Consider the following 56344-nt stretch of genomic DNA (forward strand, 5'->3'; position numbering starts at 1 on the left):
ACACCCTAAGAAAACCAAGAAACCAAGGCGCCGCAGGCAAAAAAAATCAGCCCGCACTCCGTGCATTATGCGCAGTCAAAAATTTAATAAGCCCATCAACGCCACCCTTGGCAAGCTGATCAGCAAACTGAGTCTGATAAACCTGAATAAGCCAAGCCCCCATCATATCGATATCATAAATCTTCCAACCAGAATCGGTCTTCTCCATCCGATACCCAACGGCATCATCCCCGCCGTTGCTCAACACATGCGACTGCACAACAGCATCCTTCCCTCCCGCCGCCACACTCGCCTGAGCGAACTTAAAAGTGACATCCTGATCCCGCAGCTGCGCCAATGACGCAGCATAAGTCCTCACCAGCAACGTCTGAAACTGCTCGTACAACTGCTTCTGCTGCTCCGGCGTCGCCGTCGTCCACGCCTTCCCCACCGCAATGCGCGTCGTACGCTGAAAGTCGGTCGCAGGCACGAAATGTGTTTCCACCACCTGGGTGATTTTGCCCATGTCGCCGCTGCGCGCCGTTGGGTCGGCCTTCATCGCGCTGACCGTGCCCTCAACAGCGCTCTTCACCACCGCGTCAGGGGCAGCTTGCGCAAAAGCCGTAGTGGAAACCACCGCAGCCGCCAGAAAAGCAGACAGATAACGTTTCATAAGCTCATCAGGACAGTAAAAATGACCACTGGATGACCCGCTGGGCCACGCTGAAAGCCAGTATACCGATTTTGCACCTCCGTCCGTGCCCCACAACCTGAGCTAATCAGCCCCACGTCGGTATACTTATGCCCTTATGCCAAAAACGCCATCTGTGACAGGGCCAAACTCGCCTACATGCTGAAGTCATCTATCGTCCGTCTCGTCGCCTGGTCGGTGAGCCGCCCACTGCGCGTCATCGTGCTCTCCCTTATCCTCGCGGTCCTGAGTGGCTATTACGTTGCCGATCACTTCAAGATCAACACCGACATCAGCCGTCTCGTCGAAAACGATCAGGCCTGGTCCTCGCTCGATGACGCCATCGACCACGCGTTCCCGCAACGTGGCCAGACTGTCCTCGTGGTCGTCGAAGCGCAGGCCCCCGAATTCGCCGACGATGCCGCCAACGCCCTTACCGCCGCGCTCAAGAACCAGCCCAAGGAGTTCGTCGCCGTCACTCAACCGGCCGGTGGTTCGTTCTTCGAGCACAACGGCCTGCTGTTCCCGTCGCTGGATGAGGTGCAGTCCACCACCGGACAACTCGTGCAGTCGCGCCCGCTCGTCAACGCGCTGGCCAAGGATCCGAGCCTGACTGGTCTCGCCGGCGTCCTCAACACCAGCCTCCTGCTGCCCCTCCAGCTCGGCCAGGTCAAGCTCAGCGACATGAGCCGGCTGCTCTCGCAAAGCGCCACCGTGCTCGACCGCGTGCTCGCGGGTCAGCCTGCCGCCTTCTCGTGGCGCGCGCTCGTCGATAAGGACGTCGCCACCAACCCCGCCCGGGCCTTCATCACCGTGCAGCCGGTGGTCGACTATGGCGCGCTCGAGCCTGGCGCCCGTGCCTCCGCCGCCATCCGCGCCACCGCCGCGTCGCTCGACCTCGGCGCCCATTACGGCGCGTCGATCCGCCTGACCGGCGAACAGCCGCTCGCCGATGAAGAATTCGCCTCGGTGCAGGACGGTGCCGCGCTGAACGGCATCATTACCTTCGTCGTGGTTCTGGTGATCCTGTGGCTCGCGTTGCGCTCGGGTCGCATGATCGTCGCCGTGTTCATCACGCTGTTTGTCGGCCTCGCGATCACCGCCGCCCTCGGCCTGATGATGGTCGGCGCGCTCAACATGATCTCGGTCGCCTTCATGGTGCTGTTCGTCGGGCTCGGGATCGACTTCGGCGTCCAGTTCGGCGTTAAGTATCGCGAGGAGCGCTATCACGAGGAACGTCTGGCCGCCGCGCTCGTCAACACTGCGCACACCATCGGCGTGCCGCTGACGCTGGCTGCAGTCGCCGTTGCCGAGGCGTTCTTCTCGTTCCTGCCCACCGCGTACCGTGGCGTCGCGGAGTTGGGTCAGATCGCCGGCGTCGGCATGTTCGTCGCGTATCTGACCAACATGACGCTGTTCCCGGCACTCCTGAAGATCTTCAATCCGCCCGGTGAAGCCGGCGCGCCCGGGTTCAAGCAGTTGGCGCCCGTCGACGATTTCCTCGACCGCAACCGCAAGCCGGTCCTGATCGGCACCCTTGTAGTCGTGGTGGGCGCGCTGCCGCTGCTGACCCATCTGCGCTTCGACTTCAATCCGCTGCACCTGAAGGATCCGCATACGGAATCGATGGCGACCCTGCTCTCGCTCAAGGATTCGCCCGAAACCGCGGTCAACAACGTGCACGTGCTGGCGCCGTCGCTCGCGGCTGCGGATCAGATCGCGGCACGTCTGAAGAAACTGCCGGAAGTGGGCCGCGTGACGACACTGAGCACCTTCATTCCGACCGATCAGACGCAAAAGCTGCTCCTGATCAATAGTGCCGCGCAGCAGTTGCTGCCCGCGCTGACGCAGACGCCTGCGGCGCCGTCGAGCGATGCGTTGCGCGTCGCCGCATTGAAGCGGGTTTCGAACCAGCTGGCGCTCGCCGCGGAGGATCATCCGGGTCCGGGCGCCGCCGAAGCGCAGCACCTGTCGGCGACGCTGCAGAAGCTCGCCGCCGCCCCTGCCGCCACGCGCGACCGTGCCGAAACCGCCATGGCCGGCACGCTGAAGATTGCGTTGCAGCAACTCGCTTCGCTGCTGCAGCCCACCGAGATCACCCGCGCCACCTTGCCGCCTGAAATCTCGCGCGACTGGGTCTCGGCCGACGGCCGCGCGCTGGTCGATATCGCGCCCAAGGTCCTGCCGGGCGCCGACCCCGGCGACGATACGATGCTGCGCCGCTTCGCCCATGTGGTGAAGGCCACGGAACCGGGTGCGATCGGCGGCACGATCTCGATCCTGCATTCCGCAGACGTGATCATCAAGGCGTTCCTGCAAGCGGCCGGCTGGGCGCTCCTGACCATCACCATCCTGCTGTGGCTCGCGCTGCGGCGTATCAGCGACGTGATGCGCACGCTGATTCCGCTGCTGGTATCGGCGCTGGTGACACTGGAATTGTGTGTTGTGTTCGGCATGCCACTAAATTTCGCCAACATCATCGCGTTGCCGCTTATGCTGGGTGTAGGCGTCGCATTCAAGATCTACTTTGTCATGGCGTGGCGCAACGGGCAGACGGGCCTGTTGCAGTCGAGCCTTACCCATGCCGTGATGTTCAGCGCAGCGACCACCGCGACTGCGTTCGGGAGCCTCTGGTTGTCGCATCATCCGGGCACCTCGAGCATGGGGCGGCTACTCGCGCTATCCCTCTTCTGCACGCTAATCGGCGCCGTGGTGTTTCAGCCCGTCTTGATGGGTAAGCCGCGCGCGCGTCGCGCATCGAAAGAAAAGCAAGGAATCACGAAATGAAGATGCGAAACACCGCCATGGTCCTGCTCATGGCAGGCCTTGTGTCAGGGTGCGCGACGGGTCCCGACCGCAAGCCGGGCGACCCGCTGGAACCGATGAACCGGCAGATCTTCAAGTTCAACGACGCGCTCGACCGCACCATCGCGCAGCCGGTGGCGAAGGGGTATCAGAAGGTCACGCCGCAGCCGCTGCGCCAGGCCATCAGCAACTTCTTCTCGAACCTCGGCGATCTGGGCAACGCTGCGAACAATCTGCTGCAGTTGAAGATCACGGCTGCGACCGAAGACGTCATGCGCTTCGCGATGAACTCGACGTTCGGGATTGGCGGCCTGATCGACTTCGCCACGCCGGCCGGCTTGCCGAAACACCACGAAGACTTCGGCTTGACGCTCGGCCGCTGGGGCGTGCCGTCGGGTCCATACCTCGTGCTGCCGCTGTTCGGACCGAGTTCGGTGCGTGATAGCACCGGGTATGTGGTCGACTTCCGCTTCAACCTGACCCACTACATGGAACCGGCGGTGCGCAATCCGATGTATATCGCGCAGTTCATCAGCGCGCGCGCCGATCTGCTCGGCGCGTCCAGTCTGTTGGAGGCGGCTGCACTCGACAAGTACTCGTTCGTACGCGACGCCTACACGCAGCAGCGCCAGTCGCTGCTGCGCGGCTCCAGCTCGACGCCGGCGCCGCTGCCGAACTACGGCGACCCGGGTGCGGAAGGCGGCGCGAGCGCAGCGCCGGCGACGGGGGCATCGGGTGCTGCTGCATCCGGCTTGCCGGACTATAGCGATCCAGGCGATTCGTCGATGCCGGCGGCACCGGCTAACGGCGCTTCCGGTACCGAGCCTGCAGGCTTGCCGAACTACACCGATCCGGGCGATTCGTCGATGCCGGCGGCACCGGCCAACGGCGCGTCAGGTGCTGCACCGGGCGCTGCGGCGAGCCCCGCGGACAAGGGTCAAACAGCGCAAAGCGCAGAAGGCGCCAGTGCGGCGAAGGCAGCCAGCGCCCCGGCGGCGGCATCGGCAGCAGCAGCGGCGGCAGCCTCCGGCGCTGCGGTGCCGGTTCCGCTCAAACAGTAAGTAATCGCCGTCTGCTGCGCGGACAGCATGACACCGGCGCGACGGGGCATCACTCACTCGCCGCCCTGGCAAATGCAAAACAGCCCGGCCGGCAAACACCGGTCGGGCTGTTTCATTTTCAACGCTGGCTATGGCTGCAGCGCTCTAAACCCGAACCGCAATCAGTGCATCGTATCGGCTTCGAGGCGCGCCGCGACCGTTTCTTCGGCGCTCGCCACCGCCGGCGTCACCGCATCCGAGCCTGCGCGAAAGCGCTGGAACGCCTCGTCCGCGTAACGAATCTGCGTACGTCCGTGGGGCGCCGGTTCGCCGTTTTCGTCGAGATTTACGAACACCATCTTCTCAACCGTGAGGATGCTCTTGCGCGTGATCTTGTTGCGCACTTCGCAGCGCAGCGTAATCGAGGTGCGGCCGAAGTGCGTTGCGGTCATGCCCAGCTCGATGATGTCGCCCTGGCGCGCCGAGCTGACGAAGTTGATCTCCGACATGAACTTGGTCACCACACGCTGGTTGTCCAGCTGGCAAATCGCATAGATGGCTGCTTCTTCGTCGATCCAGCGCAGCAGGCTGCCGCCGAACAGCGTGCCGTTTGGGTTGAGGTCTTCGGGCTTGACCCATTTTCTGGTGTGGAAATTCATCTCGTATCCCGTCCGTGAGGTAGTGCGGGCCGGTGTCGCAACCGGAACCTAGGGTTAATACCTAGATTATACCAAATATAAGGGTTTTCCCTAGTCAACCAAAAAAGCCTGGAATGGGTCTTTGGGGTCGGTTCGGGCAGCCATCGCAAACTGCCCGCCTAAGCGCCCCTTTCAGCCCGCCCGTTGCAGTGCGCCGGCCGCAACCAGCGCATGTCGCGCCTGGACCAGCGCCGTGCGGGCGGCGCGCGCATCGGCGGCGACCCGCAGCAGCGGCCCGAGTTGGGAGGGTTGTTTCAGCAGTTCTCGCAGGATCGGCGCAATCGCGGTGCTGCCGTCGTCGCGCAAGCCGGCCGTGGCGGCCGACGGCAAGGTGCGCCACGCCGGATCGACAATCGCCCGGCAGACGGCGAACGGCACGCCCTGCGCGGCAGCGATGGCGCCGGCAATATGCGATTCCATGTCGACCGCGAGCGCGCCGCTCGACCGATGCAGCATGGCTTTGTCGTCGGCGCCCGTCAGCGGCTTCGTGACGCCGGCCACCAGACCGCGCCGCAAGCGTGCGCCGAGCGGGGTTGCGGCCAACGCCGCGGCCAGACGCTCCGACCAGAGCACGTCGGTGGCAAAGCGCCCGAGCGGACCTTCGACGGCATTGGCAATGATCACCGCGCCCGGCTCCAGATCGGGAGCAAGCCCGCCCGCCGTGCCGAAGCTGATGATGCCCGAGCAACCGCGTGCGAGCGCCGCGCTCAGCGCCCGTTCGAGCAGATCGGCGCGCGCCGCAAACACCACTTCAATGCCCTCACCGCGCACGATGCGCGCCTCGAAGGCCATGCCGGTGACGGCGATCACCGGCAAGCCACCGGACTGGGACGACGAAGACTGCCTGACGGCGGTAGAGCGGCTAGGCGTGGACACCATCACATCCCGACCACGACACGCGTCACGCCGTCACGCTTCAGTTGGCGGTAACGCGCCAGTGCCCAGAGCGGGAAGAACTTGCGGTAGCCGTGGTAGCGCAGATAGAACACGCGCGGGAAGCCGGTCGCCGTGAAGCGGGTTTCGTCCCACAGGCCGTGCTCCTGTTGCTCGCGCAGCAGATAGTCGACGCCACGCGCCACCGCCGGATGTTCGACCTCGCCCACCGCCATCAGCCCCAGCAGCGCCCAGGCCGTCTGCGACGCCGTGCTCGGGGCACGCTCGTAGCCGCGGTAGTCGAGCTTGTAGCTCGCGCCGTCCTCGCCCCAGCCGCCGTCTTCGTTCTGGATCGACACGAGCCACTGCGCAGAGCGCTTGATGCGCGGGTCGTCGTGCGCGATACCGGCCGCGTTCAACGCACAGAGCGCCGTCCACGTGCCGTAGATGTAGTTCATGCCCCAGCGGCCATACCAGCTGCCGTCGGACTCCTGCTCGTTGAGAATGTAGTCGTACGCACGGCGCGCCGGCTCGCTGTTGGCAGGGAATTCGCCGAGTTGCGCGAGCATCGACAGGCAGCGGCCCGACACGTCGGCAGTGGGCGGATCGAGCAGTGCGCCGTGATCGGAGAACGGAATATTGTTCAGGTAGTACTGGGTGTTTTCCGGTTCGAAGGCGCCCCAGCCACCATCGCTGCTCTGCATGCCGACCACCCATTCACGCGCGCGGGCAATCGCGTCGTCGTCCACGTTCGACTGCGTGAGCGCAGCCGAGCGGTTCATCGCCATCGCCACTACCGCGGTATCGTCGACGTCCGGATAGTACGGGTTCGCATACTGGAACGCCCAGCCGCCGGGACGCACGTTCGGACGGCGTGAGATCCAGTCGCCGCGCACGTCGAGAATCTGCAGCGGGCGCAGCCATTGCAGGCCGCGCTCGGCCGCCTGTTCGGCGCGCGGGTCGCCGGTTTCGAGCAGCGCGTGCGCCGCGAGCGAGGTATCCCACACCGGCGACAGGCACGGCTGGCAATATGCTTCGTCGTCCTTGATGACCAGCAGCTTGTCGATCGACTGGCGGGCAATCGCGCGATTCGGATGGTCGGACGGGTAACCCAGCACGTCATACATCATCACGGAGTTGGCCATGGCTGGGAAAATCGCGCCGAGGCCGTCTTCGCCATTCAGACGCTCGTCGACAAAGGCGACGGCTGCCTTGACCGCACGCTCGCGCGTGTACTTCGGAAACAGCCCGTCGATCAGGCGCAGCACGTTATCCACGCCGCGGAAGAACGTGAACCAGCCTTGGCTCTGATGCGGCGCGCGCGGCAGCAGGCCGGTCGTGACGGGCGCACCGTGGAACAGTTCGTCGATGCGCACGCCGCGCGGGTTGCGCGCCACCGGCCGCTTCGCGTTGAGCACCAGCAGCGGCACGATCACCGTGCGCGCCCAGTAGGACACCTTCGACAGATGGAACGGGAACCACTGCGGCAGCAGCATGATTTCGACGGGCATCATCGGCACGGCGTACCACGACACCACGCCGAACAGCGCCAGCAGAATCCGCGTGAACACGTTCGACGCTTCCGCGCCGCCGTGCGCCAGAATCGCCTCGCGGGCACGGCGCATATGCTCGGCGTCTTCCGGATCGCCGATCATCTTCAGCGCGAAGTACGCCTTCACACTCGCGCTGACGTCGAGCGCGCCGTCGGTGAAGAGCGGCCAGCCGCCATTGGGCAACTGGATGCGGCGCAGATAGCGCGCAATCTTCTGCTCCAGCTCCACGTTCGGCTCTTCGCCGAGGTAGTGGACCAGCAGCACATATTCGGCGGGGATCGTCGCATCGGCTTCGAGTTCGTAGACCCAATGGCCGTCCGGGCGTTGCGCCTCGAGGATCGCGTCGGTCGCGCGCGTGACGGCGGCCTCCAGCGTGGCGGCGGAGTCGTGTGCGTCGTCGCTCATGGTCTGGACAAGGGAAAGATCGTTCATCGGCGTTCCATCGGTTCGTTCAGCAGCGTATCCGCGGCCTTCTGGCCAGAGCGGATCGCTCCTTCGATCGTCGCGGGCAGGCCGGTGGCCGTCCAGTCTCCCGCGAGCATCAGGTTATTCCAGCGTGTGCGCGTGGCCGGGCGGCGCATCTCCTCGCCAGGCAGCGCCGCAAAGGTCGCGTGGGGTTCGGTCACCACCTGCCAGGCCGGCATCGGCTCGAGCGGCAGGCTGGCCGCCTGGGCCACTTCTGCCCAGACCGTTTTCGCGAGTGTGTCATGCGGGGTATCGATCAGCCGGTCGGCGCCGCTGATCGTCACGGAGAGCCGCCCTTCATGCGCAAACAGCCACTCGGCGGTGCCGTTCAGCAAGCCCATCAGCGGCGGCACCCCAAACGGCGGTTCGACTGCGAAGTGCACGTTGACGGTGGCGCTATGGTGCCGCGGCGCCTGCAGACCGGGGACGAGCGTCTGCGCCACCGCGGGCGGCACCGCCAGCACGACACCCTCGCCGGCTTCGAGCGCGACGCGCTCCTCCGCAAACTGCAGCGCGCCAACGCGACCGGCCGCATCGAACTCGATTGCCTGCAACTGCGCATCGAGCCGGATCGCCGCACCGCCATGCTGCAACAGCCGCAAAGCCGGATCGACAAAGGCGCTGCTCAGGCCATTGCGCGCCAGCAGCGGCCGGCAAGCCGGGCCGCCCGCAGCAAGTGTCTCGCGCGCCAGCGCAGCCGCCAGTTCAGCGCTCGCGCCACGCGGCTCGTGGTTCAGCAGCAGCCGGAACAGCGGTTGCAGCAAGCGGTCCCACAGCACGCCGTCGCAGCGCATGGTCTGCGCCATGCTCCGGCCGGGCTTGGCGAACAGGAGCGGCACGAGCGTCAGATAATCGCTCGGATGGGTGTTCGGCACCCGTGCCGCCTGATCGAAGATCCACCACGGCAAGCGTCCGGCCGACAGGCGCACGGTCCAGCGCGCCCGTGTGGCGAGGTCCATGAACGGATATTCGGGTTGCGCCGGGCCGGTCAATTCGTCGGCCGCGCCGATTGCGCGCAGGTAACTCAGCGTCGCCTCGTTACCCGACAGCACCAGGTGATTGCCGCTGTCGATCGTGATGCCGAGCGTGCGGTCGTAATACGAGCGGCACCGTCCACCTGCCTGCGAAGCTGCCTCGTGCAACACGACCTGCGCGCCGCGCCGCTGCAATTGCACGGCAGCGGCGAGACCTGCGAGGCCCGCGCCGATCACGTGGACGAGTTTCGGCATCAGAAAAACGCGTACCGGGCGACGATCCACAGCAGGCGCGCACGTGGCTTGCTGACCTTCGTGCGCGGCAGATCGAAACCGCGCTCAAAGGTGCGATCGAGAAGACAGCGATACACCCCGGACATGATGCGCGGAGCGCGGACCTGGTTGCGCGGCGCGGCGCCCATGATGGCGTCGGCCTTGGCAAAGTGCTCGCGAGCCCGCGTGACCAGCTTCGCGCAGACGCGCGGCAGCGACGGATCGTCGACGATCGTCGCGGGGCTGTTGGTGGCGATGCCTTCGAGCGCGAGCAGTTCGCGCGGCAGATAGCAGCGGTTGATGCCCGCGTCTTCGTCGATGTCGCGCAGGATATTGGTCAACTGCAGCGCCCGGCCCAGGTGATGCGCCAGCAAACGGCCCGGCGCTTCCTGCATCCCGAATATCCTCACCGATAGACGGCCGGCGGCGCTCGCGACCCGATCGCAATACAGGTCGAGGGTGTCCTCGTCCGGCGCGCAGATATCGGCGGCGGCATCCATCGCCATGCCGTCGATCATCGCGTGAAAATCTTCGCGTTGCAGATGAAACGTATGAATGTGCCGCGTCAACGCGCGCAGCGACGGGCGCGGCGCGCCTGCATAGCAGGCGTCGATGTCGGCGCGCCAGCGCTCGAGGCCCGCCGAGCGCTCGGCGCGCGGCAGGTCGCTGTCGGCGATATCGTCGACAGCACGGCAGAAGGCGTAGACCTGATACATCGCGTCGCGCTGCGCAGCCGGCAGGATGCGCATCGCAAGATAAAACGAGCTGCCCGATGTGGCGGCAGCGGCGTCGGTTTCTGTATCGTCCACGACAAGATTGGAAACAGCCAAGACGATCTCCGCTGAGGGGCCCCTCTGGAGGCGGTCAAGAAGTCAGAAGTCGTGCCTACCCGCAGGGCAAGCGACGCGCGCGGACGCGCGCGAATATACCGGCAAGGGTTACCGGAAACGGCGAAAAGTATAACAACCTTTGCGGGATAACGCAGTTTGAGGGCGTAATCCAGCATTATGGCGGGTTACGCGCGGCGCGGCGACAATTCGCCCCGAGACCGCTCAGATAAAGGCGACCGAGCGGTTGCGCCCCTGGCGCTTGGCGCTATAGAGGGCCGCATCGGCTTCGTTGATCAGCACGTCGTAGTTGGGCACGCCAACCCGCGCCGCGGCGCCGCCGACGCTCGCCGTCACCGGCACCTGAACGCCCTGCACCTCGACCGGCGCGTCGCCAATCGTATGACGGATCTTTTCGGCCACCAGCATCGCATCTTCGATCGGCGTGCACGGCAGCAGCAAGGCGAATTCCTCGCCACCGAAGCGGCCGAACGTGTCCTGCACCCTGACGACCTGGGCGACCCGCTGCGCCATCTCGCGCAACACCGTGTCGCCAACCCCATGGCCGAACTGGTCGTTGATCTTCTTGAAGTGGTCCAAGTCGAACAGCAGCACCGACATCTCGCCGCCATAGCGCTGCCAGCGCGTGTATTCGTCGCGCAGCCGCGCTTCGAAATAGCGGCGATTCGCAATCCCGGTCAGGCCGTCGCGGTCGGCATACTCCTGCAGCTTGGCGACCGCCTCTTCGCGTTCGCGCTGCACGATGCTCACGTGCGTCACGTCGGAGATGGTCACGCACACGGCGACCACTTCGCGATCGCGCGTGAGCGGCATGAAGGTGCAATCCTGCTGCATGAAATCGACGCCGCCGGTGATCGGCCGGTCATGGTCGAACTTGAACAGATAGGGGCGCTGCTCCCACGAACTGAAGGCAAAGCTGCCGAGCTGGAACACGCTCTCGAGCTTGCGGGTCAGCCACACGCGCGGCAACTCGGGGAAACTGGCGAAGATCGACTTGCCGACCACCTTCTCGGCCGACAAACCGCTGTGGTCCTGCATAAAGCGGTTCCACATCAACACGTTCATCTCGCGATCGAGGACGAAGATGCCAAATCCGACGCGCTCGACAACGAGATCGCTCAACGAAGCTGCAGGAACATTCATAGACTGGACAGCAACGCGTCAAGCGCGTGATTCATGTGGCGGATCGACTCTTCAGCCATGAGCATGACGAGGTGGGCGCGGAAGCTCTGGTCTTCCAGCGCGAAATTGACTTCGACCAGCAGCGCGACTTCCCAGGCGAGCACACCGGGCTGGAACACATCGTCGAGCGACATCGCTTCACCGAGCAGCCCCGGCGCCGAAAACACCGGCGTGCGGCCGAGCTGTTCGAGAATGCAGGAGACGCAGGCACCCGTCAGCACGTTGGCGACGTCGAAAATCAGTTCCTGCTGGCTAACCTTGTCATAGGCGGAACGCGCATACGGGTCGTTCACCAGCGCGCAGAGTTGCGCCATACTGCCGCTGCGGCAGATCACCAGCGCCTCGCCCTTGATGTCGGAGCGGAAACCCTGGCGCACCGCGCTCACCGCCTCCTGGATGCCGGTCATCTCGCGCAAGGCGGCGGCGGCCTCGCTGATCGCCACCACCTGCACCCGCGGCACCGACAACTCGATAAAGGTATCGAGGAGCCGCGCGAGGCGCGTCGCGGCCTGACCCATCGCGAGGTTGGCAACCTCCTGCAGCGCGTCGCGCCGATCTTCGTTGAGGACTGGCTCAGACATACAACCCGTACTCCTTGAGGATGGGTAGTACCGCCTCGGGGGTGACGGGCTTGGCGATGAAGGCAACGGCGCCGAGGGTGCGCACGCGCGCCTGCGCCATCGGTTGCACGTCGGCGGACACCACGATCACGAACGTGTTCAGATCCTCGTGCTGCATCGCCTCCAGCACCTGATAGCCGGTCAGATCCGGCATCGTCAGGTCGAGGAACATCACGGACGCCTTGCCTTCGCGGTATAGCGCGAGCGCTTCGCGCCCGTTCGTGGCGTAGCTGACGTCCACATCCCAGTCCGGCGGCAGCGCCTTTGTGAGCACCTTCCGGGCAAGCAGCGAATCGTCGGCGATCACAATGGGCAATGACATGGCGGAGGGTCGAAAAACGGGATTGGCTCGGTCGCGTTAACGGCGCAAATCAAAGATTCTTTAGCCGATTGAACAATAACGGCCCGAAGAATACTCCGGCGCGAGCGGGAATGCAGATTGCGAAAGGCAGGGGGCAGCACACGCGCGGGCGCGAGTGTGCGCGGCGGGAACGATACGCATGTGCATACGCGCACGCGGGACGATAACGATGACCGGCATGTTCGAGCCTACCCCGTAGGTGGTTCTGCGCGGCCGAGTGGATCGGGGAGTCAATCGACTTGCCGCACGCGTTTCCGCGAACCCCCTCCGTCACGCTTGATATGCGTTAGCTGGCTGGCCCTCGCGGCACATGCATCCGAGCATGGCGGACGCAATATTTATCGTGGCGAGATTCTCAAATTAAACTGACGAAAAGGCAACTCGTCAATATGGATTTAACCAACGTAAATCACTCAATATATATAGATATGGAGTATTTTCCATTCACCAAAAGGGCAAATTACGCCGTTTATACTTTTGTGTACGTTTGCGCTTCTGGATTCGTCGCTGTTTGGAGAAAAACTTCCGCATGTCCGCTGCGGTCTATTGTTACCGGCCTAAAAGAGATCCCACCCGGCAAATTCCGGCTTCTCGTATGATGGTAACCGTAAGATTTTCCGTCCCAGACGATTGCAGTGGTATTGAAGATGACACCCGACCGGCCCGAGCCGCGCGAAGCGAGCCTCCTCTCCTCTAACCGGCAGGACGAGGCGCTGTTCCCGGTTGTGCCGGAACAGAACTTCCATGTCCGGCGCATTACGCTGATCGCCCTGCTCGTCGCGGCTGTCGTGCTGCCGTGCGTGTATGTGGTGGCCATGGCGTTTAGCGACCTGCGGGCTCGCGAAGCTGACGCCACCGACCTGACGCTGCGCACCGTGCGCGTCGCTGAAGAACACGCGCTGAAGGTGTTCGACATGAACGAAGCGCTCGACGCTCGCGTCGTCGATCTGGTGCAGGGTCTGGACGACGACGGCATCCGCACCCGTCAGGCGGAGATTCACGCGAAACTCAGCACCATGGGCGGCGGCTATCCGCAGGTCGCGGCGGTGTCGATTTTCGGCGAGGACGGCACGTTGCTCGCGAGTAGTCGCTATTACCCCGCGCCGCCGGTGTCGATTGCGAAACGCGACGACTTCATCGGCATTCGCGACGGCAAGGTGCTCGAGCACGTCTCGAAGGACATGATGGGGCAAGTCGCCGGCGAAAACGTCTTCAATACCGGCGTGGCACGGCGCAATCTAGACGGCACCTTCGCAGGGGTGGTGTCGGTCGCGCTGCGGCCGGGTTATTTCACCGCGTTTTATCAGGAACTGCTCGGCGGCAACGACACGCCGATGACCATGAGCCTGACCCGCGCCGACGGCTCGATTCTCGCCCACTACCCGTCTGCGCCCGGCCAGCCGGCCATGGCCGCGCCACACTCGCCATTCACTGACGCCCTCGCCCAAGGCAGCCGCGCCGGCGTGGTCCAGATGCGCTCGGTGTTCGACAACGACAATATGATCGTCGCGTACCGGCGCGTCGGCGCCTACCCGGTGTACGTGTCGTGCGGCTACCGTACCTCGGCGATCTGGGCCGCGTGGTACCGGCATCTGAGCGTGCTGATCCTCTCGATGTTCACGCCTTCCATCGTGCTGTGGTGTGTGATCTGGCTGTCGCTGCGGCGGCTGGGCGCCGAAGAGGAAGCGTGGGAGCGCTGGCAGGCCGAGGCATCGATGCGCCGCTCGATCGAGTCCGCCTACCGGCAGTCGCGCAAGATGGAAGCGCTTGGCAATCTGGTCGGCAGTGTCGCGCACGATTTCAACAACCTGCTGATGATCGTCTCGGCGAACGTGCAGATTGCGAGGCGGCGCGGCGCGCCGGGGCTCGATCGCGAACTGTCCGCCATCGAGCGGGCTTTGAAAAATGGCCAGTCGCTCACCCGCCAGCTACTCGGCGTGGCGCGCAAGCAGCCGCTGCGCAACGAAACGCTCGCGGTCGACCGGTGGCTGCCGGCCTGCCGCGAACTGCTGCGCGCGTCGCTGGGCGCGAAGATCTCGCTCGTGATGGATATTGGCACCGATGTCTGGCCGATGCGTGTCGACGTCGCCGAGCTCGAACTCGCGATGATCAACCTCGCCGTCAACGCGCGCGATGCAATGCCCAACGGCGGCCGCTTCACGGTGCGCGCGGCCAACATCACGTTCCGTCATGAGGACGGCTTTCCACTCACGGGCGACTTCGTGCAACTTTCCCTCGAGGACACCGGCGTCGGCATGCCGCCGGAAGTGCTCGCGCGGGCCTTCGAGCCGCTCTTCACGACCAAGCCGAAGGGCATGGGTACGGGCCTCGGCCTGCCCCAGGTGTTCGCGTTCTGCGAGCGCTCCGGCGGCCTCGCCGCGATCGACAGCGCGATTGGCGCCGGCACCTCGGTGCGCCTCTACCTGCCGCGTGCGGCGGCCGTGCCGGAGGCCGAGCGTCCCGCCGCCGAGCCGAAGGTCGAGGAAGTGGGCGTCCCGCACGGCCTGCGGATCCTGCTGGTCGAGGACAACGACGAGGTCGCCGCCGGCACCGAAGCCTTGCTGCAGATGATGGGCCACCAGGTGACCTGTGTATTCAACGCCGATACCGCTTTGCGCCTGTTCGACGACGCCCATGCCAAGCAGGCGCGCACCGGCGAGGCGCTACCCTTCGATCTGGTGATTTCCGATATCCACATGCCCGGCACCACGAACGGCATCGACCTGGCCGAAGCGGTAGAGGCGTTCGAAACCCGCCTGCCGGTGATCCTTGTCACAGGCTACGCGGAAGAGCTGGACCGCGCGCGCCATGTCGACGCGCGGGTCCTGTCGAAGCCCTTCGATATCGCCCTGCTCGACAAGCTGCTGCAGGACATTCAGCGCGATCTCGCGCAAACCAGCGCGCATCCTGCGGATTGAGTGCGACGAATTGAGTGCGGATTACCCACTTTTGTAAAAGCGCCTCGCCGCCCTACCCACCGGCGTCCCCGCAATTGCCCTCACATACGCGGCGCGGCCCTGCTGGCAAGCCCCTAACGCGATGCCGCGCTTCCCGGCACGATCGTTGCGGCGCCTAACGGAGGAAGGCTCCGCGCCGTTGCGGTGGCCTGACAGCAAAACGTGGGGAGACAGCCATGCGACATACCGTGATTGGTTTATTCGACACCTACATCCAGGCGGAAAGCGCGCGCGATACGCTCGTCCAGACCGGTTTCGCCGCCGACACCATCGAGCTGCAAGCCAACCCGATACCCCCTGCCAACGCGGCGAGCGACGCCGCGGCTGGCACCAGCGTCCTCGCGAATATCGAGCGGTTCATTGCCAGCCTGTTCGCGAAGGAACCGCGCCCGGCCGAGGCCGAGCGCTACGCGGAAGCGATGCGCCGCGGCGCGGTGCTGGTCTGCGTGAGTGCCGCCAGCCAGGCGCACGCCGAACTCGCCAGCAACACGCTGGCGCGGCTGGGTGCGACGGATATCGGTGAGCGTTCGCCGGGCTGGGATGCGGCAATCGAGGATCCGGATGCGCGCCGCGAGCACTCGGTGCTCGACGAACTCGGACTGAGCAGCGCGGCACCGGCGCCGCTGCCGGGCCACGCCGCAGGCAGCGATGCTCTGCGGGATACGCCAGCGACGCCGGCCGAGCCGCACGTCGAAGAAACGCTGCGGACACAGACGCTCAGCGAAGCGGCGACGCTCAATACCATCGCTGCGGGCAGTGCACCTGGCTTTGGCGCCGTGTTCACGCCGGTCGATGTGGCCCCTGCGGCGCGGCGGCCGGAACCCCTGGAAAGCGAAACGATCCCGGACGAATTTCTCGAGTACGAGGAGGACTTCCGCAATCACTACGACGAGCAGTACGCGAGCAGCGATACCCGCTACGAGGACTACGTGCCCGCCTACCGCTACGGCGCCACCATCGCCCGCGACGTGCTCTATCGCGACCGCCCGTGGGACGACGTGGAGCCGGAAGCGCGGCGTCACTGGGAGACCACCTCGCCCGGTGCGACCGATACGTGGGAACGCTTCAAGGCCGCCGTGCGGCATGGCTGGGACCGCGTGACGGGACACCATCACGTGTGATGTAACGAAGTGATCCGCGGCGTGCGGAACGGTATGTGATGAGGCGGGCGGCATTGCGCCGCCCGGCCTGTGCGATGCGGGAAAGGTGCAGGTCTACGCTGCCGCTAACGCGGCTACTCAGCCCACGTAACGCTTCACCCAGGCCACATAGCGATCGACGAAGGTTTGCAGGAACTTGCGCGTGTCGTCGTTCAGGATAGCGCCGCTGGCGTCGATGGCCGCGGGGTTATGCTTGATGAACATTTCCGGCTGACCGAGCGTCGCCACATCCAGATAGGCCAGCACATTGCGCAAATGCTGCTGCGCCAAGGCCGTGCCGGTCGCGCCTACCGAGGTGCCAGCCACCGCACCCGGCTTGCCCGCCCACGAATTGGTACCCCACGGGCGCGAGCCCCAGTCCAGCGCATTCTTCAGCACACCAGGGATCGAACGGTTGTACTCGGCCGTGACGAACAGCAAGCCGTCCGCGGCTTCGATCTTTTGCTTGAACTCGCGGGCGACTGGCGGATAGTCCGCGTCATAGTCCTGGGAGTAGAGCGGCAAGTTGCCGATGTCGAGAAATTCGAAGGAGAAATCGGCGGGGGCAAGGGAAATCAGCGCCTGTGCCAGTTGCCGGTTGTACGACTCCCGGCGCAGGCTGCCGACGACAACGGCGATATGAAGGGCCATGGTTCGTTTCCTCAGTGAAAGCGCGCGCAGCGCAAAAAGGTCCGCGCTGTAATCATAGGCGGTGCCTGCACGAATTGAGTGAACCCGGCCGAAAAGGGCGACCGCAAGGCAGAAAAATAAGGGGTCGCATGACTTGGTCGGTGCAGCCCGGTGGATAACCTGGAGTGCCAGGAAGTTATCCACAATTTCACTGAATAACCTTGTGGATAAGTGAGGGTTTTGCCTTTCCAGTCAAGCACGTCTCCGGCCTGAGGCGATTTAAGGCAAATGACCGTTTTGTTAAGAATCGCTGAGAAGTCGTAACAAGATGTGTCAACAGAGCTGACAGCCACCGCGGCCTTTCACTCCGGCACGGCGATATCGCCATCGACCAGTTGCAGGCCGTAGGCTTGCGCGTAATCCTCGGCCGCTTGCGCGTTTTCGAAGAATGGCATGTCGGCGTGCCCCTGGAACGGGTAAATCACCCGCTCGTCACTGAGGCGCGTCACTTTGAGCGTCGGCACGGTCCCGCTCGAAGTACGGCGCGACGACACCGCGACGTGATAATTCGCCCGGCCGGTACGCTCCGCTTGATCCAGAGACGCTTGGCGCCGGGCAGTAAAAGAGTTGGCCATCGACACGCTGCTCACAACCCGACAATCGATTGGTCGGCAATCATGCCGTCAATGACGCGTTCCGCGTGACTGGCCGACGCCATCCGCGCGTCGCCCGTCGTGCCGAACGGCGAGCGGCTGGGCACGCGGAACACGCGGCTCGTCGTGAACGTGTTGTCAGTGCCGCGCCGGCAGATTTTCACGGCAGCATCGAAACCCGCATCGTAGTGGCGCGTCCCATTCGCTCCGCGCGGCTGGTGCGGATACACCAGCGGATAAATCTCGAGGCCGCGGTAGCTTCTGATGATGTTGTTCATGGTAGTCATCTCCGGTAAGTCGCTTGCCGGGCGGGAGCCGCAGTGGCCGCACAAGCCTCGCGGCAGATACGGCCTACGGCTGCAGTTTAGGCGGCAGGCGATCCTGCGGCAGGCGCAGGGGGCGTCGATACGCGCGAACGACGGTCGCCTCCGACACAACGGAGCGGCGACCACGCGTAGAGACAGGGAAGAAAGGGATCCTGTTCGATCCGGGGAGTGCAATTCGGCGAGGACGTTAGCTGCTCGGCGCAAGCGCGCGAGAGAGATCGTCAAACAGCTGACTCACTGTAGCACGGATGCACCACGATGGGCCGTGACTTTTCAACAGCGCGAGATGGCGGACCAACGGTCGCTGGCTGGGAGACACGGATGTCGAAAACTCAGGAAAACGGATATTTTGCTTTGCCTAATAAAAATGGACGCCTTGAAGGCGCCCATTGTCTGGCGGATCCGAAAGCGGCGCGGTAAGCCGCGCCACGTGGCCGGAAACGATTACTGACCGAAGAACACGTTGCAGTAAGATGCCGGGCCGTTGCACCTGGCGGGAGCGGAATCAGCAGCGTCGGCGGTGCTCGACACAGCAGCGAACAGAGCAACAGAAGCAATCAGGGCGGACAGGACGCGTTTCATAGTGATACTCCTCAACTCAGCGTAGGTTTCGCGATCGCGGGATGATCGATTCGATGGCTGGAGAATATCGATGAAGCGCCTACATAAAAACAGCGAAGTTACGAAGACATCATTTTCAAAAATGCAATAATCATCTTTTACTGGCGGCTTGGACGACGGCTTCAGGTAAGGAAAGGCTCGCGCTGCAAGGCGGAGCAGCTATTGCGCTGAACCGCTACTTGCAAATTGCGAAATAATAAATTTACGGCGCGGCGACTGTCATAAATCCGTCCTTCAAGCGACTCAAGCCTATTGACGTCACTGCTGGTGGGCGAAGCCATGTTGAATTTCAGTTCGCTCCGGCAGAAACATGCGCGAGAATCGGCACCAAGCCCACCTCGGGCGCTTAAAAAAAAGCCAACTCATGAAGACGACCGATCTACCAGAACGAGAACGCGCGGGCAGGCGCGGCATACCGGCGGGGATGCCGACGACGGCGTCGCGTCCAGCTTCCGTGCGCCTGAGGCTCGCATGACGCAGACGGCCGGCCCCGCCTTCGACGATCCGCTTTATCTCGCGCAACTGCGGCGTGACCTGCTGCGCTTTGCGCGGCTGCAATTGCGCGATGCCGCCGCAGCCGAAGATGCCGTCCAGGAAGCGCTAGCGGCCGCGTGGTCGCAAGCCGACCGCTTCGCCGGACAGTCGGAGCACAAGACCTGGGTGTTCGGCATCCTGCGTCACAAGCTGGTCGACACACTGCGCGCCCGCAAACGCACCATCAACCTGTCGGACCTCGACTCCGAACTCGAAGACGAAGCGCTGCTCGACCGCGAACTCTTCAAGGACAACGGTCACTGGTCCAGTGAAGCCAAGCCGCGTCCCTGGCCGGCTCCTGAAACCGCGCTACGTCAACGGCAGTTCTGGCAGCTCTTCGAGATGTGCCTCGATCATCTGCCGGAGCAGATTGGGCGGGTATTCATGATGCGAGAGTTTCTCGACCTGGAGACCGACGAGATCTGCACCGAGTTGCAGATGACCGCCAATCACTGCAGCGTCCTGATCTACCGTGCGCGGCTGAGGCTGCGCACTTGCCTGACCGAAAAAGGCCTTTCCAGAGAGGATGCGAATGGGGAAGTGTAAAAACATCACGCGCCTGCTATCTGACGCGCTCGATCGGCCGTTGCGGGCGGGGGAATGGATCGCGGTCGGGCTGCATCTGCCGACCTGCAGCGGCTGCCGTAACTATCGCAAACACATCAGTCTGCTGCGGGCCGCTTCGCGTGAGCTTAGCGGCCTGAACGACGGCGACGAAATTCGTTCGGATGACTAATGCGTTGCCGGGTTGAGGCGCCCGGCTAGCGTTCGCCGGGCGGCATCAGACGTACCGTTCGAGCAAGAGGGAAAACGGGCGCGGGGCAGGCGCTGTGTCTGGCATCAATGACTGGCAGACACGCGCCAGCGCCCTCCGTTCAGGTCAGCACAGCCCACAGCACCAGGGTGAGCGCGAGACCCACCACAGAGACGATGGTCTGCAGAATCGACCAGACGAACACGGTCTGCTTCAACTGCAGGCCGAAGTATTCGCGCACCATCCAGAAACCCGCATCGTTCACGTGGCAGAAGAATACCGAGCCTGCGCCGATGGCGAGCGCCATCAGTGAATTGTGCGTCGGGCTGAGGCCCAGCACGACCGGCGCGACGATACCAGCCGTCGTCGTCGTCGCGACGGTGGCGGAACCGGTGGCCTGACGCAACGCAACGGCGATCAGCCACGCGAGCAGGATCAACGGCAGGTGCGCGCCCACGGCGATCTTGCCGATGGTCGTGCTGATGCCGGCAACCACCAGCGCCTGTTTGAGGCCGCCGCCGGCGCCGATGGTCAGCAGCAGCGCCGCGATAGGCGGCAGGCTTTTGCGCAGGATGCCGCTCACGCGATCGCGCGGCATGCCACGCGACCAGCCGAGCGCCACGATCGCAAACAGGACAGTCAGGCCGAGGGCCACCAACGGCTCGCCGAGAAAGTTGAGCGCGTTAAAGAGGAAGGTTTCCGGCTGGAGCAGCAGCTTGGCGACGGTGCGGCCCAACATCAGAACGACCGGCAGCAGAATGGTGATCAGCGAGATGCCGAAGCTCGGAGGCTCAGCCGTCTCGGTGTGGGCCGTAAAGAGTTTGCCCATTTCCTCCGGCTCGGCCACATGCATGCGTTTGGATAGCCAGATGCCGTACAGCGGTCCGGCCAGAATCACCGCCGGGATCGCGACGATCAAACCGAGACCGAGTGTCAGGCCGAGGTCGGCATGCAAGGCGCTGACGGCGATCAGCGGACCCGGGTGCGGCGGCAACAGCGCGTGCAGCGTGGTCATGCCGGCCAGCGCGGGAATCGCGATCCGCAAGATGGGTTGCTGCGAGCGGCGCGCCATCACGAAGATGATCGGCACCATCATCACCAGACCCACTTCGAAGAATAGCGGCAGGCCGACGACGATCGCCACCAGCGCCATCATCCACGGCAGCGAGCGTGGCGTCGAGTGCTTGAGGATGGTCGATACCAGCCGGTCGGCGGCGCCGGACTCCGCCATCAGCGCGCCGAGCATCGCCCCCAGCGCGATGATGATGCCGACGTCGCCGAGGAGTGCACCCGCGCCCTTACTGAATGCACTGGCCACGGCTTCGAGCGGCAGGCCGGCAGCGAAGCCCGCGGCGAAGGTGCCGACCAGAATCGACAGAAACGGGGCGAGTTTCAGGACGCTGATGAAAACGATGATCAGCGCAAGCCCCAGCACGCACGAAAGGATCAGCTGGGTGTCGTGGGGCGACCACGGCGCGAGTGTTGTCGGTAAATGCACGATGTCCCTTTTTGTCGATTGACGCCGCCACGGCTATGCGCGGATGACGGCGATTGTAGCGGGCAGCGGGGCTGAGGCGCAGCCAGGTCCGCTAGCAGGTGAGCCGGACGATTTTCGGTGCGTGGCGCAGGTCGCTTAGTGCGGTGCCTTGCGTCGCTCGCCGACTAACGCGACTCAACGAGGTGACTCAATGGCACTGACTCATTCGAATAGTGCTTTGATATTTTCAGGCGGCCTGCCGATGACGGCGCGTCCGTTGCGCACGACGATCGGACGCTGCATCAGGATGGGATGCTGCTCGATCGCTTCGTATAACTGATCGTCAGAAAGTTCGAGGTTGCCGAGGCCGAGTTCCTGGTAGGCGGACTCCGTGTCGCGCAACATTTCTCGGACCGGAGCGCCGAGCATGGCGTTGAGGGTTTTGAGTTGCGCCACCGATAACGGGTGTTTCAGATACTCGACGATTTCTACGGGTTCGTTGGCCGCATTGTAGGTGGTGGCGATCAACTCGCACGTGCTTCGGGATTTGGAGCAACGGGGGTTGTGATAGATCGTGATCATGAGGACAGGTCGGTCGCGAGAGAGCGTGGGGAGATGGGGATTTTAGCGTTCATTGGTGGGGCAGTTGGTGGGCTATGGGCGGGAGGGAGTTCGTTTCGGTCGGGGTGTGGACTGGTCCGGCGCGGATGGGCAGGAAGGTGGATTGGGTTCGATGGCGCCGTGGTGGATTGGGGTCTAAGGGGACGCTGGCGAGGGATGGGCAAGTTAGATTTTTATATTTTTAGCGTTTTTATTGGTGATTGTCGGGGCTGGTGCGGGGGTAGAGTTGGGATCGGGTAGGTAGGGTGCGGGGACCTGACTCGTAATGCAGTCGGCAATAAGGGCGTGCGCCCGTGTGGTGTGGGCATCGCTCCTGGAGGGGAAGACTCACCGCTTCTTCTATGGCACAGATCCTCTCCGGGCCACACGTCATGCGCAATGTTTATGCGCATAAAGTCGACGCCTTCGACCACTCCCGCGCCGCCGTTTGACCTCGCCGTTTGACCTCGCCGTTTGACCTCGCCGTTTGACCTCGCCGTTTGACCTCGCCGTTTGACCTCGCCGTTTTACGTCGACCTGGTCGCGCCGAGTCGAGCCTCTGACCGCACTACCTCAGTGTCCGAACGCGATGCTGCAGGGCGCAGCCGAAACATGAGGCAACGCGCGGGCAAATCGCAGCCACTATCCAGCAACCTCGCCTTCCTAAATCCACCACGCCCACGGCCACCCGTTCATTACCCTCGAACCAATCCACTCTCGCAACGCACATGGCCACATCACCGCCACGTTGCCCGCCCATAGTTGACCGTGCGCCGCTCGCGCATGAGTTCATGCAGCAAGCAGCGAACCAGTGCAAGCACTCCAAGCCACCACTTCAGCGACCACTCGGGACGTTTATGCGCATAAACCTCTCCCGAATGGCTAACGCGTCGTACGTTTACGACAAAAACGATTGAAATAGAAATTCATCAAGGTAAAATCCAACAGCGTCTAAAAAGAGGAGGTGAAGATTGGCAGCAGAAATCATCGCGGTAACACAGCAGAAGGGCGGGGTCGGGAAAAGCACAATCGCGATGCACCTCGGCGCTGCCTTCCATGAGAAAGGTAAGCGCGTCCTCGTCGTAGACGCCGACGGCCAAAACACCTTGGTGCACTGGACCAGCGCATCGTCCGATAGCGAATCCGGCATCCCCTTCCCAGTCGTCAACCTGTCCGAATTCGGTGGCCAGATCCACCGTGAGATCAAGAAGTTCGTGGCGGACTACGACATCATCGTGGTGGATTGCCCGCCCTCCATCACCGAGAAAGTCTCCGGCGTCGTCCTGCTTGCAGCGACCGTAGCCATCATCCCCACCTCCTCATCGCCGGCCGACTATTGGTCGAGCGTGGGCTTGGTGAAGCTCATCCAGCAAGCGCAGGCGATGAACGAAGACCTGCGCGCCGTCTTCTTACTGAACAAGACTGAAGAGAAGCGGATGCTGACCCGTGAGCTCAAGCGCGCGCTGGAGGAACTGGGGTTCCCGCTGCTGAAGACCCAGATTCCTACCCGCGAAGCTTATAAGCAGGCCATGGCCCTCGGGCAAACCGTGCTGCAAATGAACGACCGCGGCGCCAAACTCGCAGCCGCCGAAGTGCGCGCGTTCGCCGACGAGATCGCCGCCCTGCTCCCCTGAATTTATGCGCATAAAGGACACTGAATGAAACCCTCACAATTTGCCAAAGGCTTTCAAGCACGTCCGGATACGACTAGCAGCGAAAAGCGAACCGCCCTCGACCGGCTCAATGCCATCGACGGCCTGGTACAGAATGCACCGAAGGCCGCCGACCTTGCCGGCCGCTCCAGTCAGCCCGTTTCTCCGCCTGTCGTTGCCGAAGCCGATCCGGTGGACACGCTCAATGAATCCGCCGAGTACCACGCGTGGCGTATTGAGCATGGATACCGTCCAGGACAGGTGATCGAACTCGCACTTAAAGCGATCAAGCCCAGCCCGTTCAATCCGCGCCACTTCTATCTGAAGTCGTCGATCGCCGAGCTGGCGGTCAATCTGGCGAAGCAGGGTCAGCAGCAGGCGATCCACGTGATCCCTGATTACGACAATCCTGGTACCTACTTCGTCAGCGATGGCGGCCGTCGCGTGCGCGCGTTGAAGGAGGCGAACAAGGAGTCGGTGAAGGCGATCGTGATCGATCTGCCGATCGGCATTCAGAGCTACAAGCTCGGCTACGACCTGAACGTTCAGCGCGATTCACAGACGGTGTTCGACAACGCGATCGTCTGGAAGCGCTTTCTGGACGAGAAGTATTTTCAGAGCCAGAAGGAGTTGGCCGAGCATCTTGGGCTGGACGAATCGACGGTCGCGGTCGCGTTGTCGATTGCCAAGTTGCCTGAGTTGGTGATGCAGGAGATGGTCGCGCGCACGGATCGTTTCGGCTCGAACATGGCTTACCAGGTGGGGCGTTATCACAGCGCCCGCGGCTCCGACGCCACGTTGCGGCTGATCAACAAGATCCTGTCGGACGATCTGAGCACGCGACAGGTGGCCGACATCGTAAAGGGTCGTGCAACCGCCCAGGAGAGCACCAAGGTAGCGGGGCGGCAGCGCTATGCGCAACGCCTTGAGATCAAGCTCGATGGGATCGCGGTGGGCGATCTGAAGACGTATGGTGAGGACCGCATCGAACTCCGCCTGAAGGGTCTGTCGAAGGAGAAGCGCGATGACATCCTGAGGCAGATCGAGCAGATGTTGCAGCAGAAGTAAGGGGATTGTGCGGCGCCGGAAACGACGCCGCACACAACAGAAGAGATCAGGCCGCGCGCGACTGGCTCAAGGTAAAAGCCAGCAGATCGCCGTCAGTCGGCTCACCCCAAGTCTTACGGGCCAGCCAGTCGAAGAAGGCCGTCTCGGCCAGCTTCGAATCCAGCCCACGCCGGCGCCAGTCGTCGCGCATGTGCGAACCCAGATCCGGCAATTCATCTTCTTCAAACGAGCGGCGCGCCACTTCGCGCTCCGAGTCGCCTTGCTCGTCATAGAGCGCGCGCGCTTCCTTGCGACGATAAGCCGAATACTCTCCCAGCAAGCGCGCCTTCAGATCGTCGGCCGGTGCGGCCACCGCTGCCTTGCCGCCGCTGCCCGATGGCAACGACTCGACCGGTGGGGCATAACCCTTCTTCAACGCATCCTTGAACAGGGCCGGGGCACTGCGCACCGGCGGCAGCGACGTGCTGCGCATGCGTTGTTCCGTCATCTGCAAAGCGGCGCGAATGCGGTTTTCTTCGCTGTCCGCGTAGAGCGTCTGCGCTTCCTTGAGCGGAATGCCGATCTTCACCATCCGGTCGACCAGCGTGCTGTCGAACACGTTCGGATGCTCGTCGAGCGCCAGCATCGGCTGCTTGCGCTCGGTCACGCGGAACTGGATCTCGGCGACCCGGCGGCCTTCGCGGTGCTCGATCAGCTCGACAAAGATGTTGGTAACCGCGTTCACCTCGGCGATAGCCGGGCGCAGGTAATCGCGCTTGAAGTACTTGTACTCGCGCTTTGCCTCGTCGCCCGCTTCGGTGTCCGGCGTGCCGGAGAGAATCGGCCGCCACCATTCCCACGACTCGCGCATCGTCAGGTGGCTCGGATTGGTCAGATAGCGCACGCAGATCTCGTACAGCGCCAAGCCCGCGCTACTGCGCAACTGGCTCTGGAACTGCAGGCTCAAGCGTGCATACTGCACCGGGTCGAGCAGCTTTTTCTTGATCTTCGGTGCGAACGAAAACTCGACCCACACGCGCCGCGTGGTCGGATCTTCGAGAATTTCCGCATCGGCAATCAGTGTCGAGATACCCCACTTGCGGCCGGGCTTCTGACTCGAGGTGCCGGTACTCCATTCGACCTGCACCGACACCATGCGACGCAGGTGCTCCTTGACGAGCGCGGTGTCGTTCGAATCGAATGCGGAGTTGGCAACAATATCGGAAAGCAGTGCCCGGTAAGTATCGCCGGACTCGTCCGCCTGCTGGGCAACCGCCAGTAGAACGTTGAATAGCTTTCGGGTGAGAAGGGTGATCTTGCCGCTCTTGGGCTGAATCGCGATCGCCTCGACGGCTTTGCGCAATTCGGCTGAGCTCGGGCTCACCACATCAGTCTTCTTCGCGCGCTTCGTGGCCATGCGTCGGGTCGAGGAGGGATTTGGCGAGAGCATACCGGCTGTGGTGAAGCGCGTCTATAGGGCCCCTCTCACCATTCCCGGTGAAGTGAGTTTACGGAGCGCGACTCACCTCGGTCCACTCCCGAAAATGCTCACCTCAACCATTTGACGCCAGGTTGCGGGTGTCTTTGCTCCTCGCGGGCCAGGCAAAAATGCTCCATTCCATGGTGCATCGCAATCAGGAAGTTTACGCTCCCGTATCGACTCACCTTAAAAATTGTCGCGAATTCACGACTTGATTCGCACTCCTGGATGGCTCGGCACCGGCGTGCAGTTCGGAACCCGGAGCGCGAACCGGATGGACGATCCTTGCAGCAGGGGAGAGTAGTGAAACCTGGGGCACAACGTGAGTTTGAGTTCGCCACTGATCGGGAGATGTTGTCACCGTGGGCTCGATCGCCAGGCCGGCTGGTTTGCGAGGCGGCCCGACGCGCCGGCGCACTGCGCTGTGTCGCGTCACGCGCGGCCAACCTGCGGCGCTCGCAGTCCCTGACAAGCACGGCATCGTGCGTGCGACTGCCTGCTAGTCCGGCAACCACAAAGCCCTGACGACGCGGCCTAAGGCCATCAGACGGCCTGCTTGCCTACGAACCGTGCCCGGGATCATGGTGAGGCGGCCACATGGTGTTGATCGCACCGAACAGTCTATGGCGGCGCGCGGCGTTAAGACGGCGATACCGTCAACGCGACGCCCGCAGTTCCTGGATCGACCGTCGCCTGCTTCGACGATACGTCTCTTCCGCCAAACTTCAGAAGCGCAATCCACAGCAAACCCAGCCGACACCGAGGACATACCGAACGAGCTTCGCCTGCCATTCCTCGATACGCCGAACTCACACCTCCCTTCCTACAGTCACAATCCCGCGCCCAAACTCCCGAAAACCCTCACCTTTACTCTAACCGAACCCGCGAAAACACATGGCCCAGGCAGAATTGCATAGGAATAGAGCAACAAAACACTCCCGAAAAGCCTCACCTTTGGTCCGAATCGACTCATCACGGATCGCCCGCAGCACAGCCCCATCTACCTCCCGAAAACCCTCACCCATCCTCTAAACCATTAAAATCAATAATAATTTCATGCACTTACAGAAAACATGTTGTGTATCGCTTCAACTAAAGGGGTCCTGAAAAGCCTCACCTTAAGGAGCGTCTCAAGCGGCTACGAGTCAAATCGCTCCCACGCCACATCCCCCCGAAAAACCTCACCATTGAAAATTCAGCCTCGTTGAATTTGATCTCACCAATCAAGCTCAGTAGGGCATTTCCCGTAAGTAACCGCCAACTTTCTCCCGAAAAACCTCACCTTAGGCGGTTTTCACCGTCCAATCGGCTCCTGAAAACCCTCACCTTTAGCGCGAACGGTGCGGTTTTGTATCCTCCGAGAAGCTCCTCGGCACACGTCCCGAATAAGCTCACCTTTGCCGGCAATGCTGCGAATCCAGGTCGATTCCGCACCTCAACTCTTCTTAGTGCCCCCGTCAGGCTCCCGGAAAACCTCACCTTAGGGGCTCAGTGCCCAAAATTCGGGCATAAATTCATCCCGCTCCCCGAAAAGCCTCACCTTCTCTGCGCGTTTTCTCCCGCGTTGCCTCACCAAAGGCTTTCGGCGCCCCAAATTTGCGCCAAAAAGTGGGGTTAGAATGCCTCCCGAAAGCTCTCACCGCACCAACCTGGCGAGATCCAGGTAGTTTTTACGTCCAGCCGGGCTGCAAGGCCCGTCTGGTCCCGCAAAACCTCACCTTTGCTAAATCGCCATTTTGTAAGCGGCTCCTGAACCCGCTCACTCAGTGTCCCGCAGGCCCTCACCACGGTCCCTGAACCTCATCACTCGACTATCCCGCAAGCCCTCACCAGCTCTCCCGTAAAGCTTCACCTGACTTCGCTGAAACCCTTGCCTGGTAAGGATCTGCCGTGGCGTTAACGTTTTTAACAAGGGTTCAAGGGTGTTTACTTTTATTACTCTCAAGAATTTCATCCCCCGTGTGTCCTTCGGACAGCCCTGTCCTCACCCCATGCCCCCAATTCCGCTTCGTGAAACAGTCCTGTCACGCCCAAAAAACCAAAAAACCCGTTTCTTTCCAAAGGCTTATTGACTATTCTTCGTTTTGTTTCACGGAAAATCCGCTGCAGGTAAGTCCCATGCGCCTCACAGTGACTTCAACCCCCACCGATCACCAAGAAAACCACCTGCCCCTATAAAGGTGTAGCAAACGATACGTAAATTGTTATGATTCATCGAATCCTAGCGATACACGAGGTGTAAATGAATCTGGATGAGGAACGGCAGGCGATCCGGCAGGAGCTCGAATCGATGCGTGAAAGCGGCGCCCGCCGCCAGGACTTGTCCCTGCATGCATGCAAGCGTCTTTTCTTCGATCTTGGCATTCGGCCATCCATGGCTACGGTCCGCGATCTGACCCAAACCGGCAGCGCCAGCGACATTCCGAAAGACATCGATAGCTTCTGGGAACGGATCCGTACCGCTTCGCGGATCCGTGTCGGCGCAGGCAGCATCCCAAAAATTCTTGAAGACCGTGCCGGTGAACTCCTCGGTGCGTTATTCGAGGAGGCCATCGCCCACGCGCGAACAACCTTGGACGGCGAGCGCGCAGATATCCAGACCCAGATCGAGGCAGCGGAGCGGGATGCGCGCGAGGCAGAAATTCGCCGGGAGGCTTCGGAAGAAGCGATTCGCCGCAGCGACGCGCGAGCCGATGCAGCATGGGAACGCGTTCGAGCGCTTGAAGCGGAATTGGCAATGGCGAATTCACACGGCACGGCCCACCAGGACAGTCTGCAGGCAAGTGTGCGCCGGCTTGACGCGGAAAATGAAACGCTGCGCAAGCGTCTCGAAACCGAGCAATCCACCAACGCGGCTTTGCGCGATCGGATCGACGCGTTGCATCTCGATTTGCGCCACAGCACCGAGCACTATGCGCAGCAGATCAAAGACGCAGTCGCGGAAGCTGAACGACGCGTCAAACCCATGCTGGTCGAGCTCGACTCGTTGCGCAGCATGGCGGCGACTTATCAATCCGGCGTGCGCGATGCCAGTCGCAAGGAATTTGAGTTCATCCAGCAAATCGCGGCGGCCAAGGCTCGCGGCGATCGGTTGGATGCACAACTGCGCGAACAATCCGACGAACTCGATGCCCTCAGCAAGGAAATGGCAACCTTGCGCTCGCAACAGGGTGTGGATCCGGCAGTCGCGGACCTGCTATGCGCACTCGCAAGTTCCGGCCGCCTGAGTGATGCCGAAATGGCGACGATCGGCACCGTTGCAGACGGTCACGTGGCGCTGCCGTTGCGGTGTCCAAAATGTGAGGAAGGTGAACCCGAACTCTCTGAGGTCGATCACCGCTACGAACTCCAATGTCCGGAGTGCGAGCACTCCTCCGGACTGGGGAATTCCCGTCTGGAGGCGGTGACACGGTTTCTGTCGCTCCGACCGGTGACGTCGAAGGCATAGACGGAACTCACCGACTTCGCCGCCATGCAACAAAAACGCAGCGAAAGGTGAGCGAATTCGGGACCGAAAAGGTGAGGCTTTTCAGGAAAGTTCTCGCACGCTTACTTGGCTGGAGGCCCGTCAGACGGCGCGGCTTCTTCCGCGCCATTGTCAGATTGCGGTGCGTCAGACGTCAGGATTTTTTGCTGGTCCGACCAGCTTTTCCAGGCGCGGTGCAGCCGGTTAGCGGAAACCGACTGCATAAAGCCGAGCCACTGTCCGACCAGATCCGCCGCGACCCCCGTTTCGAACAGGTCGGCGGCGAACGTGTTGCGCAGGGTTTGAGGGCTCGCACGCGACTCACGCGATTCAGCGAAACCCGCGGCTTCGATCAGCGCATCGACGGAACGCAGCATCGTGGCTTTATGCATTGGCCGACCGGAGGGCGATGCCGGAAACACGAGATTGCCGGCTAGTTCCGAGAGCCGCCGTTCCGCAAGCCATGCGTCCAACGCCGCCACGGCGAAGGGCGCAAGCCGCGTGCGGCGGATCAATGCCGGGTTCGGCGAGTCGATCGTCACCCACGGTGAACCCGGTGACACGCAACTAACCGTTAGCGATCGAGCCTCGCCCGTCTTCAATCCCCCGCCGAGAAACACGGCGATCAATGCGCGGTCGCGGCGTTCGCGCCAGCGCTGTGCCGCAGAGAGTTGGCTAAAGGGCGAGAACAGATGAGCAACCAGCAGCGCCCGCTCTTGCGGGGTCAGAAATCCAGTTGGTTCGTTATCCCGAGCATTGCGCCAGGCGGCTTCGCCGTCCTGGGCGATAAAGCGTGCCGGGTTGGTCGAGGCCAGTTCGATTTCCCGAACGTGGTCGAGCACGCGCTCGATCAGCCGTAAATAACGAACCCGCTGCGGTTTTCGAATCGCTAGCCCGGCGACGAAGTCGGCGATCGTGCGGGTGTCGACGGTCATGAGGGTTGTGTGCCTGAGCGCCATCCAGTCGAGAAAGAGTCCCCACTGCGCTTGATACACCTCGGCCGATGAGCGGCGAAAGTGTTGCTTCGAGAGCCAGGCGTCGAAAGCGATGCGCGGATCGCGGCGCCAGTCCTCACGTTCCTGATCGAACAGATCCGAGGCAGGGATGCCTCGGTCGGCGGAGCCGGGCGAGTGGGGAGAGACCATAGCCTGTTTTACCGTTAGTTGCGTATTATTATAGGTCAGATGTCTCCTGTCGATCGGAGTAAGCGCTTTAGCGCTTACTCCGGTCCCATGCAAAATCGTTGTTGTCTGGGAATCAACATGATCTGCCGAGTCGGCCGAGCGATCCGGCAGCATCAGCGGGCAGCGCTCAGCCGCCCCAGGCGCGAGAGCGCCGAACCGTGTCTTGCGCCGGCACAGCCCGCGCCGCGTTGCGATGCGCTTCTTCGTACACGGAAACCGCGAAGGCGAACACCGCGGGCAACGCGTTGGACGCGCCGAAATCCACCGGATCATCGGTCTCTGGATAAGGGAGCGCGGAAGGCCGCTGGAACAGGCCGAGCATCAATGCGTCGTGCCGGCTGGCGAAACCGAGGTCGGTGAGGGCTTCTGCCTCGATAGCGTGCAGTAGCCGCCAGGTTAGCGGAACTTGTTGCACGATGTAGCGCGCAGCAATGCTGCGGACGATGTGTTCGAGATCGCGCGCCGCGGTCTGGAAGCGCAGCGCAGCCAGGCCGTGGTCGGCGTGGTGGGTTGTCAGTTCGTTCATTTCGGCTCCGGTCAATCTGCGTATACTGTACAAACATACAGTACTCAAATCAACCTCGGCCGGATGGCCTAGTCTCCAAGCCCGCGTCCTTATCCCGGGTGCATACGGGCACGCTCGGTGTCCCTGGCACTCAGCCGTGAATCACTACGAGCAGGGCTTTCGCTTCGCTTTTGCCGGCATTGCGAATGGCGTGCGGTTCATCGGCGACATAACGTGCCGTGTCCGCGGCCTTCAGGCGTTTGGTGGTGCCCGCCGCCTCGATCTCGACCGAGCCGTTCAGCACAGTCAAATGTTCGCGCGTGCCCGGTTCGTGTGCGTTCGAGACGAGCGCCCCGCCCGCCTGCAGCGTCAACTCGTACCACTCGAACTTGCCTGCCAGTTCAATCGGCCCCCACACGCGCAACTGATATTTGGCGTCGTGACCGCTGAGCGTCGGAATCTCGTGCGGTCCGGACACGGCGATGGCTTCCGGCGCTTTCTGCTGTGCGAACAGCGAATCCAGACTGACACCTAGCGCATTGGTGAGCCGCCAGGCGACCGCAATGGTCGGATTGGCCTTGTCTCGCTCGATTTCCGACAGCATCGACTTCGACACGCCCGCCGCGCGCGACAGGTCGTCGAGCGTCATGCGGCGCTCGCTGCGCAGCCGCTGGATCTGTTCGCCCACGCGCGGCGGCGCCGCCACGGTTTGGGCTAAAGTGGGTGCAGCGCTGGGTGCTGCGCGCCGGGTTCCCGAACTTGCCATTTTCTGACCTATCGTTTAGAGTTGTTCGACATACCGAACCTAAGTTCGGAAAATCGAAATTTTTCGATAAAACCGATATCCGACTATAGCAGGCCGTCATCGCGCCGAACATTGCGGCCGCGCGGTCTACCCTCTCCAGGAGACTGATGTATGCGTGAACCCTACCTCGCTCATCTGCGCAGCACGCTCGAGCAGATCCGCGCCGACGGCTTCTACAAGACTGAACGCGTGATCGCGAGCCCGCAATCGGCTGACGTACGGCTCGCCGACGGCACGGACGTCCTGAACTTCTGCGCCAACAACTATCTGGGCCTCGCCGACGACGCCCGCCTGATCGCCGCCGCCAAAGACGGACTCGATCGCGACGGTTTCGGCATGGCCTCGGTGCGCTTTATCTGCGGCACCCAGACCGTGCACAAGGAACTGGAACAGGCGCTCGCCGCATTTCTGCAAACCGACGACTGTATTCTGTACTCGAGCTGTTTCGATGCGAACGGCGGCCTGTTCGAAACGCTGCTCGACGAATCCGACGCCATCATCAGCGACGAACTGAATCACGCCAGCATTATCGACGGCGTGCGGCTCTCGAAGGCCAAGCGCTTTCGCTACAAGAACAACGACCTGGCCGACCTCGAAGCCAAGCTGAAAGAGGCCGACGCCGCCGGCGCGCGCTTCAAGCTGATCGCCACGGACGGCGTGTTCTCGATGGACGGCATCATCGCCGACCTCGCCGGCATCTGCGATCTGGCCGACCGTTACGGCGCGCTCGTGATGGTGGACGATTCGCACGCAGTCGGCTTCATCGGCGAACACGGCCGCGGCACGCCGGAACATTGTGGCGTGCTGTCGCGCGTCGACATCATCACCGGCACGCTGGGCAAGGCCTTGGGCGGCGCATCGGGCGGCTACGTGGCGGCGCGCAAGGAAATCGTCGAACTGCTGCGGCAACGCTCGCGTCCGTACCTATTCTCCAACACGCTCACGCCGAGCATCGCGGCGGCCTCGCTCAAAGTACTCGAACTGCTCGCCAGCACGGAGGGCGCGGAACTGCGCGCACGCGTGCGCGAGAACGGCGCGCATTTCCGCAGCAAGATGAGCGCGCTCGGCTTCACGCTGGTACCGGGCGAACACCCGATCATCCCCGTGATGCTCGGCGACGCGCAACTTGCTTCACGCATGGCGGACGCGCTGCTGAAGGAAGGCGTCTACGTGATCGGCTTCTCGTTCCCGGTTGTGCCGAAGGGCCGCGCACGCATTCGCACGCAGATGAGCGCGGCGCATACGTCCGAACAGATCGACCGCGCCGTGGACGCATTTGCGCGCGTCGGCCGTTCGCTCGGCATTATCTAACCCGGAGGCGCACATGAAAGCACTCGCAAAACTCGAACGCGCCCCGGGCCTGACGCTCACGGACGTACCGAAACCCGAAGTCGGCCATAACGACGTGATGATCCGCATCAAGCGTACGGCGATCTGCGGCACGGATATCCACATCTGGAAGTGGGACGACTGGGCGCAGAAGACGATTCCTGTGCCGATGCACGTGGGTCACGAATACGTCGGCGAGATCGTCGAAATGGGCCAGGAAGTGCGCGGCTTTGCAATCGGCGATCGCGTGTCGGGCGAAGGCCATATCACCTGCGGTTTCTGTCGCAACTGTCGCGCGGGGCGCCGGCATCTGTGCCGCAATACTGTTGGCGTGGGTGTCAATCGTGAAGGCGCGTTCGCGGAGTATCTGGTGATTCCGGCGTTCAACGCCTTCAAGATTCCGCCTGAAATCTCCGACGATCTCGCCGCGATCTTCGATCCGTTTGGCAACGCGACGCATACCGCGCTGTCGTTCAACCTGGTCGGCGAGGACGTGTTGATTACCGGCGCCGGGCCGATCGGCATCATGGCGGTGGCGATTGCGAAGCACGTTGGCGCACGCAACGTCGTGATTACGGATGTCAATGACTACCGGCTCGAACTTGCCCGCAAGATGGGCGCGACGCGCGCCGTGAATGTTTCGCGCGAATCGCTGCGCGACGTGATGGCCGATCTGCACATGACGGAAGGCTTCGATGTGGGCCTGGAAATGTCCGGCGTGCCGAGCGCGTTCACCAGCATGCTAGAAGCGATGAATCACGGTGGCAAGGTTGCGCTGCTCGGCATTCCGCCGGCGCAGACCGCAATCGACTGGAACCAGGTGATCTTCAAGGGTCTGGAAATCAAGGGCATTTATGGCCGCGAGATGTTCGAGACCTGGTACAAGATGGTGGCGATGCTGCAAAGCGGCCTGGACCTGTCGCCGATCCTCACGCACCACTTCCCTGTCGATGATTATCAAAAAGCGTTTGCCACCATGCTCTCGGGCGAAAGCGGCAAGGTGATTCTCGACTGGACGGCCTGAGTCTGAGCCTGGGCCAGATTCATTCGCCTGGAAGCTGACCGGCAAGCTGCGTTGCCGTCACGCTTCCGGGCTTCCTTCCCTCCTCCCACCAACTGTGTCCGACGAGCGCGAAAGCCCAAGCGCGCCGCTTACGTGCCTGCGAGCGGCCGGTCGAACTCCGCCTGAATCCGCACGTGGACGTCGTCGCCCACCGCCGGATACCACGTCCCCAATCCGAACTTCGAACGGCTGAAACTGCCCTCGGCGGAAAAGCCGAGCGTGTTCTGTTTGGTCAGCGGGTCGGGGCCGAAGCCGTTGAACACCACATTGAGCGTAACCGGTTCGGTCGCACCGCGAATCGTCAGATTGCCGGTGAGCTTGCCGCGTGCCTCGCCGGTGCGCTCAAACCCCGTGCTGACAAAGCGGATCTGCGGATACTGCGCCACGTCGAACATGTTGTCCCCTTTGACCAGCTTGTCGAGCAAGGGCACGTTGGTATCCACGCTCGCGGCGTCGATGGCCACCGCAACCGAACTCTTGTCGAGGCCGCCCGCGTTCCAGTCAAGCTGTGCAGTGGCGCGGTCGAAGCGCATGGTAAAGCGCGAATACTTCAGATGGTCGACGTCGAACGTGATGCTCCAATGATGCGCATCGAGCATGTACTGCCCCACTGGCACGCTTGCTTCGGTTTGCGTCACCGAGTGCGTGACGACCTGCAGCGGTGTACAGGCCGCTACAACAGCCACTGCCACCATCGACAACGCGCGCGCCATGATTGCGCGGACAGCGTAGTGCTTCATTGCTTTGCTCCCCTGATTGGCTCCACTCCACGATAACGCAAGCAGCACACCCGCGCCAAAACGTTCATCGGGCTGTTCGCGCGGCCACGCTCTGCGCGTCTTCAAGTTAACGCCGTAGGCAGCGGGAAAATTCCATCGGGCGAATTTTTCTTGACGAAGGAGAATGATCGTTCTACTCTTCGGTCATGACTACTTCAACTGAACCCCTGACCCCAGGCAGTGCGCGCGAACGCCTGCTCGACGCTGCCGAAGCGCTGATCTACGCCGGTGGCATCCACGCAACCGGGGTGGATGCGATCGTCCGGCAATCGGGCACGGCGCGCAAAAGTTTTTATACGCACTTCGAATCGAAGGATGCGTTGGTTGCCGCAGCACTGGAGCGTCGCGACGAACGCTGGATGAACTGGTTTGCCGAAAACACGCTGCGCCACGGCAAGAGCCCGCGCACGCGTCTGATCGGCATGTTCGATGTCCTGCGCGAGTGGTTTGCCTCGGCAGACTTCCATGGTTGCGCGTTCCTCAATGCTTCCGGCGAAATCGCCGCACCGGACGATCCGATTCGCGTCGTCGCACGCGAGCACAAGGAGCGCTTGCTGGCCTTTGTGCGCACGCAGTGCGACGAGCATCTGGCCGAGAGCGGCGGCGCCGATAACCGGCGCGCCGCGCGCCTCGCGCGGCAATGGCTGATCCTGATCGACGGCGCCATCGGCGTGGCGCTGGTCAGCGGCGAACCCGACGCGGCACTGGATGCGCGCGCCGCCGCCGAGCAATTACTGAACGCGGAATCCGCGAACACTCGCGCGCCGTCCCGGCGTGCTTCCACCTGACCTTTGGAGTAACCATGGCCGATAGCATCGAAACCCGTCCACCCGTACCGCCCTTCACGCGCGAAAGCGCGATCCAGAAAGTGCGTGCCGCGGAAGATGGCTGGAATACGCGCGATCCCGAACGCGTGTCGCTCGCCTACACGCCGCAGAGCGTGTGGCGCAATCGCGCGGAGTTCGTGACCGGGCGCGCGGAAATTGTCGGACTGCTGAGCCGCAAGTGGGCGAAGGAGCTCGACTATCGTTTGATCAAGGAGCTATGGGCATACACGGACAACCGTATCGCAGTGCGCTTTGCGTACGAGTGGCACGACGATTCCGGCAACTGGTTCCGCTCCTACGGCAACGAAAACTGGGAGTTCGATGAGCACGGGCTGATGGCGCATCGTCACGCCTGCATCAACGATATGCCGATCCGCGAAGCCGACCGTCTGTACCACTGGCCGCTGGGGCGTCGTCCGGACGACCATCCGGGATTGTCCGATCTCGGTTTGTGAGCGTCTGAGACGCGTTACATACAGGCCGCATGAGTGTGCGGCCCTGCATGCCAATCGTGAGCGCCCACGGGCGTTCACCGATCTGCCACTGCTTTTCCGCTATTGTGCTGTCTGGGTATGGTCCGCGCAGGTCTCGTGCCCGTTGATCCGAGCGTCACCTCAACCTTGAGCGGACGGGTTTGAGGTACAGTGCGCGACGGACGGCAAACCGGACAATCACCAGCACATTCAATACACCGGCGCTCGACCGGTGACGGAGAAGATATGCATTTGCGGCAGACCAGCAACAACATCCGGCGCGCGCTTGTGGCGCTCGTCGCCAGCTTCGCGGTGGCTTCTACCGCGCATGCGGCGGACTGGTGCGGGGGCGGCGTCTGGGTCGACGCAATGCTCGGCTCCTACCACATCGATCCGGATCCCGGCACCCACTTCAACGAGTTCAATCCTGGCCTAGGCGTCGAGTGCTGGATCAACGGCCAATGGGGCGTGACGGCGGGAGGCTTTCGCAACTCGTTGCGCCGTCCCTCGTACTATGGCGGCGGGCTTTGGGCGCCGGAGTTTGCACACTGGGGCGTGATTCGTCTGGCTGCGATGGCCGGCATCATTTCCGGCTATAACTACGGTGACTGGGGCCTTGGCCGGAATCACACCATTGGTCCGGTGGCGGCGCCGATCATTATGTTCGACTACAAGCGCGTAGGCGCGAACCTGATTTTTATCCCGCCGATTCCTTCAGACAATTTGCCGTTCACGATCGGGTTTCAGGTGAAGGTGAAGTTCTGAGGCGGTGAGGTGTCAGCGCGTGCATCGCGCACCGCTGACGAGGCATCCTTCGGTTTGTTACGGTGAGCCGTTCCAGGATGGTGAGGACTTCCAGGGGCTGGCATCAGGATGGTGAGGATTTCCAGGAGGTGAGCGTTTCCAGGAGCTACCTCCCAAAGGTGAGGACTTCCAGGGGGTGATGAGCCCCCTGACCTGTGAAACAATGCAATGGTGAGGATTTCCAGGAGTCACCTTGCGGCGGTGCGCTCCCACACCGCCACCCTTCACAAGATCAGTGAAGCTCAGTGGTTCATGCAAATCTCATGTAGCGCATCCAGCCGCCGCACAGGATCCGCCACATACGGGTTCGACTCATCCCACGCATACCCCGCCAGGATCGCGCTGATCATGCGGCGAATGTTCGTGGTCTGACGCGGATAGAAAATGATGTCCTGCAACGCGCCCGTATACCACCGCTCCACGAACGCCCGGAACGTATCGATACCTTTTCGAAGCGGCACATCGTACGCGGCCTGCCAGTCGACCTGCTCACCATTCAGTTGCCGCTCCAGCGTCTGCACCGCCAGATGCGCCGAACGCAAGGCAATCGTCACGCCGGACGAAAATACCGGGTCCAGAAACTCGCCCGCATTACCCAGCAACGCGTAACCCGGCCCGTGCAAACGTTCGACGTTCGCTGAATACCCGCCAATATGACGCACCGGCATCAGGAACGGCGCCTCGCCAATCAACCGTGCAAGAGTCGGCTCTTGCTGGATCAGGCCGCGCAGTTTCGCCTCGCGTTCTTCGTCCGAACCCGCGAGAAACTCAGCCTCGGCGACGCAACCCACCGAAGAGCGGCCGCCTGCCAGCGGAATCATCCAGAACCAGACGTCGCGGTGTTCCGGATGGGTGGCCACGCAAATCTTGTTGCGGTCGGTGGCGTCGAGCGTCAGGCCATCGCGCACATGGGTGAAGATGGCCGCGCGCGTCGGCATCCGTGTCGGCGCTTCGAGATTCAAAAGACGTGGCAGCACGCGGCCAAAACCGCTGGCGTCGAACACATATCGAGCGTGCACCTGGTAGGCGTGGCCTTCCTCATCGACGACGTCGAGCACGGGCGCGCTGCCGGTTTGCATGGCCTGCACCGTGTGCCCGAAACGCACGTCGGCTCCCTGTTCGGCCGCGCAACGAATCAGAATGTCGTCGAACACCGAGCGTTCGACCTGATAAGTCGTGCCCCACCCCGGCGTGTGCTTGTCGCGGAAGTCGAAGGCGGATGACTTGTCCCGCCAGACAAAGTGCGCGCCGTTCTTGTACTGGAACCCCGCCTGCACGACAGCCTGCAGCATGCCAGCCTCTTCGAGGTAGGCCATGCTTTGCGGCAGCAAGCTCTCGCCAATCGAAAAGCGGGGAAAATGTTGCCGCTCGAGGACGAGCACCGAACGGCCCGATTTTCTCAGCAGTGCCGCCGCTACTGCGCCCGCCGGGCCCGCGCCGATGATCGCGACGTCGACGTTGTTGTTGGTCGGTGAAAGGGAATTCAATCTTTCCTCTAAGGGTTATCTAAAGTGAACAGCGCCGTGGCAGGTGCCGCATCTTGACTCGTGCGCTTGCCATTACAATGGCGCGCATTCAAGCAAAATCAGACTTTGCCGGGGAAAACACATGTCGTCATCTGAACTGTCCAGCGTGCCTTTCGTGCATGAAACGGCCTTCGGAATATGGTTCCTGCGCACTCATACCTGGGAACACCATGTTTTGCGTGTTGCGATCAACGACCTGAAGCGCCTGATCGACACGCCCTTGCCTGAGGCACCCGTGATTGCCGATGTCGGTTGCGGGCAAGGCATATCGTTTCGTCTGCTGGCGGATGCGTTCCGTCCGAGCCGCATCATCGGTATCGACTACCACGAGCCATCGCTCGAACTCGCTGCCCAGGCTGCACGCGCCTGCAAGGCCAGCACGCGCAACGTCGGCGACATCGAAGTGCTGCACGGCGATTGCGCGCAGCTTGCGCTGCCGAGCGCGAGCGTCGATATCGTGTTCTGCCATCAGACCTTCCATCACCTCGTCGAGCAGGAACGTGCCCTTGCCGAATTCCATCGCGTCCTGAAGCCTGGCGGCGTGCTGCTGTTTGCCGAATCCACCGACGCCTACATCAAGTCGTGGGTGATCCGTCTATTGTTCCGCCATCCTATGCATGTGCAGAAAAGCGCAGACGGCTACCTCGACATGATCCGCCATGCAGGCTTCTCGTTTGGCCAACAAAACGTCTCGTTGCCCTATCTTTGGTGGAGCCGCGCGAAGGACTTCGGTCTGTTCGAGCGGCTCGGTCTTCATCGTCCGCAGCCCGGCAAGCGTCGTGAAACGCTCGTCAATGTGGCAGCGGTGAAAGCGGGCTGACGCGCACCGGCTGACCGGCTAGGGCGAGCACTTTGCCGGCTCGCCCGGCGCCTCGCCACGCCCGCTATTGGCCTCGCTTACCGGCCTTTCAGCTTCACCACATCGCCCACCAGCGCCACGCCGGCGATGACCGCGCCTGCGCCGCACGTGAACTCCGTCGGGCTCGCGGTCAGTTCGTTGTGGTAGTTGCTCCGAATGTTGATGACCGCGTTACCGCCTTGCTGGCGCGCCTGCTGCTGCAACTCGATGACGGCAGACAGGAAGACGTGCTGGCACGCCTGGACATCGGTCTTGCCGAACGCGTTGGTCTTCTTGTTCGTTGCGATTGCGTTGAACGATTGCGCGACCGCCGGGTGGCTCTGGCCGGCGAAGAAGAGTGCGATGTCCGGTGTCACCTTGCCCGGCTCGCTGGCCAGTGCGGCGTCAACCGGATAAGTGGCGATGCTGTCGCGAGCGAAGGCGTGCGACGTAACGAAAGTGGCGCACAGGGCGGCAAGCATCAGATGGCGTTTCATTTAGGTTCCTCGTTTTAATTGCTTAGTTGGATTGAAGGACGACGAGATCGCCGTGCACGGCGACTGCCGCCGCGCTCGGGCTCACGCCGCAGGTGAAATCGGTAGACGAACTGGTATCGGTGGTATGAAAACGCGTCTGGATGTTGATCACGGCATTCGCGTTCTTCTCCTGCGCAACGGCGCGCAGCTTGCTCAGCGCCTCGGCAAGCGCGTGGTTGCACGAAGCGTCTGCACCGTCTTGGGCACGCGCTACGCGCGCCGAATACGACGCTTCGCCGAGCTGCTGCTGCACCGCCGGATGGGCTTGCGAGCCGAAATACAAGGCCACCCCGCTCCCCGCTGCGGGCTGCTGCACGGCCGACTGCAACGGCAGCGATTTGACCTGGGTCGCACATCCAGCTTGCGTGATCACCACGGCAGCCAGTGCACCCAGCATAAGACCGTTCCTCATTGTGTTTTTCCTTTTCTTGTTAAAGCCACCAGAAACGTCATGCGCCCTTCCAGGCGCGAAACATCAGGCTCGCGCAACTGCCGCCGAACCCGAATGAAACCGACATGGCCGCATCGATGCGCGCCTCGCGCGACGTGCGCACGAGTGGCAGATCCGCTACCGCAGGATCAAGCGTCTCGATGCCGCTGGTCCCCGCGATATAGCCATCTCTCATCATCAACAGTGTGTAGATGGCTTCGTGCGCGCCGCATGCTCCGAGTGGATGGCCGGTCAAGCCTTTGGTCGACGAAAACAGCGGCACTTCGTTGCCGAATATCTCGCCTAGCGCGTGCAGCTCTTCGAGATCGCCGCGCGGCGTCGATGGGGCATGGGTGTTGATGTAATCGGGACGCAGCTTCGCTTCGTTGAGCGCCTCGCGCATAGCGCGAGCAATGCCGGGCGCACGCGGCGCCACCATGTCTGCACCGTCGGTGCAATGACCGAAGCCGACCAGCTCGGCATGGATACGCGCTCTCCGCGCGAGTGCATGGTCGAGCGATTCGAGCAGAAGGACGCCCGCGCCCGAGGCCATCACAAAGCCGTCACGTGCGACATCGTAGGGACGCGAGGCGTGCTCGGGCGCATCGTTGAAGTTTCGTGACAGCGCGCCCATGGCGTCGAACATCAGCGTCATGTTGTCGTGCAGCGCTTCGCTGCCGCCTGCCAGGACGATCTGCTGGCGGCCCGTCTGGATCAGTTGCATGGCCTGGCCGATCGCGAGCGCCGAGGTCGTACAGGCTGACGATGGCGAGTACGTCGCGCCTTCCAGCCCGAACACGTGCGCAACATTGGCGGAGGTCGTGCTGCCCATCGCCTGCGGCACGATGTAAGGCGGAACCCGATCGACCCCGCGCGCCCCGGCGATTTCCATGGCGACGTCATAAGCAGACATGGTTCCGACTCCCGAACCGATCACCGCGCCCGCTGCCGGCGAACGCAAGGCAGCGGGATCGAGACTGGCATCGTCGAGCGCGCTGCGAACTGCGTGGCACGCGAAACGGGCTGTGTCGCCCATGAAGCGCTCGAGCTTGCGCGCGAACAGCGGCTCGTCGGCCACCGATGCGACGCCCGCCACCTGGCTGGCGAAACCGCGCTCACGCCATGCTTCGATGCGCGAAACGCCCGAGCGCCCTGCGCGCAGTCGCGCCGACACGCCGTCGAGCGTGTTGCCGAGACAGGACACGAGACCCATGCCTGTCACGACGACGCGGCGCAGTCCGCCCACGCTATGTGCTGCGTGGCTCATCCGGCACGCCTGAAGATCAGCGAGGTATTGATGCCGCCAAACGCGAAGTTGTTGCTCATCACGTACTCGGCTTCGAGCGCGCGTGCCTCGCCGACAATGTAGTCAAGCTCGGCACACGCCGGATCGACATGGGTCAGATTCACGGTCGGCGCGAACCAGTTGCGCTTCATCATCTCGACGGTCCACCAGGCTTCGATCGCACCGCACGCGCCGAGCGTGTGGCCGATGTAGCTCTTCAGCGAGCTGATCGGCATGCGCGAGCCGAAGATTTGCGCGGTGGCGCGGCTTTCTGCCACGTCGCCGAGATCCGTTGAGGTGCCGTGCGCATTGACATACGCAATCGCCTCCGGCGGCAGTCCGGCGTCTTGCAGCGCAAGTCGCATGGCGACGGCCATGGTTTCGGCGGTGGGTTGGGTCATGTGCGCCCCATCCGAATTGCAGCCGAAGCCGACAATTTCCGAGTGAATGTGTGCACCTCGTGCCACCGCGTGCTCATACTCTTCGAGCACGAGCGTAGCCGCCCCTTCGCCGACCACGAGGCCGTCGCGCGCGGCATCGAAGGGCCGCGGCGTCAGATGCGGTTCGTCGTTGCGCGTGCTGGTCGCGTAGAGCGTATCGAACACGGCGACCGCCGGCCCCGACAGCTCTTCCGCTCCGCCGGCCAGCATCAGGGTCTGCTTGCCCTGGGCGATCGCTTCGTACGCGTAGCCCACCGCCTGACTGCCCGACGCACAGGCAGAGGACGTCGGCACGATCCGGCCTTTCAGATCCCAGAACAGGCTGACGTTGACGGCCGTGGTGTGCGGCATCATCTGCACATAGCTGTTCGAGGTCACGTCGCTCATCGAGCCGGTATCGAGCATTTTGCCGAACGCGCGAATCGGCTCGACGGAGCCGGACGACGATCCGTACGCGACGCCCATGCGTCCGTCGCTGATGGACGGATCGTCGAGCAGGCCGGCGTCGGTCAGCGCCAGTTCGCTGGCCCGCACCGCGTACTTCGAGACGGGGCCCATCGAGCGGGTCTTCTTGCGCGGATAGTGCGCCGGCGTGACGAATTCCGGCAACGGACACGCCAGCCGCGTGTGCAGCGACTGGAAGTAGTCCCATTCATGGATGCGCTGCACGGCATTGCGGCCGCGTTTCAAAGCCGCTTCGACTTCGTCCCAATGGCTGCCGAGCGCCGTGACGCCGCCCATTCCGGTTATGACGACGCGCTTCATCACACCATCCCGCCGTTGACGCCGATCACCTGGCGCGTGATGTAGGACGCCGCATCCGACATCAGGAAGCCCACCACCGCAGCCACTTCGACGGGCTGCCCCACGCGGTTCATCGGCACCGCCTTCAATGCGTGTTCGACCGGCACGTCGTCGAGCATGCCGGTATCGATCAGCCCCGGCGCCACGCTGTTGACCGTGATGTTGCGGGTCGCAAGTTCGACGGCGAGCGCCTTGGTCGCGCCGATCAGGCCGGCCTTTGCCGCGCTGTAGTTGACCTGGCCGCGATTGCCGATGACGCCGGAAACCGAACCGACGGTCACGATCCGGCCGCCCTGGCGGGCGCGGACCATCGGCATCGTCAGCGGATGCACGACGTTGTAGAACGCGTCGAGGCCGGTCTCGATGACGATGTCCCAGTCTTCGTCGGTAAGCGCCGGAAAGGCTGCATCGCGGGTCACGCCTGCACAGCAGACGATGCCGTAGTAGGCCCCGTGCACGGCGACGTCCGCCTCGAGTGCTGTGCGGCAGGCGGCGCGATCGCGCACGTCGAACTGCAATACGCTCGCCGTTCCGCCTTGCGCCGTAATGCCCGCCGTCACCGCCTCGGCTTCGCTGCGTCCGGTACGACAGTGGACGGTCACCGCAAAGCCGTCAGCAGCCAGTTGATAGGCAATTGCGCGGCCGATTCCACGGCTCGCACCGGTAACGAGAACACGCCTGCTCATGACCTGAAACCCTCTTCGATAAATGACTGGAAATCGCGCGGCCGAAAAACCTTGATCACAGCCTCAGCTGCCACTACGTCATCGTGTTGAATGACGCATTCATAGGCGCCGTGACCTTCATCGCCGCGCAATAGCTCTTTGACTTCGATCCGCAAAAGCGCGTCGGGCGCAAATGCGGGTGTATGCATCTCATAGCGGCGCGAGCCGAGCAGCACGCCGGGGCGCATGCTGTTGCCCGCGCGCATCTCGAGCAGCCCGACGTGCGCCGCAATCGCCTGCGCCATGAGTTCGATGCCGATCCACGCGGGCATCGCGCCTTGGGCGTCGGCATACCACGCGTCGCTCTGGACGCGTGCCTGGGCTGTCAGCGACTCGTCTGCGCACGCGAGCACCGCGTCGAGCAGCAGCATCGTGCCGCGATGCGGCAGGATCTCCTCGACAGGCGGAAACGATTCGCGCTCGAGGCCGGGACTGGATTGGATGGATTGGGTCATGAAGTCGCTCACCGGCCGAGGATCACGCTGACGTTGCTGCCGCCGAACGCAAACGAATTGCTCATCACGTATTGCGCGCCGGCGTGGCGCGGCAAATACCGCTCTGTTTCGACGAGATCGAGCGCTGGCAGCTCGGCGTCGGCTTCGCCATCCCAAAGGTGGCGCGGCAAGGCGACGTCATCGCGTGCGAGCGTGAGCCATGCGAAGCCGAGTTCGTTCGCGCCCGCCGCGCCGAGTTGATGCCCGGTCAGCGGTTTGGTGCCGCTTGCCGCAACGCCATTGGGGAAGATCCGTGACATCAGATGCGCTTCCATCTGGTCGTTCTTGCGCGTCGCGGTTGCGTGCAGGTTGACGTAGCCGATCGACGAAGCCGCGAGGCCCGCATCCTCGAGCGCGCCTCGCAAGGCGTGTTCGCCGCCGATGCCGTGCGGATCGGGCGCCGAGATGTGATGCGCGTCGCTGGATTCGCCGGCGCCTGCAAGCACAACCGGTCCTTCGTCACGGCTCATCAGGAAGACGGCCGCTCCCTCTCCGATGTTGATACCGCAGCGATTGCGGCTCAGCGGATTCATGCGTGCCACGCTGGTGGAGTCGATCGAGGCGAAACCCTGCAGGGTCAATTCGCATAGCGAGTCGACTCCGCCGGCGACCACCGCGTCGCAGAGTCCCAACTCCAGCAGCCGGCGCGCCGAGATGATGGCTTTCGCCCCCGAGGTGCATGCTGTCGACACCGTGAAGGCCGGGCCCTGGAGATCGAGCGCGGCGGCGGCGAATGGCGCGGCCGTGCCGATCTCCATCTGGCGGTAGTCGAAGCCGGCCGGCAGAGCGCCCGCTTCGGCGTGCTGGGCGAGCGCGGCTTCGGCCGCGCTGATGCCCGACGTGCTGGTGCCGAGCACCACGCCAATGCGACGCGCGCCGTACCGTTCGCGGGCCGCTTCAATGGCGGGTCTGATTTGCGCGAGGGCGGCTAGCAGCAAGCGATTGTTGCGGCAGTCGTAGTGCACGAGCGCAGCGGCCGGCGCCTGCGCGAGCGGCGCCATGACCCGGCCGACGAACGCCTCGCCGCCGCGGGTTTGCAGCATCCCCATGCCCGGAGCCTGTCCGTTGGACAGCGCAGACACGATCGACGGCACATCGTTGCCGAGTGCGTTGATCATGCCGAGCGCATGCAGATAAACACGCGACGTGCTCACACCGTTTCTCCTGTGTCGGCCGGAGTGAGTGCCTCAGCACTGACTCCGGTCCCACGCAACTTGTTGCGCTTCGATGGAATGCCGATCGGCGCAAGCAGCACGGACACCATGATGCCCAGCGACAGCGTGGCGCCGAAACTGCGCAAGGCCGGCATCGAACTCATACCGAGCATGCCGAACGACAGCAGGGTCGTCGCGGACGACAGCAGAACACCGGTCCACACGGCGCCGGGGTCCGCATCCGCTCGCATCGTGCCTTCGCGCAGGAACACGGCATAGTTCGCACCCACGCCGAGCACGAGCATCAGCGCGAGCCAGTTGAACAGCGTGAACGGGATATGCGCGTAGCCGAACGCCGCGAGCGTGACGCCCACCGCGAGCAGCACGGGCAGCGTGACAGCAAGGCCGCCGCGCGGCCGGTAACGGAGCATCAGCAGGATCAGCACCAGCAGTAGCGCGCCCGCCAGCCAGACGCTGCTATCGACGCGATATTCGCCGAACAGCTTCGACACGCTCGCGGCCTTGTCGACGAAGCTCACACCCGGCACCGCACGCGCGGCGTCGAGCAGCGCGGGCTCGTTGGCCGGCGTCACGCTTTGCGGGATCACCACGGCGGCGAAGGCGCGGGGCGTCGTGGACGTGGCGCCCAGCCACAGATGACGAAACGGCTGCGACCAGGGCGCCGCGAGCCAGCGGTCGACCGTCAGCAGCGAGTTCGACGAGCTTGCGTAGTCCGCGAGCCATGCGTCGGCGACGGCGTCGCGAAACCCGGCCTCAAGCAGCATCGCGCGCAATGCTGCGGGGTCATTGAAAACGTGGGCAGCGAGCAGCGCGCGGTCGGTGTGTTGCTGCTTGGCCGAGGGCACGAACGAGGTCACCGATTGCCAGCTACCTACCTTGGCGGTCCCGCTGAGTGCGTCAAGCCTGGCGCCGAGCGCTTCGGCGCGTTCGAGCACGAGCTCCGGCGTCTCGCCGCGCACCACGAAAAACTGGGCCGTGTTGTCGACGCCCACTGCGCGGGTGACCTCACGCTCCTGCGCCACGAGCGAAGGGTCGCGCTGGATCAGCAGGTGGATGTCGTCATCGCTGCGCAATTGCAACCAGCCGGGCGCGGATGCGATCAGCAGCGCCGCCGTCACCCAGATGGCCCGGCGGCCGCCGATCAGCGCTCGCCACGTCTCGAGCATGCGCCCCGCCGCCTTGAACAGATACTGCGGGCGACGGGCCGCCGCGCGGGTGAGCAGCGTCGGCAACAGCGTGAGGACCGAGGCGAAGGCAATCGAAATGCCGGCCACGGCGAAGCACGCGATCTGCTTGAGCGCAGGAAACGGCGCACATGCAAGGATCGCGTAGCCGAGCAGGCTCGTTGCAAGGGCAACCGTCAGTGCCGGCGAAACAGCGCGTGCGCCGCGCCGCGAATCCCAGCCGTGTTGCGTGCCCAGATAGACGACGAAATACTGGATCGAATAGTCGACCGCCTCGCCGATCAGGCTTGCGCCGAAGACCAGCGTCAGCAGGTGCAACTGGCCGAAGATGAGCAGGGTGACCGCGAGCGCGCCGACAATGCCGAGCGCGGTCGACACGAAGCCGAGCAGCAAGAGCCGCGGCGAACGGAAGATCCACAGCATCAACAAAGCGATGCCGCACATCGACACGACGCCGATCGCATGCATTTCGTGCTCGGAGGCGCTGCGTGCTGCTTGCGCGTAGAACACGGCCCCGGTTCTGGCGAGTGCGACGTCGGGGAACGCCTGCTTCAGACTCGTTTCGCTGTGCGCCACTGCGGCGAGGACGGCGCGCTGGGTCTGGGTTTCGTACGCGGACCCCGGCAGGCTGGCCATCACCAGCACACTGGTCGTCGCGCCGCGATGGGCAACCAGCAGGCTGTCTTCGATCTCCAGATTGGAGGTGGCAAGCGGCAGGCCGCCTAGCCAGTGCTCGAGCCAGCCGAACGGGTCGTCCGCGAGCGCCGTTGCGAGACCGCCTTCGGCCGGCGCGTAGAGGCGTCTCACGAGGGCGTCGTGCAGGGTATTCGGAGCGCCTGCAAGCTGCGCGCGGTCGGCCGGCGCGAGCAGGCCGAACCGGTATGGCAGATACAGACCGCCGATTTGCGACAGATCGAACGGCGGCAAGGTCGCGGTGACGGAGCGAAACGCGCCGCTCGCGGACAGCGTTGCGCCTAGCTGCTTCGCGGCCGCCTTCGCGTGAGTCGCGTTGTCGCTCTTCACCAGAAACACCGTGCGGTCGCCGAGCGTGGCCGCGAGCCTGTCGACCGCTTCTTCGGCGACCGGGTCCGCCTCGGTGGCCGGCAGCAAGGCGAGCAGATTGGTCTGCAGCGGCGACGGGCCGGCGAAGCGCCAGACGCAGTAAAGCGTGGCCGCAAGGGCGAACACGAGCCACGCGGCACGCATGCCCCACGCCTGTTTCGAGCCTCGCACCTGTAATGCGTTCACTAGCGCGCTCCGAAAAGCTGCTGCTCGGCAGGCGTCAGGTCGGTCACCGTGGCGCTGTCCGAGAAGTCCAGCGTAGTGACGTCGCCGTTCGCGAGCGTGATGTGCAGCGTGCGCAAATAGCTGCCGCCGCTCATCTGCAAACTTTTGATGGCCTGGGCGAGCTGCGGCTGGTTCGGCGTGAGCTGCATGCGCCATTGTGCCGGCGTGCCGGTAGCTTGCACGTCGAATTGCGAGTAGAGCGCCGAGAGATCGCCACCGAGCATCGCGCGCATCATTCTGGACACCTCAGCGACGCCGCGTGCGCCGTGGGGACTGCTGCTTCCGATACGCTGACTGGCCGCGTTGACTTCGCTCACGCCGGCATCGGTGATCAGATAGGTGGCCTGGTACGGTGTCTCGATGTGCCAGATGACGCCGTGTCCGCGCACGAGCAGCAGCGATCCCGAGCTGATCAGCGGCTGTTTCAGCGCGGCGCGTGTTTGCGTTTGCGTGAAGCGTGCGCGGATGCCGCTCGCCCGTCCCAACTGGGCGGCGATTTGCGACACGAGCCCCGCGCTCTGCGCAGACCCGGACGCTTCGGTGGGTGCGGAAGCGGACGCCGACGCGGCGTGCGCCAAAGGCGCCTGTGCCAGTGCCTGCAGCGCAACGCTTGCCGCAACCATCGCGATGCGCAGCCTCAGCGTGCCCATACACGCTCCAGCTTCTCGAACACAACCGGCGGCGAGACGAACTGCAGTTCCTGGGTGGCCGCGCTCACGGCGACCTGGATCGTATGACCCTTCGTGAGCCGAGTGCCTGAGGCCTCATCCACGATCTCATAGCCGATCTTCAGGCGATTTTCGTATTCGAGCAGGTGCGCGCGTACCTCGAGCCGCTGGCCGTAAATCGCGGGCCGCACATACTTCAAATGTGCTTCGACGACCGGCCAGAGATAGCCCGACGCCTGCATCTCGCGGTAGTCGTAGTCGAATGCCCGCAGCAGCGCGGCGCGCCCTGCCTCGAAGTATTTCAGGTAGTGACCGTGCCAGCACACGTTCATCGCATCGACGTCGTGAAACGGGACCTCGACGGCCGCGCTGGCCGTCAACACCTTGCGCGGGTCGCTCATTGCGTGTCTCCGCCGTGTTGCTCGATCAGCTCGCATGCCGCGATGCGCGCGGTCAGTGCGCGCAGGTCGGCTTCGAGCGCGCGGTCCTCGTCGACGAACGGCGAGCCCGCACTCACGCTTTGCATAAACGCCTGCAGCGGCTGCGGGACGGGCGCGGTGGCGTCGATCCGCAGCCGCAGTCGTGCGGCTTGCACGGTCGCGAGGGTATGCGCAGCGGCAACCTGCTCGGTGAGTTCCAGCACGCGCAGGCAATCGCGCGCGGCGATCGTGCCCATGCTGACCTTGTCCTGATTGTGCGCTTCGGTGGAACGCGAGAAGACGCTCGCAGGCATGGTGTGCTTGAGCGCCTCCGCCGTCCATGCGGACGACGAAATCTGCACGGCCTTGAAGCCGTGATTGATCGGAGCGCGTGCCGAGGTCGCCCCCGACAGGTTGCGCGGCAGTCCGTTGTTGAACTTGTCGTCGACGATGAGCGCCAGTTGGCGGTCCATCAGATCGGCGAGATTGGCCACGGCGGTCTTCAACGCGTCCATCGCGAAGGCGATGTGGCCGCCATAGAAGTTGCCGCCGTGCAATACGCGCTCGCCGTCGGGGTCGATCAGCGGATTGTCGTTGGCGCTGTTCAGTTCGTTCTCGATATCGCGCCGCATCCAGCTCAGCGCGTCGCACGTCACGCCGATCACATGCGGGGCGCAACGGATCGAATAGCGGTCCTGCAGGCGGTGGCCCGGCGTGTCGTCGCGTCCTGCGAGGTCTGCGCGAATCCATGCGGCGGCTTCGGCCTGGCCGGCGTGCGGCTTGGCTTCGAACAGCATGGGATCGAAATGGGCGGCCCGGCCGTCGAGCGCGATGGTCGACAGGGCAGTGAGCCGTGCGGCCACGCGTGCCAGATGGGCGGCCCGCGCGAAGGCGAGACACGCAAGACCCGTCATGACCGCGGTGCCGTTCATCAGCGCAAGGCCTTCTTTCGGCGCCAGCGTCAGCGGCTCGTGTCCGAGTTCGGTCCAGACTTCCCGGGCTTCGCGCAGTTCACCGCGAAATAGCACGTCGCGCTCGCCCACCAGCGCCGCAGCGACGTACGACAGCGGTGTGAGGTCGCCACTCGCACCCACCGATCCCTCGGCGGGGATGAGCGGCAGCACCTGATGATTGATCAGGTCCGCGACGCGTTCGAGCAGCACGGGCCGCACGCCGGAATATCCGTACGCGAGCGAATTGAGGCGCGCGGCGATCACGGCCAGCGTCTCCTGGTTGTCGAGATGGCGGCCCATTCCGCAACCGTGATAGCGGGTGAGCTGAAGCGGCAGGGCTTCGACCAGGTCCATCGGCACATCGACCACGCAGGCGTCGCCATAGCCGGTATTGACGCCGTAGACGGTGGCGCCTGCCGCGAGATGGCGGCGCAGAAACTCAGCGCCGCGGGCGATGCGCGAGCGCCACGCCGGATCGCTGCTTAGTGCGACCGGGGCGCGTTGCCGCGCAATCGCCACCACCTCTTCGATCGTGAGCCGGCGGCCGCCGATCGTGATGGCATTGGCGCTTGCGTGCGCCGGTTGTTGCACGTCTACAGTCAGATCATTTTCGGCCATTTGCGCCTCCGCTGGGGCGCGCCCAGAAATCGAAAAAGTTGAACCATTGATAAGGCGCCTTGCGGCAGTAGTGCTCAAGACGCGTTGCGTACTGTTGCGCCCACGTCGAGATGTGCCGCTCGCGTTCGCGGCGCGGCAGTTCGATGCGCTCGGCGAACGGCTCGAAATACAGCCGGTAGCTGCTGCCCTCTTTCAGGCAAAAGAACAGGTAGACGGGACACGCGAGGGCATGCGCGAGCACATAGGGCCCCTGAGCGAACGGCGCCTGCGCGCCGAGAAACTGCGCGCTCGTCGTTCTGCCCGATTCGTGGGCGGGTGTTCGATCGCCCACGATCACCAGCAGTTCGCCGCGGGCGACACGCTCCTGCATCATCATCGCGGTCTCCGGACCGAAGTCGTTCACCTCGAGCAGATGTTGCGAGAAATCGCGGTTCGCCGACGCCAGCACGCTGTTGAAACGGCGCGCGTGCTCGGTGTAGACGATGGCCGTCACCTTGGTTTTGGCGCCGCGTGTGGCCAGCGCCCGAGCCATTTCCAGGTTGCCGAGGTGCGAGCCGATCACGAGCGCGCCTTGGCCGCTCGCGAGCAGGGCGTCGAGCGCGCCGGTGTCGTGGAAGCAGACCTCGGCTGGTTCGACGTGACCCGACCAGGCCGTCAGCTTGTCGAAACCCGATTGCGCGAACGCGAGCATGTGCCGGTAGGCGGAGAGCCAGCCCGGACGAGGCGTGTCCTGTTGCGCCGACGCTTGCCCGAGCTGTTCGAAGTAACGCCGCGAGGCATCGCGCGCAGGACGTCCCGTGAGCAGGAAATACGCGACGATCGGATGCAGCCACCATGCGGTGAGGCGCGGGCCGATCGTTTTGCAACCGAGCGCGAGCAGCCTCATGCCGAGGCGGCTGCCGCGTTCCGCCATGCGCCACCAGGGCGCCTCGCCTGGGTTGGCGGACCGGGTGGCGCGCCGCGGCGTCAGCTTGTGCAGCAACAGCACCGGCAACCGCAACAGCATCCCGGCGACGAGCCGCGTGTGAGTGCGGCTGATGCGCACGTTGTCCCACAGCACGTCGAAATGCGAGACGCCGTCGGCCGCGTACGTGACAGGCGTGGGAATCGCAATGAACTCCACACGACGCCAGTGCAGGCGCACGAGGATCTCGATGTCGAAGTCCATGCGTGTGCCCAGCTTGACGCTGTCGATCAGCGCGCAGGCGATATCGAGCGGATAGAGGCGGAAACCGCACATCGAGTCTCGGATCGCGAACGAGAGCGTTTCGATCCAGACCCAGACGTGGGTCAGATAACGCCCGTAGAGTCGCGACTTCGGTACGCTTGCGTCGTAGACTGGGCTGCCCAGAATCACCGCGTGCGGGTTGGCGTGCGACGCGTCGAGAAAGCGCGGCACGTCGGAGCTGTCGTGTTGACCGTCGGCGTCGATCTGCAGGGCATGCGTGTAGCCAGCCGCACGCGCCGCGCGCAGACCGGCCATCACCGCCGCGCCTTTGCCGCCGTTGACCGGCAGGCGCAGCAGCGTGAGCTGGTTCGCGTGTTGCTGTGCCAGCGCGGCGAGCACCTGCTGGGTCGCCTCGTCGCTGCCGTCGTCCACCACAAAGAGCGGCAGGCCGTGCACGACCAGATTCGCCACAGTCGCGGTAATGGCGTCCTTGTGGTTGTAGATCGGAATGACGATGCAGGCAGCGTGGCTCATGCACGCTCCCTGTAGACGATCACGCCTGAGGCGCAGTCACGCTCGCCAAGCCGGTAGACGAACTGGATCCGCTGGTTTGCCGCATCGTGCGCGAAGCTCAGCTTGAGCAATGCGCCGGGCGGTACGGGCGCCATGAACTTGAGCCGGTCGATCGATGCGGGCGTGCTGGCGGCGGGGACGTGAGTTGCGGCGAGCCGTATCGCCCAGTCGACCTGCACCACACCTGGCAGGATGGGCAGGCCGGGGAAGTGACCGGCAAAGTGGACCAGCGTGCGCGGCACGTGCAGCTCGTAGTAGAACTGGTCGCCCTGCTGCGCCTCGGCCAGCACTTCGACACCGTCTGCACGGGCCTCGAAGCTCGCGGCGAGCGCGGCGGCCGGCAGCTTGCCGCGCGCATCGAACGGCAAGGCGAGGCGAAAGCGCCAGTGGCGTGGCAGCAGCACGAGGTCGAAATACGCGGCGAGGTGGCGGCGCAAGGTTTTCACGAGCGGCACGCGGCCGTTGGCGCGTAACGCTTCGTTGCCGGCTTCGGTCAGCACCACGACTGCACCGGCTCGCTCGCGCGACGCACCCGCGAGCCGCGTCACCGCCACCTGGGCGACAAACGGATGCTGGGCGAGGCGGGTCTCGAGTTCCGCAAGCGAGAGGCGCTTGCCGTCGAGTTTGATTACCCGGTCGAGGCGGCCCAGCAGACGGAAGCGGCCGTCGCTGTCGAAGGCGGCTTCGTCGTCGGTGCGGTGCCAGTCGTCATGGCCGAGATGCGGCGAGCGTACGCTTAGCGCGCCATCGTCGGCGCGCTGGACGAGGATGCCCGGCATGGCCCGCCATGCGTCCGACTCGTTCTGCCGGCGCCATGCGATGCCGCCGGTTTCGGTACTGCCGTACACCTCGATCGGCGCTGAGCCGAAACTTGCGGCGTATTGGCTCGCTGTTTCAGCCGCGAGCGGCCCACCGGATGAGAAGAACGCGAGCGGCGCCGGCGCCAGCGCGGCGAAGCCGGGCAGCTCGGGCCAACGCGACAGTTGCGCGGGCGTCGACACGACAACCGTCGCTCCGCCTTGCTTGATGCGGGCCTGGATTGCCTGTGGATCGGCGCTGACGTTACGGTCGAACGCGCGCCCTGCCGCGAGTGGCCAGAACACGCGGAACAGGATGCCGTAGATATGATGATGCGGCACGCTCGCCAGAATCGTCGCTTGACCGAGCGCTTCTCCCCATTGCTGTTCGAGCGTGTGAACTTCAGCATTGAACTGGGCGAGCGTCTTTTGCACCGGCTTTGGCGTGCCGCTGCTGCCGGACGTGAAGAGCGTCAGGCCTGCATGCGGATCGATCGCCCAGCGACCGTCCAGGGTGTCCTGCGCTACGGCGTCGCGTTCGAGCGCGGGCATATCCGCAGCGGTGAGCAGGCAATCGTAGGCGCCCGACAGGTCAGCCAGGTAACCCGGAGCGGCATTCGCCGGAATCACCGGCTCCTTGCCGCACCCGAGCAAGGCGAACAGCGTGCAGGCGAAGTCGAACGAATCGTCGAGGCACAACGCGTAGCGCTTCAAGGGCTGAGCCTGTAGCGCTGCGGCGAGCCTCAGCGTGCGGGCGCGGAACGCAGCGAAGTCGAGTACGGCGTCGGCGTCGCGGCACACCGGTGTGTGGCCGGCGCGCGCCGAGACCAGCAGGTCGTGTAAGGCGATCATGAAGCCTCCGAACGGGCGGCTCGCGGCAGCATGATCAGGCGGCGCCAGGCGATCTCGCCCACCAGCAGAACGCCGATCAGCACGTAGGCGAGCGCGCCGTTGTAGAGCGACCATGCTTCGCGTCGCCAGCACAGGGCGGTATAAACGGAGAACACGCTATTCAGTACGAAGAAGACACACCAGATCTGAGTGACACGGCGCGTGTAGCGCACCACTTGAGGACTCGGATCGGGATTGTGGAGCCGCGCGAATTTTTCGACCATTGACGGGCCGCGCACGAGCGTGGCGCCGAACACCACCAGCAGTCCGAGATTGACGAGCGAAGGATAGAGCCGCAGCAGCAGCTCGCTGTTGGTCCACACGATCGCCACCGACGCGCAATTGAGCACCCCGGCGACGCACCAGTCGACCGGCGTCAAGCGGCGTAACGATGCGGCGATCGCGCCCGTGCCGGTCCAGCGCTGCAACCAGAGCAACACGAAGAGCATGCAACCGACATAGCGCGGGGCATCCCAGTGCCACGCGCACAAGATCACCAGCGGATAGGCAAGCTTGGTGGCGACGCTCAGCGGGCCGCTCAGTTTGCTACTGAGTTTGCCGCCGCGTTTGCCATCCACCGCGCCGCCAGCAGCCGTAGCCGCAGCCGGCTGCGCCTCGTCATCGCGAGGCTGGGCGCCCTGCGCTGCCGTGTCGACCGCCTGCCGTTCGCACGAAGGCACGGACAGCATTAGTCCTGTGCCGCAAGCAGCGACTCGATCGCAACGATCACGTCGCCAACCGTGCGCACCTGCTTGAATTCTTCCGGTTTGATCCGGCGTCCGGTCATTTCCTGCAGCTTGATGGCAAGGTCGACAGCGTCGATGCTGTCCAGATCGAGTTCCGTGAACAGATGCGCTTCGGGCGTCACTCGTGCCGGATCAATTGCAAAGTTCTCTTTGAAGATTGCGCGGATGCGCTCCAGAATTTCTGCCTCGGTCACGATTCATTCCCCTTTGCTTGCGGTTTCGGCGACCGCGGTTGCCGCTTCCTGCTGACTGGCGATCAGCGCTGCGAGACTGCTGACGCAGCGGAAGTGGTCGCGCATGCGCGTGTCATCCGCGGTGATGGTCAGTTGGTAATGTTTGCGCAGCACGATGCCGATCTCCAGCGCGTCGATCGAATCCAGTCCGACGCCGTCGGTCTCGAAGAGCGGAGCGTCGTCGTCGATATCGGCCGGGGTCAGGTGTTCCAGATCGAACGCTTCGATCAGGAGCTGCTTAATTTCAAGTTTTAAAGAATCCATATTCGAACAGGTGCTGGGTGATGTGCTTCTCGATAGCGTTCGTCACGCTGCGTGCCGCGAGGGCCGGTGGTGCATCGTGAATGTCGAGCCGTTCGACCCCGACCGGATCGAGCACGCTCACACTGATCCGGAACGGGCGCGCCGGAACGTGGTACCAGCGCATCTCCTTGGTAAAAGCCGGAGGATCGCAATTCATCAGGACCGGGACAATCGGCGCCCCCGCGTTCAGCGCGATATAGGCAAAGCCGCGTGAGAATGCGTGCAACCGGTTCGGCGCAGGACTGCGCGTGCCCTCGGGGAAAATGATCATCGTTTTGCCCGCTGCGAGCTGGCGCGAACAGTCTTCGACGAATTCGACGGGATCCGCGTTGCTCACATAGGCGGCGGCCCGCACGATACCCCAGAAGCAGGGGTTACCCCAGTGCGCGCTCTTCACGACACAGCAGGCCGACGGCGTCAGTGCGAGCAGCACCATGACGTCGAGATAGGTGGGATGGTTAGCCACGACAATGGCCGGGCCGCTTGCCCGCAAGCGGGCGATGCCTTGAAGGTCGAGCTCCATCACGCCGGTCCACTGCAGCGCCGCGACCAGCGCGCGAAAGAACCAGTGAATCAGCGTGGTCACCGCGCGTTGGCGCGAAGCCGCATGCGGCCAAAGGCACGCGAGCGGATAGGCGAGGATCGAGAACAGCAGTCCGCAGATACCGAACACGACGAAACTCATGCCCGTGGCGAACAGCCGCCAGCCGTAATCAAGCCGTGCGGTCATGCCACCTCCATTGCCAGTTGGCGCTGGCGCTTTGCCACGTGGCGGCCTGCCGCG

53 protein-coding genes (1 of these 53 only partly in view) are annotated in these 56344 nt (G+C 63.5%); 15 read left to right on the plus strand and 38 right to left on the minus strand.

Translation table 11 applies throughout. The features are described 5' to 3' along the window. Positions 1-46 precede the first annotated feature (46 nt). Positions 47-652, minus strand: a complete 606-nt coding sequence (locus tag BLQ92_RS02960; protein WP_090681541.1) for an MlaC/ttg2D family ABC transporter substrate-binding protein — start codon at positions 650-652, stop codon at positions 47-49. A gap of 177 nt (positions 653-829) precedes the next feature. Between BLQ92_RS02960 and hpnN the strand changes: the two genes are divergently transcribed. Together hpnN and BLQ92_RS02970 are read left to right on the plus strand one after the other, a co-directional pair. Further along, positions 830-3457: a hopanoid transporter HpnN gene (hpnN, locus tag BLQ92_RS02965; RefSeq protein WP_090681542.1), complete on the plus strand. Its 2628-nt coding sequence runs from the start codon at positions 830-832 to the stop codon at positions 3455-3457. Further along, the gene (locus BLQ92_RS02970) at positions 3454-4536 is read left to right on the plus strand and encodes an MlaA family lipoprotein (RefSeq protein ID WP_090681543.1); all 1083 of its coding nucleotides are present in this window, start codon (positions 3454-3456) and stop codon (positions 4534-4536) included. Before hpnN ends, BLQ92_RS02970 begins: the two co-directional genes overlap by 4 nt. 161 nt (positions 4537-4697) lie before the next feature. On the opposite strand, the gene BLQ92_RS02975 is transcribed toward BLQ92_RS02970, so the two are convergent. The 8 genes from BLQ92_RS02975 to BLQ92_RS03010 form a co-directional block, all read right to left on the minus strand. Then, complete coding sequence (locus tag BLQ92_RS02975; RefSeq protein ID WP_090681545.1) at positions 4698-5174, minus strand: acyl-CoA thioesterase; 477 nt, start codon at positions 5172-5174, stop codon at positions 4698-4700. 171 nt (positions 5175-5345) lie between these two features. After that, the gene (locus tag BLQ92_RS02980; RefSeq protein ID WP_244106133.1) at positions 5346-6005 is read right to left on the minus strand and encodes a phosphorylase; all 660 of its coding nucleotides are present in this window, start codon (positions 6003-6005) and stop codon (positions 5346-5348) included. Positions 6006-6091: 86 nt separating this feature from the next. Next, a complete protein-coding gene (gene shc / locus BLQ92_RS02985; protein WP_090681548.1) occupies positions 6092-8071 on the minus strand; it encodes a squalene--hopene cyclase in 1980 nt (659 codons plus the stop codon). Continuing rightward, positions 8068-9333, minus strand: coding sequence for a hydroxysqualene dehydroxylase HpnE (hpnE, locus tag BLQ92_RS02990; protein ID WP_090681550.1), 1266 nt, complete (start codon positions 9331-9333; stop codon positions 8068-8070). The genes shc and hpnE overlap by 4 nt, the downstream gene beginning before the upstream one ends. Next, the gene (gene hpnD, locus BLQ92_RS02995; RefSeq protein WP_090681552.1) at positions 9333-10181 is read right to left on the minus strand and encodes a presqualene diphosphate synthase HpnD; all 849 of its coding nucleotides are present in this window, start codon (positions 10179-10181) and stop codon (positions 9333-9335) included. The genes hpnE and hpnD overlap by 1 nt, the downstream gene beginning before the upstream one ends. A 222-nt stretch (positions 10182-10403) precedes the next feature. Next, a complete protein-coding gene (locus tag BLQ92_RS03000; protein ID WP_090681554.1) occupies positions 10404-11342 on the minus strand; it encodes a sensor domain-containing diguanylate cyclase in 939 nt (312 codons plus the stop codon). Continuing rightward, complete coding sequence (locus BLQ92_RS03005; protein ID WP_090681556.1) at positions 11339-11962, minus strand: chemotaxis protein CheC; 624 nt, start codon at positions 11960-11962, stop codon at positions 11339-11341. Before BLQ92_RS03005 ends, BLQ92_RS03000 begins: the two co-directional genes overlap by 4 nt. Continuing rightward, on the minus strand, positions 11955-12323 hold the full coding sequence (locus BLQ92_RS03010; protein WP_090681557.1) for a response regulator: 369 nt from the start codon (positions 12321-12323) through the stop codon (positions 11955-11957). Before BLQ92_RS03010 ends, BLQ92_RS03005 begins: the two co-directional genes overlap by 8 nt. 686 nt (positions 12324-13009) lie before the next feature. On the opposite strand from BLQ92_RS03010, the gene BLQ92_RS03015 reads away from it, so the two are divergent. Both BLQ92_RS03015 and BLQ92_RS03020 read left to right on the plus strand, forming a co-directional pair. Continuing rightward, positions 13010-15280, plus strand: coding sequence for a hybrid sensor histidine kinase/response regulator (locus tag BLQ92_RS03015; protein ID WP_090681559.1), 2271 nt, complete (start codon positions 13010-13012; stop codon positions 15278-15280). A gap of 215 nt (positions 15281-15495) precedes the next feature. Beyond that, a complete protein-coding gene (locus tag BLQ92_RS03020) occupies positions 15496-16440 on the plus strand; it encodes a hypothetical protein (protein WP_090681560.1) in 945 nt (314 codons plus the stop codon). Positions 16441-16557: 117 nt separating this feature from the next. On the opposite strand, the gene BLQ92_RS03025 is transcribed toward BLQ92_RS03020, so the two are convergent. From BLQ92_RS03025 to BLQ92_RS03035, 3 genes are all read right to left on the minus strand, one after another. Continuing rightward, complete coding sequence (locus BLQ92_RS03025) at positions 16558-17109, minus strand: NADPH-dependent FMN reductase (protein ID WP_090681562.1); 552 nt, start codon at positions 17107-17109, stop codon at positions 16558-16560. A gap of 341 nt (positions 17110-17450) precedes the next feature. Further along, a complete protein-coding gene (locus BLQ92_RS03030; protein ID WP_244106121.1) occupies positions 17451-17723 on the minus strand; it encodes a DUF6723 family protein in 273 nt (90 codons plus the stop codon). Positions 17724-17734: 11 nt separating this feature from the next. After that, positions 17735-18019 (minus strand): hypothetical protein, encoded by a 285-nt coding sequence (locus tag BLQ92_RS03035; protein WP_090681563.1) that lies wholly within the window; start codon positions 18017-18019, stop codon positions 17735-17737. A gap of 1140 nt (positions 18020-19159) precedes the next feature. Between BLQ92_RS03035 and BLQ92_RS03045 the strand changes: the two genes are divergently transcribed. After that, the gene (locus BLQ92_RS03045) at positions 19160-19768 is read left to right on the plus strand and encodes an RNA polymerase factor sigma-70 (RefSeq protein ID WP_090681566.1); all 609 of its coding nucleotides are present in this window, start codon (positions 19160-19162) and stop codon (positions 19766-19768) included. Then, positions 19749-19958, plus strand: a complete 210-nt coding sequence (locus tag BLQ92_RS03050; RefSeq protein WP_175772166.1) for a zf-HC2 domain-containing protein — start codon at positions 19749-19751, stop codon at positions 19956-19958. Before BLQ92_RS03045 ends, BLQ92_RS03050 begins: the two co-directional genes overlap by 20 nt. Positions 19959-20097: 139 nt before the next feature. Here the strand turns inward: BLQ92_RS03050 and BLQ92_RS03055 are convergent, their stop codons facing one another. Further along, positions 20098-21474 (minus strand): GntT/GntP/DsdX family permease, encoded by a 1377-nt coding sequence (locus BLQ92_RS03055; protein WP_090681570.1) that lies wholly within the window; start codon positions 21472-21474, stop codon positions 20098-20100. A 201-nt stretch (positions 21475-21675) separates the two neighbouring features. Beyond that, the gene (gene arsC / locus BLQ92_RS03060) at positions 21676-22035 is read right to left on the minus strand and encodes an arsenate reductase (glutaredoxin) (RefSeq protein ID WP_090681571.1); all 360 of its coding nucleotides are present in this window, start codon (positions 22033-22035) and stop codon (positions 21676-21678) included. Positions 22036-23024: 989 nt separating this feature from the next. Here arsC and parA point away from each other — a divergent pair. Continuing rightward, the gene (parA, locus tag BLQ92_RS03065; protein ID WP_090681573.1) at positions 23025-23687 is read left to right on the plus strand and encodes a ParA family partition ATPase; all 663 of its coding nucleotides are present in this window, start codon (positions 23025-23027) and stop codon (positions 23685-23687) included. A gap of 24 nt (positions 23688-23711) precedes the next feature. Further along, complete coding sequence (locus BLQ92_RS03070; RefSeq protein ID WP_090681575.1) at positions 23712-24773, plus strand: ParB/RepB/Spo0J family partition protein; 1062 nt, start codon at positions 23712-23714, stop codon at positions 24771-24773. Between the two features lie 46 nt (positions 24774-24819). On the opposite strand, the gene BLQ92_RS03075 is transcribed toward BLQ92_RS03070, so the two are convergent. Beyond that, positions 24820-26169 carry a replication initiation protein gene (locus BLQ92_RS03075; protein ID WP_090681577.1) on the minus strand — a complete coding sequence of 450 codons (1350 nt, stop codon included), beginning with the start codon at positions 26167-26169 and terminating at the stop codon, positions 24820-24822. 2305 nt (positions 26170-28474) lie between these two features. Between BLQ92_RS03075 and BLQ92_RS03085 the strand changes: the two genes are divergently transcribed. Beyond that, entirely contained in the window at positions 28475-29680 is a 1206-nt protein-coding gene (locus BLQ92_RS03085; protein WP_090681581.1) for a DNA-binding protein, read from the plus strand. A gap of 101 nt (positions 29681-29781) precedes the next feature. Here BLQ92_RS03085 and BLQ92_RS03090 read toward each other — a convergent pair whose 3' ends face one another. From BLQ92_RS03090 to BLQ92_RS03100, 3 genes are all read right to left on the minus strand, one after another. Next, positions 29782-30843, minus strand: a complete 1062-nt coding sequence (locus tag BLQ92_RS03090; RefSeq protein WP_090681582.1) for a tyrosine-type recombinase/integrase — start codon at positions 30841-30843, stop codon at positions 29782-29784. Between the two features lie 166 nt (positions 30844-31009). Then, on the minus strand, positions 31010-31408 hold the full coding sequence (locus BLQ92_RS03095) for a DUF2471 family protein (protein WP_090681584.1): 399 nt from the start codon (positions 31406-31408) through the stop codon (positions 31010-31012). Positions 31409-31538: 130 nt separating this feature from the next. Further along, positions 31539-32153 (minus strand): helix-turn-helix domain-containing protein, encoded by a 615-nt coding sequence (locus BLQ92_RS03100; RefSeq protein WP_090681586.1) that lies wholly within the window; start codon positions 32151-32153, stop codon positions 31539-31541. A 150-nt stretch (positions 32154-32303) separates the two neighbouring features. Here BLQ92_RS03100 and BLQ92_RS03105 point away from each other — a divergent pair, with 150 nt between their 5' ends. Then, the gene (locus BLQ92_RS03105) at positions 32304-33503 is read left to right on the plus strand and encodes a glycine C-acetyltransferase (protein ID WP_090681587.1); all 1200 of its coding nucleotides are present in this window, start codon (positions 32304-32306) and stop codon (positions 33501-33503) included. A 13-nt stretch (positions 33504-33516) separates the two neighbouring features. After that, entirely contained in the window at positions 33517-34545 is a 1029-nt protein-coding gene (gene tdh, locus BLQ92_RS03110) for an L-threonine 3-dehydrogenase (protein ID WP_090681589.1), read from the plus strand. A 128-nt stretch (positions 34546-34673) separates the two neighbouring features. On the opposite strand, the gene BLQ92_RS03115 is transcribed toward tdh, so the two are convergent. Next, positions 34674-35324, minus strand: a complete 651-nt coding sequence (locus BLQ92_RS03115) for a YceI family protein (RefSeq protein WP_090681892.1) — start codon at positions 35322-35324, stop codon at positions 34674-34676. A gap of 185 nt (positions 35325-35509) precedes the next feature. On the opposite strand from BLQ92_RS03115, the gene BLQ92_RS03120 reads away from it, so the two are divergent. From BLQ92_RS03120 to BLQ92_RS03130, 3 genes are all read left to right on the plus strand, one after another. After that, a complete protein-coding gene (locus BLQ92_RS03120; protein WP_090681590.1) occupies positions 35510-36151 on the plus strand; it encodes a TetR/AcrR family transcriptional regulator in 642 nt (213 codons plus the stop codon). A 14-nt stretch (positions 36152-36165) separates the two neighbouring features. After that, positions 36166-36645, plus strand: coding sequence for a nuclear transport factor 2 family protein (locus BLQ92_RS03125; protein WP_090681592.1), 480 nt, complete (start codon positions 36166-36168; stop codon positions 36643-36645). 264 nt (positions 36646-36909) lie between these two features. Beyond that, entirely contained in the window at positions 36910-37428 is a 519-nt protein-coding gene (locus BLQ92_RS03130; RefSeq protein WP_090681593.1) for a hypothetical protein, read from the plus strand. A 281-nt stretch (positions 37429-37709) separates the two neighbouring features. Here the strand turns inward: BLQ92_RS03130 and BLQ92_RS03135 are convergent, their stop codons facing one another. Next, positions 37710-38954 carry an NAD(P)/FAD-dependent oxidoreductase gene (locus tag BLQ92_RS03135; protein ID WP_090681595.1) on the minus strand — a complete coding sequence of 415 codons (1245 nt, stop codon included), beginning with the start codon at positions 38952-38954 and terminating at the stop codon, positions 37710-37712. Positions 38955-39075: 121 nt separating this feature from the next. Here BLQ92_RS03135 and BLQ92_RS03140 point away from each other — a divergent pair, with 121 nt between their 5' ends. Continuing rightward, on the plus strand, positions 39076-39813 hold the full coding sequence (locus tag BLQ92_RS03140) for a class I SAM-dependent methyltransferase (protein WP_090681596.1): 738 nt from the start codon (positions 39076-39078) through the stop codon (positions 39811-39813). Positions 39814-39890: 77 nt separating this feature from the next. Here BLQ92_RS03140 and BLQ92_RS03145 read toward each other — a convergent pair whose 3' ends face one another. The 18 genes in view from BLQ92_RS03145 to BLQ92_RS03230 are tightly spaced (at most 37 nt apart) and all read right to left on the minus strand, a layout consistent with a single transcriptional unit that may run on beyond the window. Next, the gene (locus tag BLQ92_RS03145; RefSeq protein WP_090681598.1) at positions 39891-40328 is read right to left on the minus strand and encodes an excinuclease ABC subunit A; all 438 of its coding nucleotides are present in this window, start codon (positions 40326-40328) and stop codon (positions 39891-39893) included. 22 nt (positions 40329-40350) lie between these two features. After that, a complete protein-coding gene (locus BLQ92_RS03150; protein ID WP_090681600.1) occupies positions 40351-40779 on the minus strand; it encodes a signal peptidase in 429 nt (142 codons plus the stop codon). Positions 40780-40816: 37 nt separating this feature from the next. Then, the gene (locus BLQ92_RS03155) at positions 40817-42064 is read right to left on the minus strand and encodes a beta-ketoacyl synthase N-terminal-like domain-containing protein (RefSeq protein WP_090681601.1); all 1248 of its coding nucleotides are present in this window, start codon (positions 42062-42064) and stop codon (positions 40817-40819) included. Beyond that, entirely contained in the window at positions 42061-43287 is a 1227-nt protein-coding gene (locus BLQ92_RS03160; RefSeq protein WP_090681603.1) for a beta-ketoacyl-ACP synthase, read from the minus strand. The genes BLQ92_RS03155 and BLQ92_RS03160 overlap by 4 nt, the downstream gene beginning before the upstream one ends. Then, the gene (locus BLQ92_RS03165) at positions 43287-44012 is read right to left on the minus strand and encodes a 3-ketoacyl-ACP reductase FabG2 (RefSeq protein ID WP_090681606.1); all 726 of its coding nucleotides are present in this window, start codon (positions 44010-44012) and stop codon (positions 43287-43289) included. Before BLQ92_RS03165 ends, BLQ92_RS03160 begins: the two co-directional genes overlap by 1 nt. Continuing rightward, the gene (locus tag BLQ92_RS03170) at positions 44009-44506 is read right to left on the minus strand and encodes a hotdog family protein (protein WP_090681893.1); all 498 of its coding nucleotides are present in this window, start codon (positions 44504-44506) and stop codon (positions 44009-44011) included. The genes BLQ92_RS03165 and BLQ92_RS03170 overlap by 4 nt, the downstream gene beginning before the upstream one ends. Positions 44507-44514: 8 nt before the next feature. Next, positions 44515-45699, minus strand: a complete 1185-nt coding sequence (locus BLQ92_RS03175; RefSeq protein ID WP_090681607.1) for a beta-ketoacyl-[acyl-carrier-protein] synthase family protein — start codon at positions 45697-45699, stop codon at positions 44515-44517. Further along, positions 45696-48152 carry an MMPL family transporter gene (locus BLQ92_RS03180; protein ID WP_175772168.1) on the minus strand — a complete coding sequence of 819 codons (2457 nt, stop codon included), beginning with the start codon at positions 48150-48152 and terminating at the stop codon, positions 45696-45698. Before BLQ92_RS03180 ends, BLQ92_RS03175 begins: the two co-directional genes overlap by 4 nt. Further along, positions 48152-48841: a LolA family protein gene (locus tag BLQ92_RS03185; RefSeq protein WP_090681610.1), complete on the minus strand. Its 690-nt coding sequence runs from the start codon at positions 48839-48841 to the stop codon at positions 48152-48154. Before BLQ92_RS03185 ends, BLQ92_RS03180 begins: the two co-directional genes overlap by 1 nt. Next, complete coding sequence (locus BLQ92_RS03190) at positions 48829-49260, minus strand: acyl-CoA thioesterase (protein WP_090681612.1); 432 nt, start codon at positions 49258-49260, stop codon at positions 48829-48831. The genes BLQ92_RS03185 and BLQ92_RS03190 overlap by 13 nt, the downstream gene beginning before the upstream one ends. Then, on the minus strand, positions 49257-50849 hold the full coding sequence (locus BLQ92_RS03195; RefSeq protein ID WP_090681614.1) for an HAL/PAL/TAL family ammonia-lyase: 1593 nt from the start codon (positions 50847-50849) through the stop codon (positions 49257-49259). Before BLQ92_RS03195 ends, BLQ92_RS03190 begins: the two co-directional genes overlap by 4 nt. After that, complete coding sequence (locus BLQ92_RS03200) at positions 50836-52551, minus strand: glycosyltransferase family 2 protein (protein ID WP_090681615.1); 1716 nt, start codon at positions 52549-52551, stop codon at positions 50836-50838. Before BLQ92_RS03200 ends, BLQ92_RS03195 begins: the two co-directional genes overlap by 14 nt. Then, a complete protein-coding gene (locus tag BLQ92_RS03205) occupies positions 52548-54239 on the minus strand; it encodes an ApeI family dehydratase (RefSeq protein WP_090681617.1) in 1692 nt (563 codons plus the stop codon). Before BLQ92_RS03205 ends, BLQ92_RS03200 begins: the two co-directional genes overlap by 4 nt. Further along, complete coding sequence (locus BLQ92_RS03210; RefSeq protein WP_244106122.1) at positions 54236-54967, minus strand: COG4648 family protein; 732 nt, start codon at positions 54965-54967, stop codon at positions 54236-54238. The genes BLQ92_RS03205 and BLQ92_RS03210 overlap by 4 nt, the downstream gene beginning before the upstream one ends. Then, the gene (locus BLQ92_RS03215; protein WP_090681619.1) at positions 54967-55218 is read right to left on the minus strand and encodes an acyl carrier protein; all 252 of its coding nucleotides are present in this window, start codon (positions 55216-55218) and stop codon (positions 54967-54969) included. The genes BLQ92_RS03210 and BLQ92_RS03215 overlap by 1 nt, the downstream gene beginning before the upstream one ends. Before the next feature lie 3 nt (positions 55219-55221). Continuing rightward, positions 55222-55521: a phosphopantetheine-binding protein gene (locus BLQ92_RS03220; protein ID WP_090681621.1), complete on the minus strand. Its 300-nt coding sequence runs from the start codon at positions 55519-55521 to the stop codon at positions 55222-55224. Continuing rightward, a complete protein-coding gene (locus tag BLQ92_RS03225; RefSeq protein ID WP_090681623.1) occupies positions 55502-56290 on the minus strand; it encodes a lysophospholipid acyltransferase family protein in 789 nt (262 codons plus the stop codon). Before BLQ92_RS03225 ends, BLQ92_RS03220 begins: the two co-directional genes overlap by 20 nt. Continuing rightward, a protein-coding gene (locus BLQ92_RS03230; RefSeq protein ID WP_090681625.1) for a beta-ketoacyl synthase chain length factor crosses the window boundary here: on the minus strand, positions 56274-56344 show its end. 631 nt of this gene lie beyond the right edge of the window; the window shows 71 of its 702 coding nt (coding positions 632-702); the start codon falls outside the window, past its right edge; its stop codon occupies positions 56274-56276. The genes BLQ92_RS03225 and BLQ92_RS03230 overlap by 17 nt, the downstream gene beginning before the upstream one ends.

The organism is Paraburkholderia phenazinium, assembly GCF_900100735.1.
Classification (GTDB): Bacteria; Pseudomonadota; Gammaproteobacteria; order Burkholderiales; family Burkholderiaceae; genus Paraburkholderia; species Paraburkholderia phenazinia.

What these genes read in the sequence shown, in the direction of transcription:
- BLQ92_RS03070 (WP_090681575.1), top strand. Translation starts at nt 23,712, where the DNA reads ATGAAACCCTCACAATTTGCCAAAGGCTTTCAAGCACGTCCGGATACG.
- BLQ92_RS03155 (WP_090681601.1), bottom strand. Translation starts at nt 42,064, where the DNA reads ATGAGCCACGCAGCACATAGCGTGGGCGGACTGCGCCGCGTCGTCGTG.
- BLQ92_RS03150 (WP_090681600.1), bottom strand. Translation starts at nt 40,779, where the DNA reads ATGAGGAACGGTCTTATGCTGGGTGCACTGGCTGCCGTGGTGATCACG.
- BLQ92_RS02980 (WP_244106133.1), bottom strand. Translation starts at nt 6,005, where the DNA reads ATGGCCTTCGAGGCGCGCATCGTGCGCGGTGAGGGCATTGAAGTGGTG.
- shc (WP_090681548.1), bottom strand. Translation starts at nt 8,071, where the DNA reads ATGAACGATCTTTCCCTTGTCCAGACCATGAGCGACGACGCACACGAC.
- BLQ92_RS02970 (WP_090681543.1), top strand. Translation starts at nt 3,454, where the DNA reads ATGAAGATGCGAAACACCGCCATGGTCCTGCTCATGGCAGGCCTTGTG.
- BLQ92_RS02960 (WP_090681541.1), bottom strand. Translation starts at nt 652, where the DNA reads ATGAAACGTTATCTGTCTGCTTTTCTGGCGGCTGCGGTGGTTTCCACT.
- tdh (WP_090681589.1), top strand. Translation starts at nt 33,517, where the DNA reads ATGAAAGCACTCGCAAAACTCGAACGCGCCCCGGGCCTGACGCTCACG.
- BLQ92_RS03105 (WP_090681587.1), top strand. Translation starts at nt 32,304, where the DNA reads ATGCGTGAACCCTACCTCGCTCATCTGCGCAGCACGCTCGAGCAGATC.
- BLQ92_RS03045 (WP_090681566.1), top strand. Translation starts at nt 19,160, where the DNA reads ATGACGCAGACGGCCGGCCCCGCCTTCGACGATCCGCTTTATCTCGCG.
- BLQ92_RS03095 (WP_090681584.1), bottom strand. Translation starts at nt 31,408, where the DNA reads ATGAACGAACTGACAACCCACCACGCCGACCACGGCCTGGCTGCGCTG.
- BLQ92_RS03020 (WP_090681560.1), top strand. Translation starts at nt 15,496, where the DNA reads ATGCGACATACCGTGATTGGTTTATTCGACACCTACATCCAGGCGGAA.
- BLQ92_RS03130 (WP_090681593.1), top strand. Translation starts at nt 36,910, where the DNA reads ATGCATTTGCGGCAGACCAGCAACAACATCCGGCGCGCGCTTGTGGCG.
- BLQ92_RS03000 (WP_090681554.1), bottom strand. Translation starts at nt 11,342, where the DNA reads ATGAATGTTCCTGCAGCTTCGTTGAGCGATCTCGTTGTCGAGCGCGTC.
- BLQ92_RS03085 (WP_090681581.1), top strand. Translation starts at nt 28,475, where the DNA reads ATGAATCTGGATGAGGAACGGCAGGCGATCCGGCAGGAGCTCGAATCG.
- BLQ92_RS03195 (WP_090681614.1), bottom strand. Translation starts at nt 50,849, where the DNA reads ATGGCCGAAAATGATCTGACTGTAGACGTGCAACAACCGGCGCACGCA.
- BLQ92_RS03145 (WP_090681598.1), bottom strand. Translation starts at nt 40,328, where the DNA reads ATGAAACGCCATCTGATGCTTGCCGCCCTGTGCGCCACTTTCGTTACG.
- BLQ92_RS03225 (WP_090681623.1), bottom strand. Translation starts at nt 56,290, where the DNA reads ATGACCGCACGGCTTGATTACGGCTGGCGGCTGTTCGCCACGGGCATG.
- BLQ92_RS03210 (WP_244106122.1), bottom strand. Translation starts at nt 54,967, where the DNA reads ATGCTGTCCGTGCCTTCGTGCGAACGGCAGGCGGTCGACACGGCAGCG.
- BLQ92_RS03015 (WP_090681559.1), top strand. Translation starts at nt 13,010, where the DNA reads ATGACACCCGACCGGCCCGAGCCGCGCGAAGCGAGCCTCCTCTCCTCT.
- BLQ92_RS03075 (WP_090681577.1), bottom strand. Translation starts at nt 26,169, where the DNA reads ATGGCCACGAAGCGCGCGAAGAAGACTGATGTGGTGAGCCCGAGCTCA.
- BLQ92_RS03090 (WP_090681582.1), bottom strand. Translation starts at nt 30,843, where the DNA reads ATGGTCTCTCCCCACTCGCCCGGCTCCGCCGACCGAGGCATCCCTGCC.
- BLQ92_RS03190 (WP_090681612.1), bottom strand. Translation starts at nt 49,260, where the DNA reads ATGAGCGACCCGCGCAAGGTGTTGACGGCCAGCGCGGCCGTCGAGGTC.
- BLQ92_RS03120 (WP_090681590.1), top strand. Translation starts at nt 35,510, where the DNA reads ATGACTACTTCAACTGAACCCCTGACCCCAGGCAGTGCGCGCGAACGC.
- BLQ92_RS03205 (WP_090681617.1), bottom strand. Translation starts at nt 54,239, where the DNA reads ATGATCGCCTTACACGACCTGCTGGTCTCGGCGCGCGCCGGCCACACA.
- BLQ92_RS03010 (WP_090681557.1), bottom strand. Translation starts at nt 12,323, where the DNA reads ATGTCATTGCCCATTGTGATCGCCGACGATTCGCTGCTTGCCCGGAAG.
- BLQ92_RS03170 (WP_090681893.1), bottom strand. Translation starts at nt 44,506, where the DNA reads ATGACCCAATCCATCCAATCCAGTCCCGGCCTCGAGCGCGAATCGTTT.
- BLQ92_RS03005 (WP_090681556.1), bottom strand. Translation starts at nt 11,962, where the DNA reads ATGTCTGAGCCAGTCCTCAACGAAGATCGGCGCGACGCGCTGCAGGAG.
- arsC (WP_090681571.1), bottom strand. Translation starts at nt 22,035, where the DNA reads ATGATCACGATCTATCACAACCCCCGTTGCTCCAAATCCCGAAGCACG.
- BLQ92_RS03200 (WP_090681615.1), bottom strand. Translation starts at nt 52,551, where the DNA reads ATGAGCCACGCTGCCTGCATCGTCATTCCGATCTACAACCACAAGGAC.
- BLQ92_RS03035 (WP_090681563.1), bottom strand. Translation starts at nt 18,019, where the DNA reads ATGAACAACATCATCAGAAGCTACCGCGGCCTCGAGATTTATCCGCTG.
- BLQ92_RS02975 (WP_090681545.1), bottom strand. Translation starts at nt 5,174, where the DNA reads ATGAATTTCCACACCAGAAAATGGGTCAAGCCCGAAGACCTCAACCCA.
- BLQ92_RS03220 (WP_090681621.1), bottom strand. Translation starts at nt 55,521, where the DNA reads ATGGATTCTTTAAAACTTGAAATTAAGCAGCTCCTGATCGAAGCGTTC.
- BLQ92_RS03115 (WP_090681892.1), bottom strand. Translation starts at nt 35,324, where the DNA reads ATGAAGCACTACGCTGTCCGCGCAATCATGGCGCGCGCGTTGTCGATG.
- BLQ92_RS03185 (WP_090681610.1), bottom strand. Translation starts at nt 48,841, where the DNA reads ATGGGCACGCTGAGGCTGCGCATCGCGATGGTTGCGGCAAGCGTTGCG.
- BLQ92_RS03125 (WP_090681592.1), top strand. Translation starts at nt 36,166, where the DNA reads ATGGCCGATAGCATCGAAACCCGTCCACCCGTACCGCCCTTCACGCGC.
- BLQ92_RS03165 (WP_090681606.1), bottom strand. Translation starts at nt 44,012, where the DNA reads ATGAGCAGGCGTGTTCTCGTTACCGGTGCGAGCCGTGGAATCGGCCGC.
- BLQ92_RS03140 (WP_090681596.1), top strand. Translation starts at nt 39,076, where the DNA reads ATGTCGTCATCTGAACTGTCCAGCGTGCCTTTCGTGCATGAAACGGCC.
- BLQ92_RS03100 (WP_090681586.1), bottom strand. Translation starts at nt 32,153, where the DNA reads ATGGCAAGTTCGGGAACCCGGCGCGCAGCACCCAGCGCTGCACCCACT.
- BLQ92_RS03025 (WP_090681562.1), bottom strand. Translation starts at nt 17,109, where the DNA reads ATGGCCCTTCATATCGCCGTTGTCGTCGGCAGCCTGCGCCGGGAGTCG.
- hpnN (WP_090681542.1), top strand. Translation starts at nt 830, where the DNA reads ATGCTGAAGTCATCTATCGTCCGTCTCGTCGCCTGGTCGGTGAGCCGC.
- hpnE (WP_090681550.1), bottom strand. Translation starts at nt 9,333, where the DNA reads ATGCCGAAACTCGTCCACGTGATCGGCGCGGGCCTCGCAGGTCTCGCC.
- BLQ92_RS03050 (WP_175772166.1), top strand. Translation starts at nt 19,749, where the DNA reads ATGCGAATGGGGAAGTGTAAAAACATCACGCGCCTGCTATCTGACGCG.
- BLQ92_RS03160 (WP_090681603.1), bottom strand. Translation starts at nt 43,287, where the DNA reads ATGAAGCGCGTCGTCATAACCGGAATGGGCGGCGTCACGGCGCTCGGC.
- BLQ92_RS03030 (WP_244106121.1), bottom strand. Translation starts at nt 17,723, where the DNA reads ATGGCCAACTCTTTTACTGCCCGGCGCCAAGCGTCTCTGGATCAAGCG.